The sequence below is a fragment of the Treponema sp. C6A8 genome, assembly GCF_000619925.1.
Classification (GTDB): Bacteria; Spirochaetota; Spirochaetia; order Treponematales; family Treponemataceae; genus Treponema_D.
The window spans coordinates 749729-807399 of sequence record NZ_JHVB01000001.1; the positions used below are offsets into that span (position 1 = coordinate 749729).

The 57671-nt window shown below is 41.3% G+C and carries 46 protein-coding genes and 1 tRNA gene (2 of these 47 running past the window's edge); 15 read left to right on the forward strand and 32 right to left on the reverse strand.

Annotated features, from left to right (window positions below; translation table 11 throughout):
• On the reverse strand, positions 1-88 hold the beginning of the coding sequence (locus T530_RS0103350; protein WP_027727811.1) for a sensor histidine kinase. 1232 nt of this gene lie to the left of the window's left edge; the window shows 88 of its 1320 coding nt (coding positions 1-88); it begins with the start codon at positions 86-88; the stop codon falls past the left edge of the window.
• Between the two features lie 47 nt (positions 89-135).
• Between T530_RS0103350 and T530_RS0103355 the strand changes: the two genes are divergently transcribed.
• Positions 136-852 (forward strand): response regulator transcription factor, encoded by a 717-nt coding sequence (locus T530_RS0103355; protein ID WP_027727812.1) that lies wholly within the window; start codon positions 136-138, stop codon positions 850-852.
• A gap of 210 nt (positions 853-1062) precedes the next feature.
• Here T530_RS0103355 and T530_RS0103360 read toward each other — a convergent pair whose 3' ends face one another.
• The 3 genes from T530_RS0103360 to T530_RS0103370 form a co-directional block, all read right to left on the reverse strand.
• Positions 1063-1881, reverse strand: coding sequence for a carbohydrate ABC transporter permease (locus T530_RS0103360; RefSeq protein WP_027727813.1), 819 nt, complete (start codon positions 1879-1881; stop codon positions 1063-1065).
• The gene (locus T530_RS0103365) at positions 1881-2771 is read right to left on the reverse strand and encodes a carbohydrate ABC transporter permease (protein WP_009104457.1); all 891 of its coding nucleotides are present in this window, start codon (positions 2769-2771) and stop codon (positions 1881-1883) included. Before T530_RS0103365 ends, T530_RS0103360 begins: the two co-directional genes overlap by 1 nt.
• Before the next feature lie 180 nt (positions 2772-2951).
• Positions 2952-4238, reverse strand: a complete 1287-nt coding sequence (locus tag T530_RS0103370; protein WP_027727814.1) for an ABC transporter substrate-binding protein — start codon at positions 4236-4238, stop codon at positions 2952-2954.
• A 135-nt stretch (positions 4239-4373) separates the two neighbouring features.
• On the opposite strand from T530_RS0103370, the gene T530_RS0103375 reads away from it, so the two are divergent.
• Positions 4374-7592, forward strand: a complete 3219-nt coding sequence (locus T530_RS0103375; RefSeq protein WP_027727815.1) for a glycoside hydrolase family 2 TIM barrel-domain containing protein — start codon at positions 4374-4376, stop codon at positions 7590-7592.
• 35 nt (positions 7593-7627) lie between these two features.
• On the opposite strand, the gene T530_RS0103380 is transcribed toward T530_RS0103375, so the two are convergent.
• The 10 genes from T530_RS0103380 to T530_RS13395 all read right to left on the reverse strand — a co-directional run bounded on the left by T530_RS0103380 (position 7628) and on the right by T530_RS13395 (position 23221).
• A complete protein-coding gene (locus tag T530_RS0103380; RefSeq protein WP_027727816.1) occupies positions 7628-9634 on the reverse strand; it encodes an ATP-dependent helicase in 2007 nt (668 codons plus the stop codon).
• Between the two features lies 1 nt (position 9635).
• Positions 9636-11066, reverse strand: a complete 1431-nt coding sequence (locus tag T530_RS0103385) for an NAD(P)/FAD-dependent oxidoreductase (protein ID WP_027727817.1) — start codon at positions 11064-11066, stop codon at positions 9636-9638.
• A 122-nt stretch (positions 11067-11188) separates the two neighbouring features.
• On the reverse strand, positions 11189-12685 hold the full coding sequence (malQ, locus tag T530_RS0103390) for a 4-alpha-glucanotransferase (RefSeq protein WP_038073337.1): 1497 nt from the start codon (positions 12683-12685) through the stop codon (positions 11189-11191).
• A gap of 8 nt (positions 12686-12693) precedes the next feature.
• Complete coding sequence (locus T530_RS0103395; RefSeq protein ID WP_027727819.1) at positions 12694-13704, reverse strand: LacI family DNA-binding transcriptional regulator; 1011 nt, start codon at positions 13702-13704, stop codon at positions 12694-12696.
• 137 nt (positions 13705-13841) lie between these two features.
• A complete protein-coding gene (locus T530_RS0103400; protein ID WP_027727820.1) occupies positions 13842-14687 on the reverse strand; it encodes a carbohydrate ABC transporter permease in 846 nt (281 codons plus the stop codon).
• Positions 14687-15541 (reverse strand): carbohydrate ABC transporter permease, encoded by an 855-nt coding sequence (locus T530_RS0103405; RefSeq protein ID WP_027727821.1) that lies wholly within the window; start codon positions 15539-15541, stop codon positions 14687-14689. The genes T530_RS0103400 and T530_RS0103405 overlap by 1 nt, the downstream gene beginning before the upstream one ends.
• Before the next feature lie 246 nt (positions 15542-15787).
• On the reverse strand, positions 15788-17113 hold the full coding sequence (locus tag T530_RS0103410) for an ABC transporter substrate-binding protein (RefSeq protein WP_027727822.1): 1326 nt from the start codon (positions 17111-17113) through the stop codon (positions 15788-15790).
• Positions 17114-17354: 241 nt separating this feature from the next.
• Positions 17355-20960, reverse strand: coding sequence for an HD domain-containing phosphohydrolase (locus T530_RS13390; RefSeq protein WP_051537791.1), 3606 nt, complete (start codon positions 20958-20960; stop codon positions 17355-17357).
• Entirely contained in the window at positions 20957-22006 is a 1050-nt protein-coding gene (locus T530_RS0103420) for a hypothetical protein (RefSeq protein WP_027727823.1), read from the reverse strand. Before T530_RS0103420 ends, T530_RS13390 begins: the two co-directional genes overlap by 4 nt.
• Before the next feature lie 3 nt (positions 22007-22009).
• Positions 22010-23221: a BMP family ABC transporter substrate-binding protein gene (locus T530_RS13395; protein WP_051537792.1), complete on the reverse strand. Its 1212-nt coding sequence runs from the start codon at positions 23219-23221 to the stop codon at positions 22010-22012.
• Between the two features lie 75 nt (positions 23222-23296).
• Between T530_RS13395 and T530_RS0103430 the strand changes: the two genes are divergently transcribed.
• Entirely contained in the window at positions 23297-24412 is a 1116-nt protein-coding gene (locus T530_RS0103430) for a class I SAM-dependent methyltransferase (RefSeq protein WP_027727824.1), read from the forward strand.
• Between the two features lie 130 nt (positions 24413-24542).
• On the opposite strand, the gene rpmE is transcribed toward T530_RS0103430, so the two are convergent.
• The 5 genes from rpmE to rpsT form a co-directional block, all read right to left on the reverse strand.
• Positions 24543-24755, reverse strand: coding sequence for a 50S ribosomal protein L31 (rpmE, locus tag T530_RS0103435; RefSeq protein WP_027727825.1), 213 nt, complete (start codon positions 24753-24755; stop codon positions 24543-24545).
• A gap of 488 nt (positions 24756-25243) precedes the next feature.
• Positions 25244-27028: a transcription termination factor Rho gene (gene rho / locus T530_RS0103440; protein ID WP_027727826.1), complete on the reverse strand. Its 1785-nt coding sequence runs from the start codon at positions 27026-27028 to the stop codon at positions 25244-25246.
• Between the two features lie 160 nt (positions 27029-27188).
• Positions 27189-27614: a polymer-forming cytoskeletal protein gene (locus T530_RS0103445; protein ID WP_027727827.1), complete on the reverse strand. Its 426-nt coding sequence runs from the start codon at positions 27612-27614 to the stop codon at positions 27189-27191.
• Between the two features lie 18 nt (positions 27615-27632).
• Entirely contained in the window at positions 27633-27956 is a 324-nt protein-coding gene (locus T530_RS0103450; RefSeq protein ID WP_027727828.1) for an HU family DNA-binding protein, read from the reverse strand.
• An 82-nt stretch (positions 27957-28038) separates the two neighbouring features.
• A complete protein-coding gene (rpsT, locus tag T530_RS0103455) occupies positions 28039-28317 on the reverse strand; it encodes a 30S ribosomal protein S20 (protein WP_009107265.1) in 279 nt (92 codons plus the stop codon).
• Positions 28318-28500: 183 nt separating this feature from the next.
• Between rpsT and T530_RS0103460 the strand changes: the two genes are divergently transcribed.
• From T530_RS0103460 to T530_RS0103475, 4 genes are all read left to right on the forward strand, one after another.
• Positions 28501-28572: transfer RNA gene (locus tag T530_RS0103460), tRNA-Glu, on the forward strand.
• Between the two features lie 119 nt (positions 28573-28691).
• Entirely contained in the window at positions 28692-31154 is a 2463-nt protein-coding gene (locus T530_RS0103465) for a helicase C-terminal domain-containing protein (protein WP_027727829.1), read from the forward strand.
• Positions 31155-31202: 48 nt separating this feature from the next.
• A complete protein-coding gene (locus tag T530_RS0103470) occupies positions 31203-31967 on the forward strand; it encodes a 1-acyl-sn-glycerol-3-phosphate acyltransferase (protein ID WP_027727830.1) in 765 nt (254 codons plus the stop codon).
• A 74-nt stretch (positions 31968-32041) separates the two neighbouring features.
• Entirely contained in the window at positions 32042-33076 is a 1035-nt protein-coding gene (locus T530_RS0103475; RefSeq protein ID WP_256380928.1) for a branched-chain amino acid aminotransferase, read from the forward strand.
• Between the two features lie 71 nt (positions 33077-33147).
• On the opposite strand, the gene T530_RS0103480 is transcribed toward T530_RS0103475, so the two are convergent.
• Genes T530_RS0103480 through T530_RS0103490 form a run of 3 tightly spaced genes read right to left on the reverse strand, consistent with a single transcriptional unit; the run spans position 33148 to position 36329 of the window.
• Entirely contained in the window at positions 33148-34452 is a 1305-nt protein-coding gene (locus T530_RS0103480) for an SPOR domain-containing protein (protein WP_027727832.1), read from the reverse strand.
• Between the two features lie 21 nt (positions 34453-34473).
• Entirely contained in the window at positions 34474-35808 is a 1335-nt protein-coding gene (locus T530_RS0103485; protein ID WP_027727833.1) for a hypothetical protein, read from the reverse strand.
• 23 nt (positions 35809-35831) lie between these two features.
• Positions 35832-36329 carry a hypothetical protein gene (locus T530_RS0103490; RefSeq protein ID WP_027727834.1) on the reverse strand — a complete coding sequence of 166 codons (498 nt, stop codon included), beginning with the start codon at positions 36327-36329 and terminating at the stop codon, positions 35832-35834.
• A gap of 103 nt (positions 36330-36432) precedes the next feature.
• Here T530_RS0103490 and T530_RS0103495 point away from each other — a divergent pair, with 103 nt between their 5' ends.
• The 5 genes from T530_RS0103495 to T530_RS0103515 are packed head-to-tail and all read left to right on the forward strand — an operon-like array spanning position 36433 to position 42776.
• On the forward strand, positions 36433-37962 hold the full coding sequence (locus T530_RS0103495) for a nucleoside-diphosphate sugar epimerase/dehydratase (protein ID WP_038073341.1): 1530 nt from the start codon (positions 36433-36435) through the stop codon (positions 37960-37962).
• A 17-nt stretch (positions 37963-37979) separates the two neighbouring features.
• Positions 37980-39263 carry a DegT/DnrJ/EryC1/StrS aminotransferase family protein gene (locus T530_RS0103500; RefSeq protein WP_027727836.1) on the forward strand — a complete coding sequence of 428 codons (1284 nt, stop codon included), beginning with the start codon at positions 37980-37982 and terminating at the stop codon, positions 39261-39263.
• 26 nt (positions 39264-39289) lie between these two features.
• Positions 39290-41485 carry a molybdopterin cofactor-binding domain-containing protein gene (locus tag T530_RS0103505; RefSeq protein ID WP_027727837.1) on the forward strand — a complete coding sequence of 732 codons (2196 nt, stop codon included), beginning with the start codon at positions 39290-39292 and terminating at the stop codon, positions 41483-41485.
• Positions 41482-41979: a (2Fe-2S)-binding protein gene (locus T530_RS0103510; protein WP_027727838.1), complete on the forward strand. Its 498-nt coding sequence runs from the start codon at positions 41482-41484 to the stop codon at positions 41977-41979. Before T530_RS0103505 ends, T530_RS0103510 begins: the two co-directional genes overlap by 4 nt.
• Entirely contained in the window at positions 41979-42776 is a 798-nt protein-coding gene (locus tag T530_RS0103515; protein WP_027727839.1) for a xanthine dehydrogenase family protein subunit M, read from the forward strand. The genes T530_RS0103510 and T530_RS0103515 overlap by 1 nt, the downstream gene beginning before the upstream one ends.
• A 59-nt stretch (positions 42777-42835) precedes the next feature.
• Here T530_RS0103515 and queA read toward each other — a convergent pair whose 3' ends face one another.
• From queA to T530_RS0103545, 5 genes are all read right to left on the reverse strand, one after another.
• Positions 42836-43909 carry a tRNA preQ1(34) S-adenosylmethionine ribosyltransferase-isomerase QueA gene (gene queA, locus T530_RS0103520; protein WP_027727840.1) on the reverse strand — a complete coding sequence of 358 codons (1074 nt, stop codon included), beginning with the start codon at positions 43907-43909 and terminating at the stop codon, positions 42836-42838.
• 88 nt (positions 43910-43997) lie between these two features.
• Positions 43998-45053 carry a Holliday junction branch migration DNA helicase RuvB gene (gene ruvB, locus T530_RS0103525; RefSeq protein ID WP_027727841.1) on the reverse strand — a complete coding sequence of 352 codons (1056 nt, stop codon included), beginning with the start codon at positions 45051-45053 and terminating at the stop codon, positions 43998-44000.
• 247 nt (positions 45054-45300) lie between these two features.
• The gene (locus T530_RS14955) at positions 45301-47355 is read right to left on the reverse strand and encodes a methyl-accepting chemotaxis protein (protein WP_027727842.1); all 2055 of its coding nucleotides are present in this window, start codon (positions 47353-47355) and stop codon (positions 45301-45303) included.
• A 139-nt stretch (positions 47356-47494) separates the two neighbouring features.
• The gene (ruvA, locus tag T530_RS0103535) at positions 47495-48109 is read right to left on the reverse strand and encodes a Holliday junction branch migration protein RuvA (protein WP_027727843.1); all 615 of its coding nucleotides are present in this window, start codon (positions 48107-48109) and stop codon (positions 47495-47497) included.
• 161 nt (positions 48110-48270) lie between these two features.
• Positions 48271-49947, reverse strand: a complete 1677-nt coding sequence (locus T530_RS0103545) for a nucleoside kinase (protein WP_027727844.1) — start codon at positions 49945-49947, stop codon at positions 48271-48273.
• 164 nt (positions 49948-50111) lie between these two features.
• On the opposite strand from T530_RS0103545, the gene T530_RS0103550 reads away from it, so the two are divergent.
• The 3 genes from T530_RS0103550 (at position 50112) to ruvC (ending at position 53608) form a co-directional block, all read left to right on the forward strand.
• Complete coding sequence (locus tag T530_RS0103550) at positions 50112-52127, forward strand: PP2C family protein-serine/threonine phosphatase (protein ID WP_027727845.1); 2016 nt, start codon at positions 50112-50114, stop codon at positions 52125-52127.
• A 58-nt stretch (positions 52128-52185) separates the two neighbouring features.
• Positions 52186-52929, forward strand: a complete 744-nt coding sequence (locus tag T530_RS0103555; protein ID WP_009107819.1) for a YebC/PmpR family DNA-binding transcriptional regulator — start codon at positions 52186-52188, stop codon at positions 52927-52929.
• A 121-nt stretch (positions 52930-53050) separates the two neighbouring features.
• Positions 53051-53608 (forward strand): crossover junction endodeoxyribonuclease RuvC, encoded by a 558-nt coding sequence (gene ruvC, locus T530_RS0103560; RefSeq protein WP_156011513.1) that lies wholly within the window; start codon positions 53051-53053, stop codon positions 53606-53608.
• A 16-nt stretch (positions 53609-53624) separates the two neighbouring features.
• Here ruvC and T530_RS0103565 read toward each other — a convergent pair whose 3' ends face one another.
• The 5 genes in view from T530_RS0103565 to fliF are tightly spaced (at most 34 nt apart) and all read right to left on the reverse strand, a layout consistent with a single transcriptional unit that may run on beyond the window.
• Positions 53625-54062 (reverse strand): hypothetical protein, encoded by a 438-nt coding sequence (locus T530_RS0103565; protein WP_027727847.1) that lies wholly within the window; start codon positions 54060-54062, stop codon positions 53625-53627.
• Complete coding sequence (locus T530_RS0103570) at positions 54049-55479, reverse strand: FliI/YscN family ATPase (RefSeq protein ID WP_027727848.1); 1431 nt, start codon at positions 55477-55479, stop codon at positions 54049-54051. The genes T530_RS0103565 and T530_RS0103570 overlap by 14 nt, the downstream gene beginning before the upstream one ends.
• 24 nt (positions 55480-55503) lie before the next feature.
• Positions 55504-56436, reverse strand: coding sequence for a flagellar assembly protein FliH (gene fliH, locus T530_RS0103575; protein ID WP_027727849.1), 933 nt, complete (start codon positions 56434-56436; stop codon positions 55504-55506).
• Between the two features lie 34 nt (positions 56437-56470).
• Positions 56471-57565 carry a flagellar motor switch protein FliG gene (fliG, locus tag T530_RS0103580; protein ID WP_027727850.1) on the reverse strand — a complete coding sequence of 365 codons (1095 nt, stop codon included), beginning with the start codon at positions 57563-57565 and terminating at the stop codon, positions 56471-56473.
• A 10-nt stretch (positions 57566-57575) separates the two neighbouring features.
• Positions 57576-57671: the 3' end of a flagellar basal-body MS-ring/collar protein FliF gene (gene fliF, locus T530_RS0103585; protein ID WP_027727851.1), read on the reverse strand. The gene runs 1614 nt beyond the window's last position; only the last 96 of its 1710 coding nucleotides appear in the window; its start codon lies off the right edge, out of view — the gene reads right to left on this strand; its stop codon occupies positions 57576-57578.

Genomic DNA, 57671 nt, shown 5'->3' on the forward strand with positions numbered 1-57671 from the left:
ATAAGCAAAGTACAATAAAGAAAGGAAAAACACGAAGAAGAAAAGCGGAATCATTTATTTCTAAACTAAAACGTCTTGAACGCAGCATTTTTTTTATTATACATCAAAATTGCAATCTGTGTTATAATTTAACATATGGAAAAGTTGAAATTGATGCTGGTGGACGACCAGAGCCTTTTTACCGAAAGTTTATGCACCTTTTTGAATAACTATGCTGAAGACATGCGTGTAGTCAGCAAGGCCTGTAATGGACGCGAAGCAGTTAAATTTTGCGAAATAGAAAAGCCCGATGTAATTCTGATGGATATTAATATGCCGGAAATGAATGGAATTGAGGCTGTAAAAATAATTAAATCAAAACACCCTGAAATCCTGATAATCATGCTTTCTACATACGACGAAGACGCTTACGTTCGCGAGGCGCTTTTGAGCGGGGCAAGCGGCTACCTTCTTAAGGATTTAAGTCCGACAGAACTTATTATGAGCATAAGGGCACTGAAGTCCGGCGTTCTGCAGATTAGTCCTAGCATTGTACAGAAGATGATTCAGGCCCAGTTCGTAGGTAGTTCAACATCTGACGGCGATGCAAAAGAAGCTGACAAACAGAAAGATTCTGATGAAAATGAAGCTCAGATAAAAGAAGCGGCAGAAAAAAAGTTTGAATGGCTTAAGACCCTTACAAAGCGAGAAAGACAGATTTTTGCCCTGATTGCAACCGGCCATGATAACGACGAAATTGCGGAAGAGCTGGATCTGGCCCTGCAGACAGTTAGAAATCAGGTAAGTACTATTTATTCCAAGTTAGGTGTTAAAGACAGGTTTGAAATAATTAAACTTGCCAATAAGGCTTAACCTTCCAATAAAAAAAAACAGCTCCCAGTCGATAAATGGTTTCCAAAACCGCGCAATAATGCGCTACACGTATTGTGCGGTAAAGAAACTATTGGACCTGCCGCTCACGCGGCAGCCACACAATAAGTGTTTTTGAAAACCATTTCTCTCCTTCGCGCTGTTTTTTTTTATATGCCTGTCACCTATAACCTGTCACCTATCACCTATACCCTATTTTACAGAGCCTGTAACACCTTCAATGAATTTCTTCTGCTGACTGAAGAATAGTACCACTGTTGGAATTGTCATGATTGATACACAGAGCATCAAAAGACCGTAGTCTGTTACGTAGCCGGCAGTCAAACCAGAAACCAAAAGCGGCATAGTCTGCATTTTCTGGTTCTGCATTACAATCAAAGGCCACATGTAGTTATTCCATGCAGTCATAAAGGTTACGATTGCGGCAGCAGCAAAGGTCGGAGCCATAATCGGAACGTAAACTCGGATGTAAATCTGAAGTTCATTTAAGCCGTCTACACGGGCAGCCTGAATTGTTTCAATTGGGAAACTTACTGAGTTCTGGCGGAAGAAGAAAATCAAAAAGGCTGTAGAAACACCCGGCAAAACAAATCCCATTGTTGAGTTCAAAAGATGAACTGTACTGAACATCTTGAAAAGAGGAACCATTGTTGTAGCAAGCGGAATCATCATGGAAAGAAGCAAAATGTTCATAAGGCGTGTCTTTGCCTTATCGCGGTAAATCTGGAAACCGTAACCTGCCATAGAACATACAAAAATACTCAAAATGGTCTGAATAACCGAAGTTCTGATTGAGTTCCAGAAAGCACGTGGAAGTCCTTTTGGAATATTACGGATATTATCCAAAAGTGCTGTACCCGGAGTGATTTTTCCTGTAATTACATCAACGGAACGGTTTGTAGCTCCTGCAATCATCCAGTAAAAAGGGAAAATTGAAAGAAGACAAACTATTACAATAAATGTATATTCTGCAGTTCTAAAAAGATTTGATTTATTTGTTAATCTACTCATTATTCTCTATCTCCTAATTTAAGTTGTATGAATGAAAGGAGCGCAACAAGAATCAAGATTGCATAAGAAACTGTTGCTGCATATCCGAACTGAGGGTTGAATCTGAAAGACAGATTGTAGATATACTGAGAAATTGTAAGCGTTGCATTTCCAGGGCCGCCGCCGGTAAGGTTACGCACTTCATCAAAGAGCTGAAGTGTACCGTTTGTAGACATAATTGCTGTAAGAAGAATTACAGGCTTAAGCTGTGGAAGTGTAATCTTAAAGAATGACTGAATTGGGTTTGCACCGTCAATGCGGGCAGCTTCGTAAATACTTGAATCAATATTCTGAAGACCGGCAAGAAAGAATACAGTATTGTAACCAGTCCAGCGCCAGGTGATTGTAAGGATAATTACAACCTTTGCCCAGATCGGGTCATCAAGCCAGTTGAAAGCTTCGTCAAGAATACCCCACTTTACAAAAAGAACGTTTACAAGTCCGTCCAGACTGAAAAGTGATTTGAAAATCAAGGCAGAACTTACAAGTGAAGTTGCGCAAGGAAGGAAAACTAAAGTTCTGAAAAGTCCCTTATATTTTAATTTGGGATCGTTCAAGATTGATGCCAGAATCAAAGCGAGGAAAAGCATGATAGGCACCTGGAAAACAAAGTAGATGAATACGTTTTTTACTGCGGCAATAAACATTTCGTCCTGGAAAAGACGCATGTAGTTTCGCAGCCCCGAAAACTGGAGATTGTTTCCCATTCCGCTCTTTAAAGACAGAATGAAAGACTGAATCATCGGGTAAAAACTCATAATGAAAATAAGAATTGAAGCCGGTGCAACGAAGTTCCAGCCTGCAATGCTGTATTTTCGCTCCAAGGATCTTGGTTTCTTTGCTAGTGGCATATTAGACTCCCTTAAAATACTTTTTTACAATTATTAATTTGCACTTACTTAAATGCACATTAAAAATTGTAAAACCCGGTAATTTGCGGGTCCCAGCGAGGGCATGGGGCTAAAAAAACTTCTATAAGTTTTTAATCCTCTAGCCCCATGCACATCCCACAAATTACCTAGTTCTGCAAATTAATATCCCATTAAGAACTCAACGTTCTTCTGTGCATCTGCAAGACCTGAATCGATTGTGCTTGAACCGTTCAAGATTCCGCTCATTGCAACACCAATTGCATTACGAGCTTCGTAGTTGAATACACCGTATTTAACCTGTGGGATTTTTCCAGAGTATTCTACGATTTTCTTGTAGATTTTATCTCCACCGAAGAAGTCGTTAGCAGCATCGTAAGCTGGAGAAGAAGCAGCTGGGAGCCATGTAGCGATTGCACCAGCAGATGGAAGAATCTTTGTATACAAATCAACGCTTCCACCGAATGTAGCGCTAAGGAAGTCTGCAGCAACATCAGCATGTTTAGAGCTGTTCATTACCATCCAGCTTGAACCACCCTGGCTAGAGTAGTTTACAGCAGAAGGAACACCGTCAACTTTTGGAGTGCTTACAACAGCCCATTTACCTTTCTGGTCTGGCTGAGTTCCGATTGTACCAACAATCCAGCATCCGTTGATTGTAGAAGCTACAGTTCCGTTGTTGATTGTTGCAACATAAGCGTTCCAGTCTGTTACTGTTACACAAACACCTTCCTTAATCATTTCAGCATAAAGGCTTACACATTTTTTAAGGATGTCGTTGTTCTTCATGAAAGGTTTTCCATCAGCATCGAAAAGCCATGTTCCGCAAGACTGAAGCATAAGCATGATACAGTCAGGTTCGTTTCCTACATAAGAAATCAAAGCTTTTCCTGTCTTAGCCTTTACAATTTTTCCGAGTTCGATAAAGCGAGACCATGTGATGTCATTGAAATCTTCAACTTTAAGACCAGCCTGTTCAATAATATCCTTGCGGAGGAATGTAGCAGTAGCACCGTTATCAAATGGAACTGAATAGTGCTTTCCGTTCATTTCACCATAGCCTACTTTGAAGCTTGCGAAATCATCAAGCTTAACTTTTCCATCAAGTGGATAGAAAGCCTTTGGATAGTTCTGCATATTCTTCTGAATTGCGTTATCCTGACAGAGGATGATATCAGGCAAAGATGATGTGTCATTTGCAGAAAGAGATGTGATAAGTTTCTGCTGAAGGTCATCCCAAGGTGTTTCTACAACATTGATGTTTACATTTGGATGAGATTCCTTATAGATTTTTGCAGCCTCATTCATAGAGAAGATGTTGAACTGAGGGTCCCAACACCAAACTGTTAAAGTTACGTCCTTATTAGCTGCACTTTTTCCGCCGCCACAGCTCATAAAGCCGGTAGCCATTGCAGCCAGTCCTAACAAAGCACATAATGTCTTTTTCATTTTTTCCTCCTAAGAAAAAACATTTTTAATATTTTATTGATTTCAGTTTAAGGCAGAATTCTCAAAATGAAAGGTAAAAAAATCCTAGTATTTAAATACCTTATTTTTTAGTACTTTTGAGCGTAAACTTAAAATATGAAAAACTTTTATGAAAATCCGGAAATACAGTCTTTAAATCGTCTTCCTATCAGAAGTCACCTTTTTCCTTTTGCTGATGCAAAATCTTCTATAATAGAATGCGCAGAAGGACCTGAAACTCACGAAAAAACAGAATCCACTTTTGTAAAATATCTTGACGGCCAGTGGGATTTTGCCTTTTCTACAAATCCGGATCTTTCTTTTGATGAAGTAAAAAAATGGGACAAAATCAAGGTTCCGGGAACCTGGTCCCTTCAAGGCTGGGATAAACCTCACTACACCAACGTTCAGATGCCATTTGATACAATTCCGCCAAATGTACCGGAAGAAAATCCTACGGGACTTTACCGCCTGAAGGTAAAAATTCCTGCAAAATGGAAGGGACGAAGAGTTGTGCTTCATATCGGTTCTGCAGAAAGCGTAACTCAGGTTTTTGTAAACGGTATTCAAGCTGGAATCAGCAAAGATACCCGTCTTCCTTGCGAATTTGATATTTCCTACTATATTAAGGATGCTCTTTCAAGCGGAAAAGAAGTTACAATCGACATCAAGGTTATCCGCTATTCTGATGCTTCTTTTGTTGAAGACCAGGACCAGTGGTGGTTTGGCGGCATTCACAGAAGCGTTTATCTTTATACAACAGAAGATACTTATATTGCAGACATTTCAGCCCTTTCTCACCTTGAAGAAGCAGGAGCAGTAATTGCAGCGGACGTTGACGGAATTAAAAATGCCTTCCACGAGGATAAAAATGCTCCAGGCTATAAGGCTGGCGACAAGGCAACTGGAATCATTCCTCTTTACGTAACTTTAGGACGAAGTGATTTAAGCCGTGAAGTTTCCCGCTTTAATCACGCTGATAACGACAGATTCGAACGGGTTGTAAAATATGCCGTTTATGAACTTGACGGCACTGTTCAAAAAGGCCAGGTTGGAAAGCAGATTGCAGAAGGCTGGAAAATGGGAACTTTGTGCCTTCGCCTGAACCTTAATCAAATCAGAACTCATATAAAGATTAAAAATCCTAAACTCTGGAGCCACGAACACCCGAATCTTTATCTTGTTTGCGTAAGTCTGCATGAATCTGACGGAGGAAAACCTGGACGCCACATTGAATCAACATGTTTTACAACCGGCTTTAAGTCAGTGCAGATTAAAAACCGCGAACTTTTAATAAATGGAAAGATGGTTTATATAAAAGGCGTAAACCGACACGAGCACAGTGAACTTCACGGAAAAACTCTGACAACAGAAAAAATGGTAAAAGACCTTCATATCATGAAGTCTTACAATTTTAACGCTGTCCGCACCTGCCACTATCCTGATGACGAAAGATGGTATGAGCTTTGCAACCGCTACGGAATGTACGTGCTGGATGAAGCTAACATAGAAAACCACGCAAATTACGATGTAATCACCCGCAGTGATGAATGGACCAACGCTTACATGCAGAGAATTATGCGCATGGTTCGCCGAGACAAAAATAATGTCTGCATTTTCGGATGGTCACTTGGAAACGAAAGCGGAGACGGCCAGAATCAGGTGGCGGCACAGGCATGGATTCGCCGCGTTGACCCTACCCGACTTGTTCATTATGAAGGCTTTGTCCGCCCGGCATTTACACAGGGCGATTTCAGTCTTGATTCGCTTGCACGCGGAAAAGGCCTGACAGACCTCATTGGACCTATGTACCCTTCAATTGCCCTTATTAAAGAATACGCAACAACCCGCGATGATTACCGCCCTATCATTATGTGTGAGTATTCTCACGCAATGGGAAATGCAAACGGTTCTCTAGGCGATTACTGGCGGGCAATTTACAGCACTCCAGGCCTTCAGGGCGGCTTTATCTGGGACTGGATTGACCAGGGCTTAGCTGCTGAGGCTCCAGAAGGAAAAGCAGGCCAGCCTCAGGGCGGAAAATACTGGAAATACGGAGCTGATTTTGGAGACCTTCCTAGCGATTATGATTTCTGTTTAAACGGAATCATGTTCCCGGACCAGACGACAAAGCCTGCTATGGAAGAATGCAAAAAACTTTTTGCACCGATAGCTTTCAAAAAACTTGATGCCGCAAACGGAAAGTACGAAGTTGAAAACCGCTTTGATTTTACAAGCCTTGATAACGTAAAGCTTATCTGGAAAGTTTTGAAAAACGGGAACTGCGTAAAAAATGGAGAAGTTCACCTTGGCGACTCAAAAGTTTTACCTGGAGAAAAAAAGGAAATCACAATTCCAACCGGTGAATTTACTTCTAAATCAGACGGCGAATATGTTCTGAACATCAACTTTGCCTATAAGAAGGCGACAAGCTTTGCAGCGGCAGGCTGGATTTTCGGACTGGATGAAGTCCTTCTGAACAAAGCAGATATTAGTTCTGCAATTTTCCAGAATAATGCTTCTGCAGAAGAATGCAGTCTTAATCAGCTTGCAAAAGACTTTACACCAGAGCTTTTCCGCTCATTTACGGAAAATGAATGTGTAAAAAGAGAGCTTAACAGAATAAATGAAAGTCCTCTTCCATTCTCACTCTTTAATAAGCCGACAGTCGAATGGCTTAAGAAGGATTTACCGGCAGAAGAAGTAAAAACAGACGGTAAAGGAGCCTTTGAAATTTTCACAGGAAGCAAGGCTGAGAAGAAGGAAAAACTTGCGGACGTGAAAGTGTGCTGTGAAAAAGCCACTTCCCCGGCGGGTACTCCTGCTGTAAAAGTTACTGCTGAGTTTGAACTTACTTCAGCAATGAAAGAATACCCTCGCGCAGGGCTTGCCGTAAAAATCCCTGCCGGCTACAAGACTGTAAACTGGTACGGACGCGGACCTCAGGAATGTTATTCAGACAGAAAGGACGGCGCTATGCTGGGACTTTACACTAAGAAGGCATGTGAACTTGAAGTTCCATATATTGTGCCTCAGGAAAACGGCAGCCGCTGTGACACCCGCTATCTCTGCCTTGAAGGAGAGGGAGTAAAGCCTTTGCACATTCAAAGCGAAGTTCCTTTCAGTTTTAATTACAGCCGATACACTGAGGCGGATTTGTGGAAATGCGAACACAGAAGTGAACTCACACCGACTTGCGGCGCGAAGGACGGATACTATACGCTGCACCTGGATGCTATAATGCGCGGGGTGGGCACTGGTGCCTGCGGACCGGACACACTGCCGGAGTACAAAGTACTCCCAGGCAAGTACAAGCTGGAATTCTTGATCTATTAGCAGTGTCATTATCGGGCTTGACCCGATAATCTTTCCTACATCTGAGACTTAAGTTTATCAAGGAAGTTACTGAACATTTCGCCTGTTTCTTCCTCGGTAAGCTGTTTTGGCTCGTGATATTCCACAAGATTTTGCGGGATTTCATCAAGGAAGCGGCTAGGTTCACTTTCTACGGTCATCTGCATTTTACGGCGTTTCTGACAGGCTGTCATAAAAAGCTTGTCACGGGCGCGGGTGATTGCAACGTAGAAAAGCCGTCTCTCTTCTTCCACATCACCGCCATTTTCTTCAACCGAACGGGCATGTGGAATTAAGCCCTCTTCTACCCCGGCAATAAAGACAACCGGGAACTCAAGTCCTTTTGAAGCGTGAATCGTCATCAAATTGACTTTTCCGCTGTCCTGCTCATCATCAATATCATCAGATGACATAAGGGTAACGCGGTTTAAGTAAGCGTAAAGGTTGGCATTCTGGTTTTCCGGGTTATTTTCCCAGCGTTCAATCATACCGATAAACATTTCGATATTATTCAGTTTAAAGCGAACTGCCTTTTCACTCTTAGGATATTCAGAAATCAGATAATCCCTGTAGTTGATGTCTTCTACCAGCTGGCGAACCTTGTTTGCCAAACCACGTCCGCTCAAAAGCTTCTGACGGTGACTTTCCATCAGATTTACAAACTCTTCCAGATCCTGCTTAAGAGTGTCGCTTGCTTCCGAGGCTTCTGCGTGAATAAGATAATCAATTGCGTTCCAGAGGGTACAGCCGTTTAATTCTGCTGCATCGTTAATAACCTGAATTGCCGCTCGCCCGATTCCCCGCCGAGGAGTATTTATAATTCGCAGCAAATTTATATCATCATCATGATTAGAAATTACACGAAGATAACTGATAACGTCCTTAATTTCCTTGCGTTCAAAAAAGGAAGTTCCGCCGCTCATTGTGTAGGGAATGTTGTTCTGTAAAAGTGCTTCTTCTATAAAGCGGCTCTGGGTATTTGCCCGGATAAGGATTCCAAAATCATCAAATTTTCTTTTTTCATCTGCCGCAATGCCAAGAATTGATTCCGAAATAAAATCTGCCTCGTCAGTTTCGTTTTCCGGCATAAAGATTTCAATCGGCTTACCTGCCCCATTACCGCTCCAGAGTTTTTTATCCTTGCGGTTGGTATTATGGGAAATTACACCGTTAGCCGCATCAAGAATTGTACCCGTAGAACGGTAATTCTGCTCCAGGCGGATTTCGGTCACGTCAAAATCGTGCTCAAAGTTTACGATATTCTGATAGTCTGCGCCTCGCCAGCTGTAAATGGACTGGTCATCATCACCTACTACGGCAACATTTTTGTCCGCAAGCAAGTGCATCAGCTCATACTGCTGGTGACTGGTATCCTGAAACTCATCGACCATAATGTACTTAAAGCGCTCGCGATAACGGGCAAGCACCTCAGGATTTTCACGGAAAAGTTTAATCGGCAAAACAATCAGGTCATCAAAATCAACAGCGTTGTAAAGCTTAAGGCCTTCCTGATAGCACTCGTAAAGAGGACGATACATATCGTTGGCAGTTTCCCAGGTTTTTCGGCCGGTTTTAATATTGGAAATCAGCTGTCCTATTTTATAAATATCAAGGGCTTCTGGGCTGTATTTGAGTTCGCGGCCGCATTCCTTAATCAGGGCAACGCGGTCAGTTTCATCATAAATAGAAAAGTTTTCGCGGTAACCAAGCTTTTCAATGTCCTGACGGAGCACCTTAACACCAAAAGCATGGAAGGTCGAAACAGTAAGATTCTGCAGCTTACGCTGAGTCAAATCCTTAATTCGCTCTTCCATCTCCTTTGCGGCTTTATTCGTAAAGGTCAGCGCCAGAATCTGACTCTGAGGAATACCCTTATCAAGCATGTGAGCAATTCTGAATGTAATAACGCGAGTTTTTCCAGAGCCCGCCCCCGCAATAATCAAAATAGCGCCTTCAGTCGTAATAACCGCGCGGTACTGTTCCGGGTTCAGCTCCTTTTTTAAGCTTTCGAGATCAATTGCCATTTTAGTTTAAAGCCTTTGCTATCTGTTCTGCTACATACAAGCCTGATGCTGACGACTGGCTCAGCGAATGTGTCCAGCCGGAACCGTCGCCGATGAAGTAAAGGCCTTCTAAGCCTTTTGCCCTCAGGTGTTCGTCTACATCAACTGTATTGTTATAGAATTTACATTCAACGCCGTAAAGAAGGTTGTCGTCATTTACCATACCAGGAACAAGATGGTCCAGGGCCTGAATCATTTCAATAATATCATCAAGAATACGCTTTGGAAGAACAAGGCTCAAATCGCCGGGCTCGGCATTAAGAGTTGGAAGAACTGTATTTTCTGCAATTCGGCTCTTTGTTGAACGCTTTCCGCGGATTAAATCGCCGTAGCGCTGAACAATTACACCACCACCCAGCATGTTAGAAAGTTTGATAATCGCTTCACCATATTCAGAGCTGTCATCAAAAGGCTCTGTAAAGGTCTTGCTTACCAGAAGTGCAAAGTTTGTATTGTTAGTTTTAAGAGCCGCGTCCTCAAAAGAGTGTCCGTTTACGGTAATACCGCCGTTCGTATTTTCTGTAACAACAGCGCCGGACGGATTCATACAGAAGGTGCGGACTAAATCTTCATAAGTCTTAGTGCGGTAGGTGATTTTACTTTCGTACAAATCTTTTGTAACGTGATTCCAGATTTCATCAGGGCATTCAAAACGCACACCGATATCAACACGGTTTGAGCGTGTATGAATCTTCAGCTTTTTACAAACATCCTTTACCCACTTACTGCCCGAGCGTCCCGCTGCAACGACAATCTGATTTGTAAAGATTTTAAAATCACCTGTCTCAACCTGATAAAGGCAGTCTTTCTTTGCCCCATTCTGATTAAGACTTATTGAAGATACTTCTGTGTTTGTAATGATTTCAACCTTGTGCTCTTTGAGGAAATTAATCAGTTCCTTATAAATCTGCTGGCCGTAGTCTGTTCCGAGGTGGCGGATATCAGCATCCAGAAGATGAAGGTTGTGCTGAGTACAGATTTTCTTGAAAAAAGAATCTTTAGAAGTATAAAGACGAGGAAAATCAAGATTTTTCTTTTCGCGCTTTGAATACTGTTTGAAAAAATTTTCGTTGCACTTATCAACAGTACGCATCAGTTCAAGAGCTTTTTCTTTTCCGATTTTTTCCCAGAGGTTTCCGCCAAAATCATTTGTAATAGGAAACTTTCCGTCGGAGAAGGCACCGGCACCGCCCTCACCGTCCATAATTGAACAGGTTTTACAACGCACACAGTTTGTCTTATTTTTGATAGCAGGGCATACGCGTTTTTCTATGGCATTACCCTTTTCAATAATAATAATATTAAGGTTTGGATTTTGATTCACAAGACCATAAGCCGTATAAAGACCGGCCGGGCCCGCTCCGATTATTACAACGTCATAATTTTCTTTCATTAAATCGTCCTAAAAAGTTATTCAACCTTTCCATTATAGCACAAATTTGACACAAAAAAAACAGCCGGAGATTTACTATCCGACTGCTTCATCTGTGTTTATCTGTGTCTCATCTGTGGCAATTATCTCTCACATCTTCCAAAGAGCTTTGAATAATAGCCAAGGAATTCAAACTGCTTATCAGTAATCTGATCCTCACTGGCACGCCACTTCCAGTTGTTGCCTACTGTAGATGGAATGTTCATGCGGGCAGCACCGTCAAGGCCGATTAAATCCTGCATGCACAAAATACAGGTGTTGGCAACACAGCTGAGAGCACTGATCATCATTTCCTGGCGGAGTTCGTCGTCGCTGTTGGCACGGAGATATTTTTTTGCAAAGGCAACGTCCTCAGCGCCGGCTGATTTACACCAGCCAAGAATTGTGTCGTTATCGTGGGTTCCTGTGTAAACAACGCTGTTGTGACCGTAGCGGTGAGGAATGTAATCACTTTCTTCGCGGCTGTCAAAGGCAAACTGAAGAACCTTCATTCCAGGGAAGCCTACGTCCTTAAGCATCTGAATTACAGTAGGGGTCAGGAAACCAAGGTCTTCTGCAATAATATTGATGTCGCCGAACTCTTTTCTGATTTCGTTAAAGAGATGAGCGCCAGGCCCCTTTCTCCACTGACCGGTCTTTGCATTCGGAGAACCGAAAGGAATACAGTAATATTCATCAAAACCGCGGAAGTGATCGATTCGGATTACATCATAAATTTTAAGACATTCTGAAATGCGCTTTTTCCACCAGGCGTAATTTGTCTGCTTGTGGTATTCCCAGTCGTAAACAGGGTTACCCCAGAGCTGACCGTCTGCACTAAAGGCATCTGGAGGACAACCTGCAACTTCAATAGGAGTCAAATCACCTTTAAGGGCAAACTGCTTTGGATTTGTCCAGACATCGCTTGAATCTGCGGCAACGTAAATAGGAATATCACCTACAATTTTAATGCCGTTATCGTTTGCGTATTTTTTAAGCTCGTACCACTGTTTATAGAAGAGATACTGCAAAATCTTATAATACTGGACGCGTTTTGCACAGCGCTGAGACCAGTTTACAACTGCGCCCGGCTGGCGAACTTTAATGTCACTTTCCCAGGTAGAAAAGCTTGCTCCGTTGTGGGCATCTTTAATTGCCATAAAAAGCGCATAGTCATCCAGCCAGAAAGAATTGTCTGAACAGTATTTTTCAAAATCTGCAGGAATATTTTTGTTAAAGTTTTCCTGAATTTTTGCAAAAACCTTGTGGCGTTCAACATACAAAAGACCGTAATCAACGTAGTTTTTATTGTCGCCCCAGTTTACATTAGCCCAGTCTTCGTGAGCCAAAAGCCCTTCGCTTTCCAGTTTTTCAAAATCAATAAAATAAGGGTTTCCGGCGAAAGTTGAAAAGCTCTGGTAAGGAGAATCGCCGTAGCTTGTAGGACAGATTGGAAGCATCTGCCAGTAGGTCTGTCCGTACTTTTTAAGGTAATCTACAAACTGATAGGCATATTTTCCCAAAGTTCCGATTCCGGTATTTCCCGGAAGAGAAGAAATATGCATCAAAACTCCGCTTGCTCTATTGTCTAAAATACTCATAGTTTCTCCTAAATATATACCCTTTTTACGCTTTCACCCTGAACAAACTCAAAAGGAATGTATTTGTTCACAGGTTCAGCATTATTTTCTATACAGTCAAGCAGTATTGAAAGTCCTTCATCTGCCAGGCTGTTTGAAAGCTGTTTAATAGTAGTAAGACGCGGCAAATAAAATTCACCAAGAGAAATACCGTCAAAGCCGATTACAGAAATATCTTCCGGGATTTTATATCCCATATCTGAAAGCTGACGGCAGGCACCGATTGCCATTGCGTCCGACATTGTAAAAATCGCAGTCAAATCCCTGTTCTTTTCAATCAGGATTTTTGCTGCATAAGCCCCGCCCTCAAAAGAATATTTTGAAGCGACGTAAGACTCCTTAAAATCAAAATCTAATCCTGCCATTTTCATAGCAGATAAAAAGCCGTCAAAACGCTTCTGCGTCATGTCAGATCCGCCAAGATTACCGCCGATAACTCCGATTTTCTGATGGCCGTTATGAATAAGGTAATTTGCCGAATACTGGGCAGCAGTAAAGTTATCGGTAGAGACGCTGGAAAGACAGATCCCTTCTATTCTATCTGCCTCATTGGAAATTACGACGCAGGGCACCTGAAGCTTTTCAAAATCTTCCCGGAATAAATCAGGGCTTCCACCAAGAAAAATCACCCCGACCGGCTTCTGCTCATAGTAAATGCGGTTAGCTGCTTTTGCCTCATTTTCGTATTCATCAAGAACTACAACGCTGGCATTATATGGAAGCGGCTCAATTCTTTTTTGAATACGTTCCAGAAGGCTGTTCAAAAGAATGCTGGAAGTTCCCTTTACGATGATGACTAAAGTTTTTCTGTCCTGCTGCTTAAGCTGCTTTGCATTTGTATTGAGAATAAAATCATGCTTTTTTACAACTGCCAGAACTTTTTCACGGGTCTTGTCACTCACATCGGGGTGATTGTTCAAAACTCGGGAAACAGTTCCAACAGCGCAGCCGCATTCGCGGGCAATATCCTTTATAGTCATATTAAAAAATATATCAACACCATGAAAAATGCTTGCTCCGGGAACCGTGATATTGCTCCGCTACGTGACGCTACGCAAATCACGAACCCCAGCTCCGCATTTTTCACATCGCATTTCCTTTTTAATCTGCCGAACAGCTAGCCTTTCACAGCACCGGCAATAACGCCCTTGATTATATACTTTTGTGACGAAATATAGAATGCAATAATAGGAACAATTGCAACTACCAGCATAGCCATAAATCCACCGTAATCAGTTGAACCATAAGCGCCCTGCATTGCAAGCTGAATTGCAACAGGAACAGTCTTGTGGTCAGAACCCAAAATAAGATAAGGAAGAAGATAGTCATTCCAGATCCACATTGCCTGAAGAATTGCAACAGTAATTGCAGTCGGCTTCAGCATCGGGAACACTACCATAAAGTAAGTCTGAATAGGATTACAGCCGTCAATTGTTGCAGCCTCTTCAACCTCAAGCGGAATCGACTTAATAAAACCTGTGAACATGAAAACTGTAAGACCGGCACCAAAGCCAAGGTAAACAAAAAGAATTCCGAATACGTTATCAAAATAAATGCGGTTTACCACAAAAGTCATTGTGTACATTACCATCTGGAATGGAACAATCATACTGAAGGTAAACATATAATAAAGAATTCTTGTAAACTTGCTTTTAGCGCGAACAATAAACCATGCAGTCATGGAAGTACAGACAATAATCAGCATAACACCGACAACTGTAATCCAAACAGAACGGATAAAGGCGATAAAAAATCCCGAAGAAGTAATACCGCGGACATAGTTTTCAAATCCTACGAACATTGAACCAAAAGGCAGCGCAAAAGGATCTGTAGAAACATAAAGGCGCGACTTAAAGGAGTTCATAAAAACAAGTAAAATCGGAAAAATAAATATTGCAGTAAGGGCAATGAGAAGACAGGTCTGTGCGAACTGCTTAGTCCCTTTGTTATTTTCTATCATCATTAGTGTTCAATCTCCTTTGTATTTGTAAGTTTAAGCTGAACAAAGGCAATAATGGCAACAATCAGGAAGAAAACCACAGCCTTAGCCTGACCTACCCCCTGGAAACCTGTTCTACCGTAGAAGGTTTTGTAAATGTTCAGGGCGAGCATTTCTGTACTTGTACCAGGAGCGCCGTTTGTAAGTGCCAGGTTCTGGTCGAACATTTTGAAAGAGTTTGTAAGTGTCAGGAACATACAGATAGTAATGGAAGGCATTACCATCGGAAGTTTGATTTTGAAAAGTGTTGTAAGGCCCGAAGCACCGTCAATTGAAGCTGCCTCAAGCATATCAGAAGGAATATTCTGAAGACCGGCAATGTAGATTACCATCATATAACCGATAAGCTGCCAGTTTGTAAGAACTACAAGTCCCCAGAATCCGTATTTTGCATTGAAAGAAATATCCTCTCCAAAAAAGTGAAGAAGAATACCATTAATAAGAAGGTTCCAGATATATCCAAGTACAATACCGCCGATTAAGTTTGGCATGAAGAAAACCGAGCGGAAGAAGTTTGTTCCCTTAAGACCTTTTGTAAGAAGAAGAGCCAGAAGGAATGCAAAAACGTTTACAGTAATCATGGAAACAACAGTAAATAATGTTGTAAATCTCAGTGCATGGATAAATTCATCATTGATTGTAAAAGCACGAATATAATTCTTAAAGCCAACAAAATGCGCGTCCGTAACAACCTTGAATTTTGTAAAAGAAAGCAAAAATCCCATGATAAATGGAACTACAAAAAAAAGTGTAAAAGCAAGCAATGTTGGCAAAACAAATACTGGAAAATATTTTTTTATTGCCTTGTTGTTTTCCATAAAAAATAATCCTCAAAAATAAATCTAATAAAAAATGTTGTTTAATAAATAAAAAAACTGTAAAAAACAGCTACCGCTATGGCGCGTATTCAATCTGCGGGCGTGGGATATTTGGAAATTGGACTCGCTTCGCTCGCCCCCACGATGCAGCTTGAATCCGCACCTACGCTCCCGCTGTTTTTTACAGCTCCGAATTAGTATCAGTTTTGTTATTACATTTAAGTAATAATCAAATTACTTATTCGATTACTCTTCTACTAACTCCCATTCAGTCTTCCAGTTCTTTACAACGTTAGAAGCTACAGTGTTCCAGTCTTTAGAACCCTGGCAGTACTGAAGAAGGTCAGCACCAAAGTTGTCTTTGAATGTCTGTGAAGGGAACAATGTGAAGTTCCAAGATACAGAAGTAATTCCTTTCTTAGACATGAATTTCAAGATTTCTTTAGCAAGTGGATCTGTTGGTTTTTCGTTCTCAGCGAATGTATCGAAAGGAGCGATGAAACCAAGTTTGTTTGTTACATAGTTCTTACCTGTAGAAGAAGAGTACAACCAGTAGATGAAGTCAGCAGTTGCTTTCTGATCTTCTTTAGAAGCTTTCTTGTTGATACAGTAGAAGTTTTCTGTTCCAACACAAAGACCCTGGTTTTCTTCACCAGCTACACCAGTATAGATTGGGAGATATTTTACGTTGTCAGCCTTAACTTTGTTTCCGCTTACACCGTTAATCTGTCCCCAAGCCCAGTTACCGTTCTGAACCATAGCACATTCTTCCAAAGCAAATTCAGCCATAGACTGATCTACAGTTTTTACACCAACGTTTTTCTTGTCTACAACAGAGTCAGTTGTGTAAAGATCGAAGATGTTCTTGAAGTTGTTACCATACTGGAATTTGATTGCGTGAGTAGCCTTTGAAGTCAAGTCAATCTTGTTGTTCTTGAATTCGTAATAAACAGGAAGGTTTGCAAGGTGTGTCTGCCATCTCCAGTCCTCACCTGCTTTCAAAGAAGTAGAAGCGAATACACCTTTGATTCCGAGAGCAGCAGCGTTTTTCTGCATATCGTCGCAGAGTTCCTTAAGTTTAGCAAAGTTGTTGATTTCGTCCATGCTCTTGAAAGATGTAGCTTTTGTTGAAAGTGCAAAGTATTTGTCAGTAATAGCCTTGTTGTAAATAATTCCGTAGCCTTCAACTACATAAGGAATACCATAAGCCTTGCCCTTATCTGTGATTGCAAGTGATTTGTCAGAAAGATGTTTATAGATTTCAGTACCAGTCAAATCAGCGCAGTAATCTTTCCAGTTTGAGTAGCCTACAGGTCCGTTAATCTGGAACAATGTAGGAGCCTGTTTTGTTGCCATTTTTGCTGTCAAAGTAGATTCATAAGTGTTGTTAGCAGCAGTTTCAACGATAACCTTTACGCCAGTTTCCTTTTCGTAAGCGGCAGCAAGTTCTTCATAAACAGCAGTTACTTCTGGTTTGAAGTTAAGGTAGCGTACAGTTCCCTTTTTTGGAGCAGCATTCAAACTGAGTGCGGCAGCCAGCATAGCACAAGTGCTAATTACGATTTTTTTCATTATTTCCTCCTAGAAAAAAATACATTTTTTATTAAATTGGAAACGTTTCCAATTTTACACATTATTTTTGGAAACGTTACTGGAAACGTTTCCAAATTACATTTTAACAATATCACGGGATTTTACACTTGTCAAATAAATTTTAGCAAATTTTGAAAAATATTTTAACGATAAACCATTTTTCAGGCGGGCGTCATCTCAAACTCGCCTTCCAGGCTCCACTACGTTCGGCACTCCGGCATTAAAATGCCTGCGTGCTGGCTTCGCCACCTTCCACGCTCGCGCCGTATGCAACTTCATCAGTTTCAGTGACAGTCTTCTCAACGTTGAGTTTTCCGCTTTCTATCAAATCAAGCATGATGTCCACAAGACAAGGATCAAACTGCTTGCCGGCGCTTCTCTTAAGCTCTGCCGTTACAAAATCCATATCCAGGGCTTTTCGGTAAACTCGGTTTGCAGTCATGGCATCAAAGGCATCGGCAATTCCAATAATTCTGGCGTTTACGGGAATTTTCTCCCCTTTCAAGCCGTTAGGATAGCCGGTTCCGTCAAAATGCTCATGGTGATATTTAGCACCTTCATCAACATGAGGAATAAGCGTAAAGTCTTTCAGAATTGCGCCACCAATTATCGTGTGCTTTTTCATTATTTCATATTCATCATCATTAAGAGCCGACTGCTTGTTCAAAATTGCATCCGGAACACCAATCTTTCCGATATCATGCAAGAGTCCTGTTCGCCTCAGCTGTGCCTGTTCATCTTCTGTAAAACCAAGCTCCTTGGCAATCAAAACAGCGTATTCGGCAACACGCATGGAATGACGACCGGTACTTTCATTACGGGCTTCAAGGGCATTTGCAATAGAGAAAATTGTTTCGTTACCCAGGCGAACCTGCCGCTTGATATCTTCCATTTCCTTATTCTGCTTTTCAAGGCGTTTTTCCTGCAGGGCAGAAGTTACATACCAGGTAAGCCATACAATCGCAAGCATGGCAACACCCAGGGTATAAATAAAGAACCACCAGTTATCGTAAATCCTGAAAGGCTTTTTAATCGTGTAGATAGACTCTTCCACAGTTCTTCGTCCCTTTGAATCAAGAACTGCTATGTGAAATTTGTATTCCCCGGACTTTATGTTTGTGTAAATCTTACTTGTAAGCTCATTCTGCAGCATGACAGAAGGCTTTTCATCGACACCTTCCAGAAAAAGACTTACATAAGGTGTATTCAGGGAATAATTTATGATTTCAGGAACAATTTCCACAGTTCCAGTTTCAGAAGAAAGGATAAAAGGAATATCCTTCTGAACAATATGCCTTCTTCCGTCAATTACAACAGATTTTAACTGCATGCGGTAAGAATGTTCCTGCTTATCATAAGTATTGAGGTTGATTTTTGAAGCCCCTGCATCACAGGAAAGATACAAGTCTCCGTTTTCATCAAGATAATTCCAGGAATTTGCAGTAAGAGCGCCCCTCAAGCCTTTTTCAGAATCCAGAAGCTCGTAATCAAGCTTCATTCCGCTCAAAAGTTCATCCCGGTTTACAACATAAATTCCTGCGCTGCACAAAACAAAAAGGTTTTTATCAGGCCGGATAATCAAGTCATAATTATTTGAATAAGGGAAATTCGAAAGAATGCGGATAGGCTTTTCCGCCCCCTCTGAAAAATCAAGATATGCAAGACCGTTACTTGTTACGGCAAAAACTTTTCCCGTCGGATTTTCTCCCTCGAAATCATTTACAGTACGCAAAATTACATTGGAAGAAATTCCGTCGCTTCTTTTTATCAGCCTTGAAATAGAATAAGTTCCCTCTTCATCTTCCTTTTCTATTACAGCAAGACCGCCGCCGTCAGTGCCCGCAAGAATGATACCGTCAGGAGTTTCAGAAAGACACAAAACCATTGAGTTTTCAAAGCCGTCCTTTACAGTAAGCCACTGAACAATCCTGTCATTTTTAATTAGAGCAAGACCGTCACTGGAACCTGCGGCAAGAGCTCCGTCTGCAAGTTCAATCGCCACACGGAACAGATGCCCCTGTCCCAGTGTAATAATCCGCCCGTCAGGGAAAACTTTTACAAGCCCCCGGGACTTTGTGCTTATCCACATTTCTCCGTTTTTAGTCAGAGTTATACAGCGGCAGCGAACACCCTTTAAGAATTTTGTAATTTCATTATTAAGCGGGCGTTCACTTTCAGCGTCAACTGCCATAAGTCCGTCATCTGTTGCAAAGTAAAGCACTCCCCTATATTTAGCTGTAGAGTTTACGACAGAAACAGGCAGGTCAGCCGACGCATAGATTTCAGAAAAAGAGTTTTCGCACATCTTAAGAAGGCCAAGTCTTGATGATGTAAACCAGAAGTTTCCCTGATAGTCCTCTGTCATGTTATCAATGGAATTATTAAAATTTCCGCTTTCAATCAGGCTGATTTTTCCATTTTCAATACAACCGATTCCGTTATCAGCGCAGACAAATGCTGTATCATTATAAAATTCAACCGAGTTTATATGATAAAAGCCCTGACAATCTATCTGAGAGTCAAAGACAAGCTCTTTCCCACGAACCTGATATGACAGTAGCTTGTTTGAATCCGTTGCCGCATATAAAAGTCCTTCTGGCGTAAAGGCAACAGAAATAAAGCGCTCCTTTATATTTTTAGAAGTCCAGCCAATTCCGTCAGCATTATTAAATAAAAATAAAGTTCCGGCTGAACTTACTGCGGCAATATGTTCATCCTTGTCAGCCGCAAGGCTTATTGCCGTCTGAATTTCAGGAAAAGTTGAAACAACTCCTAAGCCGTCTGCAATTTCAAGGACAGCCAGAGCTTCTGCCGTTCCCACATAATAAAGTCCGTCACTTCCGCGGATAATGCTTCTTACAGCGTCGGCAGGCAGGCCGTCACTTTCTTCAATCACGTTCATAATGCTTTCATTGATGATGATTGAAAGTCCGTTATCATTTGTTCCAACAAAAAGCCTGTCATCATCATCAACATAAAGGCATTTTACAGCCTTAATTGAGTCAAACTCCGTCATAAGGCGGAACTCAATTCCGTTATAGCGGTAAAGACCTTCATAAGTTCCAATCCATAAAACACCGTCATCTGTGGAAACTATATCATTTGCCTTGCCGCCGTTAAGTCCGTTGGATTTATTGTAAAGGGTTTGTGTATAGGACGAATAAATTTTTGACTGGGCAGAAAGTTTTTCCCCGCCTACCAGCAGAAAGCCCGCAAAAAGCAGGAATAAAACCATATCCCGCCATGTAAAAGCCTGAATAATCTGAGGAAAATTCGGTTTCAAAACCCTGTAAATTCTTATTACCGCAAAAAGAAGGACAAGGGTAATTACCTTATCCAAAAAATCCATATAAAACTGTCCGAGAATCAGACAGATAATGCGGGGAACTCCAAAAGAAGAAAACAATTCCACAATTCCGTTGCCCCACTCGTTTCCGACATCGCCGCCATAAAAAACGATATTGAGGACTACGGAAATCAGCACGCAGACCAAAGTTACTAAAACTGAAAGGCTCATCGTCTTCAAAAGAGTTTCCAGCCAGCCGCGTTTTGCCATAATTCCGACAACTACAGCAATAAAAATACTTGTAAGAGAATAGACAAAGGAAATGGGATTAAAAAGTCCGTGAAGTATATTTCCTGAAACACCAACTACAGCCCCACAAAAAGGTCCAAGACAATAAGCCGTAAGAAAAGTACCAAAGGAATCAAGCCACAGGGGAAGATTAAGGCTGTCCGCAAAAAGCCTTCCCCCCAGATTAAGGGCCATACTTAAAAATACAAGAAGAAAAACCTGCCAGGCTTTTAAGTTTGATTCACATTTCATATTGCTTCACCTTTATCATCCGTAATTTCCTGACTCACCGGTAATACTGTTCCGATTATACAGAAGGGCTCCCCTACGTTATCAAATCTGATTACACAATTCAGGGTACAGTCTTCCCCAGTTTCTTTAATTTTTGTCTGAATCTGACCGCACCAGCCGTTTTTAGAGCGGGCAATAAGCCTCATAAGTTCAATATCAGATATTGTAAAGAGATTCCTTAGATAAGGTTTTCCATCTTCCTTGATGGCAAGTTTTTGAGCTGCCTCAGGATTGAATACGCTTATAAAACCGTCCAGATTGAAAATCAAAATAGGAACATTAATGGAATTAAAAACGTCCTTACATACATTTTTTACGGTTGGAGTAAATAAAAGATGCTGCTTAACCGCTACCCAGAAAAAGAAATAAACAAAGGCAAAGGCAATGCTGTATAAAAAGGTCGGATATTTTTCCATTCCAAGACCCTTAAATAAATCCGGCAGGGCTCCAAGAAGAATTACATAATTTGATGCCATAATCTGCGCAGAAAAACGCTTGTCACGATGTACTTTTTTACTTTTATACCATTGAATGCCAAAAGTCTGCATGAAAAAAGCAACGACACAGACATAGGCATAATGATACATAAAGGCTCCGCCGCCAATATTTTCATAAGAAGTATGATAATTGTATCTTACATAAGTGATTGTGTGGGGGCGTCCAAAAATAATAAGGTCAAAGACAATCAGCAGGGCAAGAAATCCGCAGATAATATAGCGGATGGTTAGTTTTGTTTTTAGTTCAAAGGTCAAAAAGGTAAATTCAAGAAAAAGAAAAATATCAATTCCAAAAAGTCCTATTATTCGGGGAATAAAAGCGTATTGGGTGTAAGGCATAAGGCCCATCACTGAATAACCCGCGCAGATTAAAAAAATTGCGCCTCCAAACAAGGGGGTAAAATTTCTGACATGGGCTGTATCAGGCTCTTCAAGAAAAAAAACGATTCCGCTGACAAGAGCAAGGACTGCCGTTGAAATTAAAATCATGTTTAATACGATTCCAAGCATTTTTTACTCCCCCTTCACAGTTATAAAATCACGCAAAATGTAGCAGAACTTAGGAGCAGATGAAGTTTCGTTTTCTATAAATGGTGTCTTAAAATCCCTTACATCATCAACATTAAAAATATTTACGCCAATATAATTTCCGCTGAAAACTGATATTTTTCCGTCCGCAAACTGATTTTTTACCCTCTGAATTTCTTCCTGTGTGCCTTTTGCGGCAATAATTCCGTTCAACCCAAGAATCTCAATCCAGTCCTTGTCAAAACCGGCAGAAGAATCATTTCCCTTCAGGTTAGATTTAACGACAGATTCAATCCTCTTTCCGTCAATAACAGCCTGAGCCGCAGCAATAATATAGGGAGTCCAGTTAATTCTGCATGAAACTAGTGATGTTGTAGGAGCTACATCTGTCATACTCTGGTTATAGCCGACATGAAATACAGTTTTTCCTTTTTTGATGCTGGCCTCTTCACAGGCAATTGCAGGACCTGTCGTATCAGAATGCTGACTGATTATTACACAGCCTTCTTCAATCAGTTTTTCAGCAGCCTTTCTTTCTATAATGTGATTACTCCAGGTATTGGTATAACTGACAGACATCTGAACTTCATTTACGATGCTTTTTACACCAAGAAAAAATGCCGTATAACCAGAAATTACTTCAGGATAAGGATAAGCCGCAACATAACCGATTTTTGCATCGCTGAGCTTTAATCTTCCATGAAGGATAAGTTCCCTAAGCTTCATTCCGGCAACAACGCCTGCAGTATAGCGGCCTTCGTAAATCCGTCCCATAAAATTATGAAAATTAGGAAGAACAGGTGCCTCATTTGCAAGGTTGCCTGTAGCATGACAGAACTGAACTTCCGGATACTTTGAAGCCATATTTTTTGTTGCTTGTCCATAACCGTAACTTGTAGAAATGATAAGTTCACAGCCCTGATTAATTAAATCTTCTATCGCTTTTTCGCAGCTGTCGCCATATTCCTTGATATTGAATTTTGCGACAGTCTGAACCTTAGAGCCAAGAGCATCTTCCAGCTCCAGCTGACTTCTGTAAAAGTTATTTGTATAGGCAGTTGCCGTATCACCAATATAAACAAAACCAACCTTAAGGTGACTAATAGTATTCGGCTTAAAGATACAATTTTGAGGAAGAAACATTACAGCAATACCAAAAATAACAGTACAAACCGTAATGAAGTATTTACTTTTCATAGTTTTTCACTTTTTATATTAAGTATTTCCTATAGTATACCATAAATACTAAAAATGTGATAAGGTTAAATCATTATGATTGAAGAAATTGCTGAAAAAAATTCATATCAGGCCCAGCTTTTTACAAACCGCCTGAAAAAAAAATATAAGGAACTCCGCAAGTGGGCACGTAAAAACCGCATTTCCTGTTACCGCCTTTACGACCGCGACATTCCTGAAGTTCCACTTTCCCTTGATGTATATGAATTTCTTCCGTCAAGCGTAGACAGCACAATTGAATGCGCCCGCTTTTTATCAGAACAGAACGCCCGCATTTCCGCAAATGATCCGCTGGTAGAAAAAGAAATAGAAGAACGCCGTTTTGCCGTACTCTATCTTTATGAACGCCCTTATGAAAAACCAGCCGAAGAAGAAGAAATCTGGTTTAACCTTATGACAGAACAGGCAGCAAGCGCTTTAAACATTCCTGTAAGCCACATAATCAAAAAGGAACGACGCCAGCAGAAAGGCACAAGCCAGTATGAAAAGTCAGAAGAAGCTTCTCAGGAATTTACTTCCCTTATTCAGGAGCAGGGACAGCTTTTCAAAATCAATCTTGGTTCTTATCTTGATACAGGACTTTTCTTTGACCACCGCCCTCTGCGCGCTAAAGTACGCGAAATTTCTGGCGGTAAGCGAGTTCTCAACCTATTCTGCTACACAGGAAGTTTTTCTGTTTACGCAGCAAGCGGCGGCGCAAAATATGTAGAATCTCTCGACCTTTCAAACACTTATTTAAGCTGGGCAAAAGAAAATCTTGAGCTCAACGGTTTTAAGGGCAAAAACTATATCTTTACAAAAACTGATGTAATTTCCTGGCTTTATGAAAAGGTAAAAAACTCTTCTGATGATGAAAAAGAAAAGTTTGACATTATCATTCTTGATCCGCCTACTTTCAGCAATTCAAAATCAACTGCAAATGTCCTGGACATCAACCGCGACTGGCCCAAACTTATTGAACAGTGCGTAAAACTGCTCTCGTCAAAAGGCACCCTTTATTTTTCTACAAACAGCACAAAACTCATTTTTGACGCCGAAAAGATTCCGCAGAAGGATAAGGTCACTGTTACAGACATCACGGCTGCTTCAATTCCAAAGGATTTTGAAGGCACAAAATGCCACAAGGCCTGGTCGATTACACTTAATAGTTAAAAAAAATAAAGGCAGTCAATTTGACTGCCTATTAAAGTCGGCAAGCACAGCTTGCCTCTGAGCTATTTTTCTCGATAATCCTAAAACGACCCTGTCGGCTCGTTTTTTAACGGATTTTCGATTATCAGCTTTACTTGTTTTCTGCTTTGATTCCGTAGCGTTTGTTGAAGCGATCGATACGACCTGCAGTATCAACAAGTTTCTGCTTACCAGTATAGAATGGGTGGCAAGCTGAACAAATTTCAACGTGGATGTTCTCTACAGTTGAACGTGTTTCGATAACATTACCGCAAACGCAAGTAATTTTTGTCATTTTGTAATCTGGGTGGATTCCCTTTTTCATAAAAAACTCCTGTTTCTTGCCCGATATTACGCCCGGCCGCCCCTGGCTTGTCATCTGAAAGTGCTAAGCAGATTTCAAATAACTTCCATCATTCCGCTACCGTCAACTAAAATTACAAAAATAATATCACAAGATAAAATTAGTTGTATAAATATAACAAAAAAAGCGGATATAAGTCAACATAGTTGTATATGCAGGCTACAAAAAAAAAATGCTTCCGCGGATAACCGCTATTTCCCCCAGAAATCTAAACACCATCGCTCCCGGTCGCATGCCATGAATCAAAACCGCGCGATATCGCGCTACATGCTGATTGTGGCAAAGAAACTATTTACCGTGCCGCTCCCGCGGCACTCCACAATCAGAATGTTTTTGCTTCATGTCATGCTCCCTCGCGCAAGGCTTTTATCTTCCAAAATAATAACCTTACCGCGCTCCGCATATTTTATGCATCTGGCACCTAGAACCTAAAACCTAGCACCTATCACCTAACCGTCAATACCAGCAGTACCGGCATTCATACTAAGAAGGAAGGCTTCATTAGTCTTACTCTTCTTCATGCGGTCAAGAATAAGCTCTGTAACGTCAACATCTTCCATCGGGTTAAGAACCTTACGCAAAATCCAGATTTTCTGAAGTTCACTTTCTGTAAGCAAAAGCTCTTCCTTACGGGTACCAGATTTTTTGATATTGATTGCAGGGAAGAGACGGCGTTCTGCGAGTTTGCGGTCAAGGTCGATTTCTGAGTTACCAGTTCCCTTGAACTCTTCAAAAATAACCTCATCCATGCGCGAACCGGTTTCAATCAAAGCAGTAGAAATGATTGTCAAAGAACCGCCCTCTTCTACGTTGCGGGCAGCACCAAAGAAGCGTTTTGGCTTGAACAAAGCGTTTGAATCAACACCACCAGAAAGAACCTTTCCAGAAGTCTGAACAGTCTGGTTGTAAGCGCGGGCAAGACGGGTAATAGAGTCAAGCAAAATTACAACGTCGCGTTTATGTTCAACAAGGCGCTTAGCCTTTTCAAGTACCATTTCTGCAACCTGAACGTGGCGGGTAGCCTGCTCATCAAAAGTAGAAGAAATAACCTCTCCCTTGATAGCGCGTTCCATTTCGGTAACTTCCTCAGGACGCTCATCAATCAAAAGAACGATAAGGTAAACTTCCGGGTTATTAGTTGTGATTGCATTTGCAATTTTCTGCATCAAAATTGTTTTACCGGCTTTTGGAGGAGCAACAATCAAAAGACGCTGACCTTTTCCGATTGGAGCAAAGAGGTCAACAATACGTGTTGAAACTTCTGTAGAAACTGTTTCAAGACGAAGTTTTTCCTGTGGGTAAAGCGGTGTAAGGTTTTCAAAAGGAACACGAGTCTGTGCAATGCGAGGCTCGTCAAAGTTTACGCTTTCAATTCTAAGCAGGGCAAAGAAACGCTCACCCTCTTTCGGGCTTCTTGTCTGTCCGTAAACTGTATCACCTGTTTTAAGATTGAAAAGTCTGATCTGGCTTGGGCTGATGTAAATATCATCAGGACCAGGAAGGTAGGAGTTCTGAGGACTGCGGAGGAAGCCGTAGCCGTCAGGAAGGATTTCCAAAGCGCCGGAAGCAAAAATAATTCCGCCATGCTCTGTATGGGCCTTCAAAATTACAAAAATCAAATCCTGCTTTTTCATTGGAGCAAGGTCATCAGCAGTAAAACCATACTGAGTTGCAAGCTCACGAAGCTCAGGCATAGATTTCAATGTCAAATCATTGATTAAAAGACTTGGTCTTCCTGTATTATCCTCGCCTGCTTCTGCGGCAGATGCAGCAGCTGCCATAATTTCCGGCGCAACTTCCCCGCTTGGAGTCGGATAGCTTGTTGTACCGTAAGACTGGCGCGGCTGATAAGGACGACGAGACATTCCGCCTTTATTAAATCCGCCCTGTTTTCTGTTCTGATTGTTTTTATAAGAATTGAATCCGTGCTCTTCTGAGCGCTCTGAACTGTCTTTATCTTCTGCTTTTTTTACGATTCTTTTGCGTTTTACAATAACCTTTGCAGCGTCCCCTGCCTCACCTGCAGATTCTTCTGTCTGCGCCTGCTCAGAATTGTCAGCTTCCTGTGAATCCTGCACATTCTGAGAATCATCAGAAACAGCTTCTTCTGAAAAATCAGAAGCGGAAGCCTGCTCTGCCACAGCGTTTTCGGAAGAATTATCAAAATCAAATGCCTGCTGCTCTGTTTCCTGTGCAGCCTTTTCTTCCGAAGTTTTTCTTCTTAATGGTGCCATTAAAAATACTCCATGTGTTTAATAAAAAGATTTTATCTATCTATATCTAATAAATAATAATTTCAGGGATTTTCAAAACAAAAAAAATAATAAAAAAAATCAGATTATTTATAACTTGTATTTTTATTTTACATTCAAAGTCGCTATCAAGTCAACAAAATTATTTTACAACGTCTGCGTGAACAACAAGAGCCTGCTTGAACTCAGAAGAAACGACAGAGAACAAATCAATGTCAGGTTCTTTTTCCAGCATAGAAACTTTTCCGCTGTAATCAACGTTATTTGCAATTCTAAGGCGAGCTGTCCTAATATCACTGTCTACTGTACTTCCGTTGAAGATTTCAACACGTTCAGTAGCAGTCAAATTGCCTTTTACTTTTCCCGAGATTTCCAAAGATTTTACAGAAATATCAGTAACGTTACATTCAGAAGTTTTTGTAATTTCAAGATCGCCTGTAGGAGCATTAATAGTGCCGGAAAATTTTCCGGTGATAATGAGATGGTCTTTAAATTCCAAAACTCCATCTAATTCTGTGTCAGCTCCGATTATAGTAACATTCTGTTTTTCTGAATCTTTTTCCATCATATTTAATTATTATAACCTTTATTTTACCTTCGTGTCGATATTTGAATCAATTTTTAACATATTTTGACGAAGATCACGGCCTGGACGGAATACAGCAACATAATGAGGAAGACCTTTACAAAGTTCACCTGTTTTTGGATTACGGGCAACCTCACGACCCTTTCTAAGGCGAGGTTCAAAAGTTCCAAATCCGCGAAGTTCAATTGTAGAACCATTCTGCAAGGCAAGACTGATTTCATCAAAAAGTTTATCAGCCACAGACTGAATATCCTGCTTATCGAATCCTGTTTTTTCGTAGATTGAATTAATCAGATCGATTTTTCTTATTTTACTTGATTCCATAATACCTTTTTAATTTACTAAACTGATAAAAAAAAACCAGCTGGAGATTATCCAACTGGGTTTGTGAATGATTTAACAAAAACTATTTTGCTGCTTTGAAAGTAGCGTTGAAAAGATTCATCATTCTTGACTTCTTGCGTGAAACTGCATTTCTCTTAAGTACACCCTTGCTGCGAGCGCTATCAAGTTCTTTCTGAAGTTTCTTAAATTTTTCTTCAGCGAGCTTTTCATCTTTTGCATGTACAGCTTCTACAAACTGTTTTGCATAAGTTTTGCAAGTGCTTTTGATAGCTTTATTATGAAGTCTACGAACTTCGCTCTGAGCGTGTCTTTTCTCTGCAGATGACTGTTTTCTTGCCAATTGGAGACCCCCAAAAAATAATTAGTTAACTTTGAAGATATTAACAAATTACAAACTTCTGTTCAAGTGTGAATATCTGTAAATAATAAAATTTATAAAAATTTTTTGAATTTTTCGTATTTTGCTATTGACCATTTTTTAAACTGCTGATAATATACTAAACATCACTCACCAAGAGTGCATGTCTCCTTCGTCTAGTGGTTAGGACATCGGGTTTTCATCCCGACAACAGCAGTTCAATTCTGCTAGGAGATGAAAATGAAAAAGGGTATCCAAACGGATACCCTTTTTCATTTTCTGCGAGGTCTTTTTGCTTCGCAAAAATCCTCGTGTAATATGCAATTAAATAAGTCTTTGCGGGAAATTAAAAAAGGGTGGAAATTTCTAAATACATTTCAGACAGTGTAAGAGAAGAACTCAGACGCGAAATAAAAAATGCAGGCGGAAACGAAGTATTTTTTACAGGCAGCATCGACGAATCAGGGCTTGTTACAGAAATAAAAGTCGGCTCCCGCGGAAACGAGCACACTGTAACCGTAAATTTTTCTGACGCGCAGAATCTTTCAAAAACATCCGTTTTAATTCATAACCACCCGGGCGGAAACCTTACCCCTTCCAACGCAGATTTGGGAGTAGCCGCAAACGCAAGCGAAAACGCCCAGGGCTTTTACATCATCAATAATTCCGTTACAGAAATTTACGTTGTCGTAGAACCTGTAAAAGCCCGCAAAATCCAGAAACTTGATATAGAAGAAGCCGGAGGCTACATCAGCCAGGGGGGCGCGCTTTCTAAAATTTCTAAAAACTTTGAAGAGCGTCCCGTTCAGATTGAACTTTTGAAAAATATTGCATCAGCCTTTAATAATAACTGCCTTGGCGTTTTTGAAGCGGGAACAGGCGTTGGAAAATCTTACGCCTATCTTATCCCCGCAGTTTTGTGGGCGCTGAAAAATAAAGAACGAATAATCGTAAGCACGGGAACAATCAACCTTCAGCAGCAGCTTTGTGAAAAAGACCTGCCCGCCGTAGAAAAAATCACAGGCCTTCATTTTAAATACATTTTGATGAAAGGCCGCCAGAATTATATCTGCAAACGCCGCCTTTCAGACGCAGGAGCCACGCGAGATCTTTTTGATAATGATATAGAAGAAATGGATAAAATCACTGCCTGGGAAAAGGAAACTTCTACCGGCAGCCGCAGTGATTTATCTTTTATGCCGTCAGAAAGCGTATGGAGCCGCGTAAATTCGGAAAGCGACGCCTGCATGGGAATGCGCTGTCCTTATCATGCTGAATGCTACGTCATGAAAGTTCGGAAAGAAGCCGCCGACGCAAATATTATAGTAGTAAATCATCACCTTTTGTTTGCAGATATTGAATCGCGCATAGAAGGAGCCGGTTACGACGACACGGCAGTTCTTCCACCCTTCCGCCGCATTGTTTTTGACGAAGCCCACGGAATCGAAAGCGCCGCCACATCATTTTTCAGCGAATCTTTTACCCGCTTTAAAATCAACAAGCTGCTTAACCAGATGTACCGCAGACGAAAGAATGCAGAATCAGGTCATCTTTTTACGCTGGCTCTTCTTTCTTCTAATGAAGAAAAGGCCGGACTTGCAGGAGAAATCGTTGCAAAAATTAAAAACGACATCCTTAATTTTGAAATTTCCTGCATGGATCTTTTGGGAAACGAAAATACAAAACGCCTTTACGAGCTGACCGCCCGCGATTTTGGCCCGGCCCTTGTTGCAATTGGAGAGCTTGCCCAGAGCCTTGGACAGTTTACCGACCTGATTCATCTTATAATGGAAGGAATTGATGATGATGACAAAGATACGCCTGCCTGGTGGGAATCAAAAACTGTAGTCCGCAGACTTGAAGGCTATGTTCTTTTGTTAAAATCCTTCTGCTCCTGGGATGAAAAGCGCGAAAACGTTTACTGGATTCAGAAAAAACGCCTTCCACCAGCCATGGCTATGGAGAACACAAGCCCTGATTACATCACATTAACTTCTACTCCGCTTGAAATTTCCGGCATGATGAACTCCGGTGTTTTTGAACCTATGTCCAGCGTTATTTTTACATCTGCAACCTTGCGTACCGGCCGCGATTTTTACTACTGGATGAACAGAACGGGCGTTACCTTTGCAGAAAAAGAGCGCATCCGCTGCCTTGATTTTCCATCTCCATTCCCTTACGAAAAAAACATGCTTTTTGCAGTGCCAAACGACGCGCCAATGGCAGACAGCATGGAATATCAGCAGTATATAGAAATGGCAATTCCCCGCCTGATTCAGGCCGCAGAAGGAAGAACTCTTGTTCTCTTTACCTCGCGGGATTCCCTTTACAGCGCCCACAGAGCCTGCCAGACTTATCTTAAAGGCTTTAAGGGCAGAATTATGCGTCAGGGAGAAGATGATCCGGGCCGTCTTCTGGAGGCCTTCAAGGAAGAAGCAGAAAGCGTACTCTTTGCAACAGATTCTTTCTGGCAGGGAGTAGATGTTCCCGGCGACTCGCTTATGCAGGTAATTATTGTAAAACTCCCCTTCACCGTTCCAAATGATCCGGTTTTTACAGCCCGAAGCGATGCCATCAAAAAACGTGGCGGCAACTCCTTCATGGAATTAAGCGTGCCGGAAGCAGTAATCAAATTCCGCCAGGGAATAGGCCGCCTTATCCGCAGAAGTGACGACAAGGGCGTTGTCGTAGTTTTGGACCGCCGCATTTACGAAAAACGCTACGGAAGCATTTTTACAAGCTCAATGCCTGAATGCAAACGACTTTACGAGCCTCTTTCTGAGCTTACAAACAAAATCAATGGCTTTATTTTTGATTGAATATAATTTATAATATTACAGATAAAAACGTAAATTTACGGAGCTTCTATGTCAAGTTTTATATCTGTAATCTGCCTTGTAGGAATGATTATTCCTGCTACAATTGCAAACATCATCTGCTATCCCTTTGCAAGAAAACTCAGCATTAAAATTTCAGATTACATTGTAGAAGTCCTTGCTCCTCGTCTTTTTGCCATTGTCAGAACTTACAAGCATTTCCACCTCTGGAAATATGATGAAAACCGCGAAAATCTTCCTGAACAGTTTCTGGTAATTTCAAATCATCAGAGCCTTCTGGATATTCCTCTTTATATGGTATTTTTCCGCAACAAAAACGTACGCTTTGTAGCAAAGGATGCCCTTGCCCGCCACGTACCTCTTGTTTCAGAAATGCTCCGTGCCCATGAACACTGCATGATTCCACGCCGGGCAAAACCTATGGAAGCAATGGATGTTCTTGATAAATTTGGAAAACGTGTTCTTTCAAGAAATCAGATTCCTGTTTTGTTCCCTGAAGGAACCCGTACAAAAGACGGAAATGTAGGAAAATTCTATTCAGCAGGATTCAGAAAGCTTTCAGAAGCTACAGGCCTTCCAGTTGTTGCCTGTGCCCTTGAAGGCGGATACCAGCTTCGCGATTTACGAAAGATTTTTACAAAACTCAAAAGAGGCTCATACCGCGTAAAGATTCTTAAAGTCTACGACGCTCCTAAAACCAAGGACCAATGCACCGCCCTGCTTGATGACGCAAGAGAAGTTATTCAGGCTCAGGTTGAAGAATGGCGCAAATTAAAGCCACTCGAAAAATATTAATCTTGTAAAAAAATTACAATATCACTAAAATTACTTAAGTATAATTAAAAATAGCGCGCCTTTCGCGACACGCTCTGGAGGACTCTATGGGAAAGAAAAATCTTGACTGGTCGAACTTACCTTTTGGCTACATCAAAACTTCTAAAAGTTTTGTAGCAACATGGAAGAACGGCGAATGGGATGAAGGAAAACTCACTTCAAAGCATTCATTTAAAATTGACGAATGTGCGTGCGTCTTGCAGTATGCACAGACTTGTTTTGAAGGACTTAAGGCATATACAACAGAACACGGTGATATCGTCACTTTCCGCCCTGATTTGAACGCAGAACGCATGGAAAACTCATGCAAACGCCTTCAGATGCCGGTTTATCCAAAAGAAAAATTTATCGAAGCTGTTCTTAAAACAATTGAAGCAAATAAAGACTGGGTTCCACCTTACGGAAGCGGCGCTACCCTTTACATCCGTCCATATATGTTCGGTTCAAACAATGTAATTGGTGTAAAACCAGCTGATGAATATCAGTTCCGCATTCTTGTAACTCCAGTTGGACCTTACTTCAAGGGCGGTGCAAAACCTATTACCGTTCGTATTTCTGACCTTGACCGCGCCGCTCCTCACGGAACTGGTGATATTAAGGCTGGTTTGAACTACGCAATGAGTCTTTACAACATCGTTGACGCTCACAACAACGGTTTTGCAGAAAACATTTACACAGACCCTGCAACTCACACATATCTTGAAGAAACCGGCGGAGCAAACATTCTTCTGGTAACAAAGGACGGAAAACTTGTAACTCCAAAGTCAGGTTCAATTCTTCCTTCTATTACACGCCGCTCTATTCTTACAGTAGCAAAAGACGTTCTTAAGATGGAAGTTGAAGAGCGCCAGATTAACAAGGCAGAACTCAAGGATTTTGCAGAATGCGGTCTTTGCGGTACTGCTGCAGTAATCAGCCCGGTTGGAACAATCAACGACCACGGAACAGAAATTAAGTTCAATGATGGAAAAGATGAAATGGGACCAGTTCTCCAGAAAATCTACGACACATTGACAGGAATCCAGATGGGCAGACTCCCTGCTCCAGAAGGCTGGATTTATACTATCTAGGTTATAGGTTTCAGGTTCTAGGTGTCAGGATTTTTATAATTTGCTGCACTCTAGAACCTGGCACCTATTTTTTATTTTCCCAGCTTACGGACAAAAGCGTCCTTAAAGCCAGATTTTTTTATATTATCCAGCGCAATATCTTTATCAGCTTCACTAAATACACCGGCAAAAACCTTATATCCGTTTTTATAAGGAATAAAGAAAAGCTTTAAATCACGAGAATAACTTCTGGCAAAGTTTTCAAGGTTTTCCTCATTCGAAAGGAAGGCAAGCTGAATGTAATAACCTGAGCGAATCATTTTTTCATCAGCAATGAGTTTTTTGTATGGCACAGGCTCTTTTCGAGGACCTTTTTCAACTTTCTCAACTACACTTGCAGCTTGACTTACAGGAGCTGGCTGAGAAATTTCTTTGGCAGGCTCTTCTTCTTTTTCCTCTTTTACGTCCTCTATCACACAAACTTCTTCTTTTTTGACATCTTCGATTATTTCTTCTTCATATTCTGCAGTCTCTTCCACAGATTCAGGAAGGTCTAAAATAATCGGTGCGTAAGCCTGTCCGGAAGTATTTGCAGTATTAGCTTCAATTTCAGCCTCATCTACAACTTCATCAGAAGTAATTTCGTCCAGAGGAAGGGCAATATATTCAGGAAGTTCAGAAGGAGTCTCTTCTTTTTCCGCTGCAGTTTCAGTCTCACTTCCCTCTTCAAGAACTTCTTCAGGGCTTTCTTCTGCTTTTTCTTCCACAACAACAGGCTTACTTAAAATTGCCTGGTCATCACTTATAGAAAGAGGCTGCTCAAGAGCCGCCAGATCATTTTCATCAAGACCAAAAACTGTCAGTTTGGCACTGGCATTTTCACGAACTTCAGGAGGATTAATTCTTTCATCAAGAATAACACTTGCATCAGTCTGTTCAGAAATCTTAAGGGCAGCAGCCGCTTCCTGAGAAAATTTAATTCCAACAGCATCAGACTGTTCAATAGAACCAATAATCAAAACATTTACAGAAGCCTGATTTTTTCCATTGATTACAGTAAGAGTGTCGCCCGGGAAGTAGCCTTTTGCCATTGCGAAAAGACCTTTTGGATACTCATTGGAAGCGGCAAGAGCAACCTTTCCCCGCCAGAAATTATCAGGAAGAGCATCCCCTGCATTTTCAGGCAAAGCCTGGTCAGAAGCTTCTGCGTCAAATACAACTTCTTCTTCAATTATTTCGTCAGAAGCGGCATCAGCTTCTTCTGAAACCAGTTCCTCTGCAATTTCATCAATATTTATGCTGGAGTTATTTGAAACTTCTTCAGCGTCTGTTTCCTGGGCAGCACACAAAGTAAGAGAGGCAAAAAAAATCAAACCTGCTAATATCGTTTTTTTCATCAAAAATCTCCAGCCAGTCAATTATTTTATTTTTCTTAAGAAAGCGTCCTTATATCCGTATGACTTAAAGCGCTCAAGGACAACTGCGTATTCATCCATATTCAAAGAACCGATCAAAATCTGCTTTGAATTATTTTTTACAGGAACAATTGTAATCGGATAATTATTTCCGTATTTATTTACAACTTCCTGAATATTTGCATCATCCCGCATTGTTGCAATCTGAACATAGTAAGAATTGCGTTTCAAATCTCCGCTGCCAGAAACCATGAAGTTCTGATATGTAAGGTCTGCTTTTGTTACAGGAGCCTTTGGAGTTGCAGAAACTGATGGAGTATATGGAGAAAAAACAGGCTCAGATTTTTCACAAACTTCGCTTGAAGCAGAATAAGGAGAATCTGACACAGGAGGATTTGCAGCCGATGGAACAAGTACAATTGCGTCATAAGATTCAGAATCATCTGATTCATCATAATCAGAAGAAGAAATCTGAGTAAATGGTTCTTCATATGTAAAAGGAGCAGCTTCAGCATAAGTATTTGTATTTTCTGCTTCTACAACATCCTCTACCGGGTCTTCTTCAAAAGGAGTTTGAGTTACTTCTTCTTCAACAAGAGGAGCTGCAGTAATTACACTTTCTGTGTGTTCTGCAGCGCGATTCTGAGCTTCTCTAGTATCTTCAGCTTTTTCAATAAGAGGAGTTTCAGCTTCATTCTCATTTACAGCAGCAACTTCTTCAGGCTGGAAAGCATCTTCTTCCTCATAAACAGGAGCTGTAACAGGAGCGGCAGCAAAAGCACTTGCATTATTTTCTGAACTTTCAGTTCTTTCTGTATCAGCAAGAGAAGGACCGCAGTCACTTTTTTCAGCTTCTTCAGCAACTTCAGGTACAGCTTCTTCCTGGAAAACTTCTTCAGCAACAGAATCTGCAGAAGGATTATCCTTTACAGTTTTTTCAGGAGCAGCAGCCTGATTATCAGAAGCAGAAGAAATAACCGCATTTCCATAAACACGGTCATCCTGTCCGTTGCGTTTTGTAATCTTTACGATTGAGTTTGAATCTTTTTCAATTCCGCAGGCCTGGGCAGCTTCCGGGGTAAGCATGATTGCAACTCCTTCCGAAGCATCAAGGGCGCCGATTACCAGAAGGTCAACATTTTTATTCTGCGCCACATTTGTAACGCTGATGACATCTCCCGGCAAATATCCCACAGTCTTTGCGAAAAGACCAGAAGGCATTACCCCCTCATCAACGACAACAGCCCTTCCGTCTAAAGAAGGACTAAAAGAAGCAAGCATCAAAGCGCCCGCTGCCAGCATAGCCAGTTTTGTCAATTTTGAAAAAATCTTATTCATATTCCTACCCATCCTTAAGAACACTAGGCCTTTATTGCATTATTTATATTTTTTACAAGATTTGCCGCAATTGCATTCAAATCTTCCTGTCCGTTAGGTTTTGTTTTTATTTCTGATAAAGTCTCAGAATTGATTACAAGTCCTGTTTTTACGCTTGCAACCTTCCAGACAATTTTTTCAATCTTTGATTCTGCCTTTCGCACAGAGCCGTCATTAATATAATAGACTTCAATCTGCACAAAATAATCTGAAGAGCCGTTCAAAGCCTCGCCAAGTCCAGCCTTCCACAAATCAAGGGCCTCGGCATCTGTATTGAACATTGAAGCTTCTGAAGTTGTGACGATATAATTTCTTTCAAAAAAACCGTCCAGTACAAAAGTTTCTATATCATAGGATTTTTCAGTGATTTCTTCGCTTGCGTTATCCTGCTGCAAAATCTGAACTGAAATCTGACGGGCAAAAATTGCCGTAGAAAAACAGACAGCAGCCATTAAAAACATAAAGAATTTTTTAATTCCCATGATTTTCCCCTTTCTTTATTTCTTACTTACTTTTCGGTCTTTTTAAGAATCGAGTTTAGATTTTTTTATAGACTTTTTTACAACTTTCCAACCGGCATTTTTTATGATAAAATATTATAAGGTTGGGAAAATGGAAAAACGCATTTACATTATTGGCGCGGGCTTTGCAGGTCAGACTATCGCAGATGACATTAAAAGAAAAAAAATCTTTGGAAAAGTAAATGCATTTTTAGATGACGATAAAAAAATAATCGGAACCCAGATTGATGGCATTCCTGTTTTAGGCCCGATTTCTTCCGTTGCATCTATCCTTAATAATTCTGATTCAGACGAGGCAATTATCGCAATTCCAAGCGCCCCGGTAGAAAGAATCAGGGAAATCTACACAACCCTTCAGAAAAATCATTTTTCAAATATCAAAATTCTCCCGGGAATAAGCCAGGTCATAAACGGCGATGCCCATCTTGTGCAGACCCGCCAGATTGATCCGCTTGATATTTTGGGAAGAACTCCTATTGCAATTTCACTCAAGGAAAGCCTGCACTATCTTCGCGGAAAACGAGTTTTGATTACTGGGGCAGGCGGTTCCATCGGTTCGGAACTGGCACGCCAGCTTTTGAGCGGAGGCGCTGAACGTCTTTATCTTTTCGGCCACGGAGAAAATTCCATCTGCAATATTTACCGCGAACTCAAAGTGCTTCAGGCAGAAGGAGTTGGCGAAAAGGCAACTATCGTCCCTATTATTGGAGATATGAGGGACCGTGAATACGTAGGTTACATCATAAAAAATACAAAGTGCGACGTAATTTTTCACTGCGCGGCCTACAAGCATGTCCCGATGATGGAAGAAAATCAGGTGGCGGCCATTGAAAACAATGTATTTGGCACAAAAAATCTTCTTGATGCAAGCTTAAAGCACCAGGTAAGCAGATTTGTCCTTATTTCCACAGACAAGGCAGTAGCGCCAGTCAGTGTTTACGGTGTTTCCAAGATGCTCTGCGAAAAACTTGTTTTGGACGCCTCAAAAAAAGTTTCAAAAAATCAGGCCTTTATGTTCGTGCGTTTTGGAAACGTACTGGGAAGCCGGGGCTCAATTCTTCCTGTTTTTCAGAACCAGATAAAAACAGGCGGCCCCCTTACTGTAACAGACCGAAACATGGTCCGCTATTTTATGACAATCCCTGAAGCCTGCTCGCTTGTTTTACAGACAGGCGGAGTTGGAAAAAACGGCATTTCATATCTTCTGGATATGGGAGAGCCGATTAAAATCATTGACCTTGCAGAACAGATTATAAAATTCAGCGGGCTTGAGCCATATAAGGACATTGATATTAAGATAATCGGAGCCAGAAAGGGTGAAAGACTTAACGAGCCTTTGTGGCTGCAGGAAGAAAATCCAAAATCAACAAAATATCCCAAGATTTTACAGCTGGAAAACATTGAATACGATGGCGAGCGGCTTGATACTCTTCTAAACAAACTTCATCCATGCTGCTTTTTCACAGCTGGTATGGAAAGCGACTTCAGAAACCGCGAAAAACTGGTAAATATCCTGTGTGCAGACTGCGAATCACTTCGCAATTTTTATGATGAATTAAAAAAAGACGGAAAAGTCTATTCAGACTTATTATAAAAAATCAGAAGGAAAATATGTCAAACGAAATAAAAGTACCTTTTCACCGGGCAGCAATTACAAAAGATGAAGAAAATGCCGTTCTGGAAGTACTCCGCTCCGGCTGGCTCACAACCGGAAAATACACCCTTGAATTCGAAAAAAAGTTTTCTGCAGTTCTTACAGAAAAAGACAAATCTTGCTCAGAATCACCTTTTGCATGTGACACAGTTTCAAAAAACAGAAGAGATCTGAATCTTTCAAATGAAGCTGTAATCAGCCTTGCAGTAAATTCAAATACCAGCGGAATGATTCTTGCAATGGAAGCATGCGGAGTGAAAGAAGGCACTGCAGTAATTACGACCCCCTACACTTTTGTTTCGACTGCTGCCTGCGCCCGCCACCTCAACGCTGACGTTTATTTTGCAGACATAGAAAAAGATACTTACAGTATTGATCCAGATAAAATAGAAGAAATCTTAAAAAAGGATGCCAAAAGCGGAAATCCTAAAGTAAAGGCAATAGTTCCTGTTCATATCGCAGGCAATATCTGCAATATGAAAAAGATAGTTGAACTTGCAAACCGCTACAGCAGGCCGGATCATAAAATTTATGTAATTGAAGATGCTGCCCACGCCTTTCCTTGTCCTACAGAATTAGGCTTTGCCGGAACAATCGGCGATGCAGGAGTTTTCAGTTTTTACGTTACAAAAACAATTACCACAGCGGAAGGCGGCATGGTCTGCACCCGTGATAAAAATCTTGCAAAAAGAATGACAGTCATGCGTCTTCACGGAATGGACCGAACAACCTGGGACCGCTACACTTCACCACGTGCTTCCTGGGAATACGATATTGTAGCTCCAGGCTATAAGTTTAATCTGCCGGATTTGCTTTCTGCCCTTGGCTGCTGCCAGACAGACAGAGCCTGGCTTTTTTATAATCAGCGTAAGAAGATTGTAGAAAAATACAATAAGGCTTTTTCGAAACTTGATTTTATTCAGCTTCCGCCTGACGGAGAGGGAAACAGCTGGCATCTTTATTTAATGCGGCTTGTAGCAGAAAAACTCAAAATTACCCGCGAAGAATTTGCAAAAAAAATGCAGGAAGCAGGTCTTGGAGTTTCCGTACACTTTATCCCGATTTTCCATTTTACCTACTGGCAGAATCTCTATCCTGATTTTAATGCAAAAAATTATCCAAATGCAGAAAATCAATATCAGAGAACTATTTCTATCCCCCTCTTCCCCGATGAAAGCGAAGAGCAGTCAGATTATGTTATAGAAACTATCTCAAAAATAGGAAAAGAAAACAACATTTAGCAAAAAATATTATATAATAGAAGAAGATGGCAAAATCAAAAAAGGCACAGAAAATTGCGACCAGATCTCTTGATGCAAAAGGCTTTTACAGCGATTTTTCAAAGGAAGGCATGCTTTATGCCTCTTTAATCCGAAGCCCAGCGGCAACCGGTATTGTAAAAGACATTCAGATTCCTGACATGCCGGAAGGCTATTCGCTTTTTACCGCAAAGGATATTCCCGGTTCAAAAACAATGGAGTTCAACGGCACTGTAACAAAAATTCTTGGCTATAAGAATGTAAGTTACACAGGAGAGCCTCTTGGAATCGTCGTAGGACCAGATGAACTTGAAATCAAGGAACTTACTGACCGGGCCGCAATTTATTTTGACATTCAGAACCTTGAATCTGCCCTTTCGAACGTAATGAAAGGAAGTGAAAAAAATGCCCTTTCAGATTTAGACAGCCTTGCAACAAGCTTAAACGAACTTCCTTCCCTTGACTCTGTAATAGATACAAAAAATCAAAACACCCAGACAGAAAAAATCATTGCAGAGCGCATTATTTCAAGCGGACTTTTTAAGGAAGCAAATCAGGAAGAAGCTGATAAAAAACTCTTTGAAGATGAAAAATATATAATTGAAGAAAGCTGGTCTCAGACAGTAATAAATCCAAAATGGCAGGAACCGACAGGAGCCTTCTGCTATACAGAGGGAGAAAAGCTTCATATTTACGTTCCGACAAAGTGGACTTATTTTCTTCAGAAAGTTCTTGCAGAAACTCTGAACATAGATCCTGAACTGATTTTTATCCATAAAACAAAAACTTCCAGCCTTTACACGGACGGACTTTGGAGAACTACGCAAATTGCAGTCCAGACAGCAATTGCTTCATACCTTCTGAAAAAGCCTGTAAAACTAATGCTTTCTCAGACTGAACAGGATACCTTTATGGTTCCAGGCGTTCAGACCGAAATAACCTACAAAGCTGCCGTAAATGAAGAAGGCCGCATAAAAGCCTTAAAAGTTAATATCGATATTGATGTGGGAGCAGAAAATCCTTTTGCCCAGGAAATAACTGACCGCATAGCAATTGCTTCTACAAGCTTCTATAAGACAAAAAATCTTTTCATAAAAGCCCAGGCAAAAACCTCAAAAAATCCTCCTACGACAATCAGCATTAAGGGAGTTGATTCTCAGAGCTTCTTTGCCATAGAAAATCAAATACAGAAAATCAGTAATGTAACAGGTATCTTCCCGGATGACGTCCGCCTTATCAATATTGAAGCAGTAAACGGCTTTCCATTTGAACTGGAAAATGAAAATCTTCAGGAAGTAATTCAGAATACAGTCCGAATGAGCGACTTCAACAGAAAATATGCCTCCTTCCATATGGATTCCATTGACCGCGTTGAACAGGGCCAGGAGCCATTTTTCGCCTTTCCTTTACGTGGAATCGGTATTTCCTGCGCCTACAATAATTCCGGCTACCACGGAGCAAGTTCATTTTCATACTATCCGAAAATTGAAGTCACCCTGCTGCCAGATGAAAAAGTTACCATTCACACAATTCAAACTTCCAATGTAAATCAGGATATCTGGCGAACAACCGCAAGTAAAATTCTTGAACTTCCAAAGGCAAATATTCAGATTGACTCAAATTTCACCCTGGAAGAAATGCCAAAATCACCGGAAGATTCAATCAGTACAATAGGCATTATCAATCAGCTTATAAAAAAATGCTGCCTTGAAATACAGAAAAAACGCTTTCATCAGGCCCTGCCAATTACTTCCAAAAAAAGCGTTGCAGCCGGCGCAAAAACAAAATGGGATAAAGAAAACTTCTGCGGCTCACCTTTTATGTCAACTTCCCTGATATCCTGTGTAGCCGAAGTTGAACTTGACCCTTACACCTATAACGAAAAAATCCGCGGAATCTGGCTTTCAATTGACTGCGGAGAAATACTTGATGAGGCAGCGGCCCTGCGCACTGTCCGCCTTGAAGTTCAAAAAGAACTCTGTCTGCTTGTAAAAGGAAAATATGTAACCTGCGATGACATTTTCATTCAGTTCATTCCGTCAAAAAACTCAGCCGGCCAAGTAGGAGAATTAGTTCATAACGCCCTTCCGGCAGCCTTTGCCTCTGCCCTTTCTTCGGCTCTTGCAACACAGGTTACAAAGCTTCCTTGTACGGAAAGTCAGCTTTACACACTCATAAAACAGCGGGGAGAAGTTAAACAATGAAAATCCCGGTAACCCTTAATAAAACAAAAGTAATCCTTGAAGCCCAGGCAGACGAACCGCTTGTAAAGGTCCTGCACAAAAACGGCTGTCCTTCTGTAAAAACTGCCTGCATGGAAGGCGGTTGCGGCGCCTGCACAATTCTCTTAAACGACGCACCGGTAGCTTCCTGCAAAATCCCGGCAGGACTTGTAAAAGACATGGAAATAATCACCCTGGATTTTTTTGAAAAATCAGATTTTTATACAATCATCATTGATGGCTTTAATAAGGCCGGAATCAAACTCTGCGGCTACTGCAATTCCGGAAAGATTTTTTCAGCCTATCAGATTTTGAAAAACACAAAAATCCCGACCCGCCAGGAAATAAAAGAACAGATGAAACATCTTTCTTCATGCTGTACAGACTTGGAAACTCTTGTAAACGGAGTTATTTACGCGCTTCAATTGCAGGCAAAACGCCTTAAACGAGTTACAAAAATTGAAGGAGAGCTTTAATGATTAAACAGATGCTTTATGCCAAAAATCCAAACGAACTTTTGACTCTCCTAAAAAATAATCAGGGCGCAAAAATTGTCGGAGGCTGCACAGGAAACGAAGATTTTCCCTCAAAGGCAATTTCAATTAAGCAGATAAAGGATTTTAATCACATCACCCGCCACGAACGCTTTCTTACGGTTGGTCCCGGGGTTACGCTAAATCAGCTTCTCGGACTTGGACAGAATCACCTGCCTCAGATTCTTTACGAAGCGCTTTCATCAATTGCAAATCCAATTATCCGGAATATGGCAACAATCGGCGGCAACATTCTTTCCAGCGGTCAGAAGCATACACTTTACGCCCCTCTTATGGCTCTGGATGCAAAACTTGATTTTAAGAATTTGAATGAATCCTACTCAGAAAGTATCCTCAGCTTCAAAAACCTGCCACAGGGCTCAATCCTGACTTCAATCAGAATTCCTCTTTTGGATTCAGACCTTTCGATTTTCCGCCGAATCGGCCCGGAACAGGGAATTACGGAACTTTCTGCCTCATTTGCCTTTCTTGCAAAAATTGAAAAAAACAGTCTTTTGAGCGTTCGCCTTACTTTTGCAGGACCTTTCACCTTTCACAGCAAGGAATTTGAAAACTCCCTTGTCGGCAAGCGCCTTCCTCTTTCTCAAAAAGACGTAAGCCAGATTTGCGAAGATGCCGCCGTCGCCTTCAAAAAAACCGCCACCGACAAAATGATCAGCGACGTAATGAAGCAGCAGTTTTTTAATTTGACACGATATTCGTTTGAACAGCTTACCTAATAAGCATGCAGTCGCGTCGCACGCATTCGCGTGCTTAATTAGTTTTTGCTGCGCAAAAACTAACGAATGAACATGCAATCTCCATATGAAAAGAACCTGTACTTATTTTCAACTGCTGCCTCGTATGCATTTAAGATGTGTTCACGGCCTGCAAAGGCACTGACCAGCATAATAAGTGTGCTTTCCGGCGTATGGAAGTTTGTGAACATTTTGTCTACTACATTAAACTTATAACCCGGGTACATAAAAATGCTGGTAGAAGAAGTTCCTGCATTTACCCAGACGTCGTTATCGCCCGGTTTTCCGCCGGCATCAATAATTGCTTTGGCGGCGCTTTCAAGTGTACGCACGCTTGTAGTACCAACAGCAAGAATCGGTCGTCCTTCCTTTTTTGCCTGATTGATTTTCTGGGCAGTTTCAAGCGGAATTGTATACCATTCCTCGTGCATTCTGTGATTTTCAATTTCGTCTTCGCGCACAGGAAGGAAGGTTCCAAGTCCCACGTGAAGTGTTACAAAGGCGCGGTCAATTCCCTTGTCAGAAAGGCGTTTTAGCATTTCTTCTGTAAAGTGCAGTCCTGCAGTCGGGCATGCAGCTGAACCTGTATCTGTTGCATAAACATTCTGATAGCGCTCGCTGTCTTCTTCTGTATCACCACGCTTGATGTATGGAGGCAGAGGAATATGACCGTTTCGCTCAAACCAGTCTTCATCGATTGCAAAATCAAACTTCATTGCGCGGAATTCAGTTCCCGCATTACCCGCATGTTCAACGATTGTACCCACAGTGCCGTCCGGAAATTTATAATGCATTCCAGGCTTCTGCTTTTTTGCGCCCTTTACCATTGTGTTCCAGATGCAGCAGTCCTTATCGATTGTGTTGAGGAACATAAACTCACATTCGCGGCCGGTAGATTCCTTAATTCCGTAAACTCTGGCACGGCGTACGCGGGAATTATTAAAAATCATCAGGGTGTCCGGGGTAATCAAATCCGGTAAATCATCCATAGAAAGATGCTTAAATTCGCCGGTCTGACGGTCCAAAAGCATGAGTTTGTCCTGCCCGCGGATTCCGCTCGGATGCTGGGCAATAAGTTCTTCCGGTAATTCAAAGTTAAAATCAGATGTTTTCATCTAAAAACTCCTAAAAAGAAATACTACATCATTTTGCCTTGCAAAATGTTATGCAAAGGTTCGGAACATTCGGAAGTTGTAAGACCGGTTACGACCTTTGCAGAAATAATGACTGCTGGCTGTTCTGAGCAGCAGAAGAAGTGGCTTCCATTCCAAGATGTGAATATGCCTTTGCTGTAACCATTCGGCCGCGTGGAGTTCTCTGTAAAAGTCCGCACTGAATCAGGTATGGCTCGTAGTAATCTTCCAGAGTATCAATGCTTTCTCCAATGCTGATTGCAAGAGTTTCTGCCCCTACAGGCCCGCCGCCAAAGTTTTCGATTATAGACTTAAGTATGTCGCGGTCAGCCTTTTCAAGACCAAGCTGGTCAATTTCAAGTTTTCTAAGACCGTCATCAACAGTCTGAAGAGTGATGAAGCCGCTTCCCTGAACCTGGGCAAAATCCCTCATGCGGCGAAGCACTCTGTTTGCAACACGAGGAGTTCCCCGGCAGCACTGGGCAAGAAGAAGTGCCGCGTCTTTTTCAATCTGAACGTTTAAAATTCCAGCGCTTCTTATGATGATTTTAGAAAGCTCTTCCTGAGTATAAAACTCAAAGCGGGGAATAAAGCCAAAGCGAGAACGAAGCGGTGAACTTACAGAACCAGCCTTTGTTGTTGCCCCCACAAGAGTAAAAGGAGGAATTGGAATACGCACAGTGCGGGCTGCGGCCCCCTGCCCGATTATCCAGTCCAGCTCAAAATCTTCCATTGCAATATAAAGCATTTCTTCAATTGCAGGCTTCAAGCGGTGGATTTCATCAATAAAAAATACAGTTCGTTCTGTGATTGTACTTAAAATCCCGGCTAGATCCTTTGGCTTATCAAGAGCAGGCGCTGAAGTTACCTTAAAATCAACTCCAAGCTCATTTGCTGTAATCTGGGCAAGAGTAGTTTTTCCAAGTCCCGGTGGACCAATTAAAAGAAGATGATCCAGCGGTTCCTGTCGCTGTTTTGCGGCTTCTATAAATGTAGAAAGATTCTTTTTTATGCTTTCCTGTCCCAAAAAATCCGAAAGCATTTTTGGACGCAGCTTGTTGTCCTGTTCGTCAAAACGGTTCTGAATGTCGGCCCTAACAATCGCGCCAAAATCTTCATCGGTCATAATTTAAGTTTATCAGATTTTAAAAACTTTTCCTACAAAAAAAAATGCTCCCGCAGAGAACCGTTATTTTCTCTGCCGAGAGCCCTCGACGCAGGCTTTGCCTGCTCTGTATGAGTCCTTACGCGCTGTATCAACCGCATCGGGCTCAATGCGTCGCAAATAACGAACCTCTGCTCCGCATTTTTTATACAGCCTGACTTAAAAACTGCTAGAACCTAGAACCTAAAACCTAGAACCTATAATCTCATCAAACCTTGAACTTATCTACCTGTTCACCAATCTTATCGATTGAGTGATTAATCTGGTCAGAAACTTCGCTCAAGGCAGCGCCTGTTTCATTGATGTTCTTGGCACCAATACCCATTTCTTCCATGCTCTGAGTCATGTTAGCAGCGGCATCCTGAAGAGCCTGAACCTCTTTAAGAATCATCTTGTTTCCTTCTTCCATTTCTGCAGATGCATTCTTTACCTCAAGAGTACTGTCCTGCATGCTGTGAAGGGCTTCTGTAATCTGCTTAGAACCTTCGTTCTGCTCTTCCATTGCAGACTTAATCTGCATTACAAGAGCATCTGTTTCTTCAAGTTTCTTCGATACAGATTCAAAGGCAATACTTGCTTCAGAAGAAGCAGAAACTACTTCATTGATAGATTCCTTAATATTGTTCAGCTGGTCACCTATTGTCTTTGACTGAGCTGTAGAAGTTTCAGAAAGTTTTCGGATTTCATCAGCAACTACTGCGAATCCCTTACCAGCTTCACCGGCATGAGCAGCTTCAATTGCGGCGTTCATGGCAAGAAGGTTTGTCTGGCTTGCAATAGAAGAAATTGCAACGTTTGCTTCCTGAAGCATCTGTGACTGAGTTTCAATCTGTTCAATACGGTCATTTACAGCCTTCTGCTTGCTGATACCAACCTGTGAATTAGAACGCAAATCATCAAATGAGTGAGCCATTTTATCCATAGAGGTATTTACAGAAGAAATATTACCAATCATCTGTTCAACTGCAGCAGAAGCCTGAGTTACACCGCTCGACTGAGTTTCAACCATGCGTCCAAGAGATTCGATATTAGAAGCAATCTCTGTTACGGCACCAGCTGTCTGGTTAACGCTCTGGTTCTGACCTTCAATCTGGCGCTTCATACTGTCGATATTTGCAACAATCTCTGTAATAGAACTTGCCGTATCGTGAGTTGCTGTTGTAAGGTTTTCACCGGCAACCATAAGTTCATCTTTAGAAGATTTTACGTCACCAATAATAACCTGAAGTTTTCCGGCAAAAGTATTGAAACCGTTTACAACATCACCAATTTCATCCTGTGAAGTCTGAGGAATACGCTGTGTAAGGTCTGCATCACCGCTTGAAATATCATTCAAAGTATTTTTTACACCATTAAGAGGCTTCAAGAGACGGCCAAGAATAATTGCAGCAATTACACAAAGTACAATTACAAGAGCAATAATAATTGGAATTACGATGACAAGAATCTGATGCATGATTTCATAGATAACAGCGGTTGACTTTGCAACAAAAAGCATTCCTGAAATTTCACCGCTCTTATCCACAATCGGAGCATAAACACAAAGATAACCTTTACCGGCAATCATTGCTGTACCTTCATAGCGCTCACCTTTATCAAAAACTGTTTCGAGGATTTTTTTATCTTCCTGTTTTGTTCCAACAAGATTATCTCCCAGGGTTGTTGCGGCACGAACGTTTCCTTCAAACATTGTACATTCAAGATTGTAAGTATCTTTAATTGTATTTACGAATTCTGAATCACTCATACTGAAAGTTCCAAGAACACTACCAACAATACGACCACCAGATTTAATTGGATAAGCATAAGAAATACTAAAAGGGAAAATATCACTTGATTCAAAAGCATATTCAGGATTACCGTTCAAGGCATTTTTTACGGCATGGGAATTAGCAATATTTTTTCCTTTGCCGCCGTTACCGCCGACAATATTTCCTTTTTCATCTGTTACAAGAAGGTAGTCAATATCAAGAAGTCTTTTCTGATCTGTGGCAAGCTGATTTGCAGTATCAAAATCATCATTAGCGAGGGCTGTTGCAAGACGTGTTTTATCAGCAAGTACCAGAGTTGAATACCTCAACTCTTCACGCCATTCCTCCAGAGTGCCCATAACACCTCTTTCAGTAGTCTGTAGATTTTCAAGCGTGATTTTTGAAACTTCAGAAGCAACAATCTTTGTTGATATAAACGCAACAGAAGCTGATGCAAGAACAATTGCAAGGGCAACAAGCGCACCAATTTTTACCGACAATTTTAATTTCATAAGTCACTCCCATGTTGTCCACAAGTTGAAAAAACAAGAGGAAAACATTTTTTTATACTCTCATTATAAACCCGGAATTTTTATAATGCAAAATAAATATAAAAAAATGAGGAGTTTTTGATGATTTATATAGAAAGAATTAAGCCAATTCTACGATTGCGCGGCGGAAAATCAAATCTTCGCGGTCTTTTTGAGTCTTGCCTGCAAAATCTGACTGAGCTGAAAGTACTTCTGCCAGCTGGCTGACCTTCTGTTCAACAAGACGTTTATCGTAGCCCATGCTTACAAGTGAGGCAACGACATCAGAATAAGGACTTGCAGACTGTATATTAATAGAAGGATTTGCTTCAGAAAGTTTAAGTTTTCCCTTAAGGGCCAGCATCATCTTGGCGGCAGTTTTCTTACCAACGCCAGGAATCTTTTCCAGCATTTCAACGTCCCCGCGTTCAAGAACGTCATTCAAGCGGCCGCTGGAAACTGAACTCATAATTTTTACGGCGCCCTTAGGCCCTACCCCGTCAACTTTCAAAAGGTCTAAGAATACAGAGCGTTCATCAGCGCTTGCAAAACCATAAAGGCTCATAAGATTTTCTGTATGCTGAAGCCAGGTATAAACCTTTGCCTCATTACCCACAGGAGGAAGAAGTTCAAGGTTTGAATCGGGAACACAGATATCCCATTCAATTCCGTTATTATCCAAAAAAAGCTGTTTAGGAAATTTTGCCGTTATGATTCCAGTGATTGAGTTGAACATAGTAAATATTATAGCAGAATCAGCCACAGATGGACATAGAGTTTATTTTTTGCAAATTTCATTCCAAAAGTGCAAACTCGCGCATGAATGCGCTCGTGAGATAGTTTTTCGGATAATCCTAAAGCGAACGCATGGTTCGCTTTAGGATTTCCGATTTTCATCTAATATTTAAATGCGCTTCCACCTATAAATTCTCGTATAATCGAGCGTGGCGGTACTGCTTCCGGTGAAACTGTAGTGAAGTTTTCCAGGAAAGAAAGCAGGCGGCGGGCTTCAGCGTATTCAGGCATTGTCGGGTTTACCTGACGCAAAAGAGGCGCTGCGTAAACTCGCAGAACTGAAAGCTCGTAGTCCAGGGCTGTGTTCAAAACTGCATCCGCATTGTTCTGGAACGGGAAAATGTGAAGTTCTTCTCCCTTACGAACGCTAGGCCACATCTGAATTGTACCTTCTGCCGGTTTTCCGCGGAAGTTGTTGTCACGTACGATTCTTCTGATAAGGCGGTTATCACTTGTAGAAACACGGTTATGGTCGTTCAGGTTCAGCTGGGTCAAGGCAGAAAGATAAATCTTGAATTTATATTCTGCAGGAACCTTTGGAGTAAGCTTGTCATTCAAACCATGAATTCCTTCCATAATAAGGATTTCATTCTTACCCAAAGTCATTGTGTTTCCTTCTTCAAAATAGCTGGTTCCTGTGTGGAAGTCATAGCTTGGAAGTTTGATTTCCTTTCCTTCAAACAAATCCATAAGATTCTGGTTCAAAAGATCAATATTCAAGGCTTCAAGACATTCAAAATCAGGCTGACCGTTTTCATCAAGTGGAGTCTTGTCTGCACCGGCATAGTAACAGTCAAGGCTGATTACTTTTGGAGTATAGCCAAGAGCCTGAAGTTCAAGTGCCAGTTTTTTTGCAGATGTTGTCTTTCCTGAAGAAGAAGGTCCCGCAATCAAAACTACTCGGACAGTTTTTCTTTCAATAATCTGGCTTGCGATTTTTGAAAAGTTCTTCTGCTGGAAAATCTCTGTAATGTCAATAAAGTCATTGATTTTGCGCTGAGAAATCAGTTCATTAAGAGAAGCTGCAGAAGTTACGTTCATACGGCGTCCCCAGTTCTTGTACTTCTGGTAAACTTCAAAAAGCTTTGGTTCATCCTTAAATTCCGGAAGCTTATTTGGAGTTGCGTGACTTGGGAAGCGGAGCAAGAAGCCTTCACCGTATTTTTTCAGTTCAAAAGTCTTTAAGATTCCCGTGTGCTGAACCATAGGTCCAAAGTACATATCAGAAAATTCACCGATTGTATTGATTTTTACAGAAGGAAGACTTAAATATTCAAGCTGCTTTCTGGTTTCTACAAGCCCAAGTCTGTCAAAAAGTTCAGTTGCTTCTTCATAAGCAATGCGAGAAGTTTTAATTTCAAGATCAAGGTCAACAATTTTGCGCATTTCTGCCTGCATTGCATCAATTACTTCCTGAGTATCTTCTTTTCCATCATCAAGATTGTAATAGTAACCGTAGCCAAGACTGTGACCTACAAGAAGCCTTGTTTTCGGGTAGAGTCTGTGGGCGGCAGCGGCAAGCAGAAGGCAGAGGGAACGCTTGTAGATTGCAGAGCCCTCTTTTGTGGCCAGCATGATAGGTTCAATTTTTGCCGTGTACTGAATGCGTTTTTCTAGAGAGCAGATTTCATTATTGATTTTTACGCCAACAATATTATCAGTATCTTCCGGCGAAAGCTTAAAATTTCCTAAAACTCTATAAACTAAGGTTCCTGCTTCAACAGTTGTTTCTGAGATTACTTTTGAGTTGTTGATAAAAGTTACTTTAATTTGAGCCATAATGCACCTCTCAGTTATAATAATTTATAATAATTATAAAATGGAAAGTTTAATTTGTAAAAATAAATTGAATTGACAGTAAATATAAAGTATTGTAATCTTATTCTGATAGTAGTACTATCAGCGTAATAGATTAACACTCACAAACAGGAGTAATAAGACTTATGAAAAAATCAAATCTCTTGATTTTAGTTTTGTTCAGTTTGATACTTTCTTGTTTTACTGGCTGCAAAAAAATGAAGGACAGCAGCACCATTTACCTTTACAAAGACTGGACTTACACCTTAGACGAAAGCGGAAAAACAGGATGGAAAACTCTTCCGCCATCAAATCTTTCAAACCTTCCTCCTCTTTTAGAGACTGGAATCGGTTATATCTGGATAAAAAATACTTTAACAATTCCTGCTGACATTTCAGATAAAGATTTATCAATTTATCTTGGCCGCATCACAATGGCTGATGAAACTTATTTTAACGGCAGCCTGATTGGAACTGGCGGTTACTTCCCGCCGGCAGAATGGAGTTCATGGAATAAAGTCCGCGCCTATAATATTCCGTCAGGAATCATTAAAAAGGGAGCTGAAAACGAGCTTAAAATAAAAATCTGGATTAACGGAGAAGGTTCTGTTGTTGCAAATCCTCTTCCATATATTTCAGATTCAGATAAAGTTGAACATACCTATAAACGCGAGCGTTTCTGGAACGGAACCATTTATGCACTGTGCGCCTTTGCCCTTCTGGTAATTGCGGCATATCATATCCTTATTTTTGCAAAACGTCCTAAAGACCGTGAAAACATTCTCTTCGCCTTCATCAATATCGTAACAGCCTTCTATCTTTGTGTATTCTATATTGATGATTTGCCTGATTTGCCTTTCCACGGTCTGAACTTCCTTACCTTCCAGAAGATTTTCTCTTACTCACTTCCTTTCCTTTTGATTTATTTTGTAGGCTCCTTTGTTGAAGTATTTTTGGGCTATAAGGATTCAAGAATTGTAAAATATGTAAGAAGAATTCTTGTAGGACTTCCTATTGTTATTCTTTTACTTGCTCCAAATTATCCTGTATTAAGAAATATGTGGAATTTCTGTCAGCTGCTTCTTTTGCCTCAGCTGGTATTTATTGCCGTAACAATGATTCGGGCTTTCAGAAAGAACCGTCAGGATGTTCGTCCTCTTTTAATCGGTTTTTCTCCATTCATTCTTGCCATTTTCCTTGATCTTCTGCATAACATCTTGAAATGGTATGCGCTTCCTTATATTTCCATGTACGGCTGGATGCTTGTAATCATCATGCTTTTGTTCATCCTTGCAAGTAAATTTACTGCTGCCCGCAATGAAGCAGAAGATTTGAATGCCAACCTGGAACAGAAGGTAAATGACCGTACCCGCGAACTTTCTGAAGCAAACTCAGCTCTTGAAGCAGCAAATAAACAGGCCGCAGATGACATGAAGCTTGCAGTTTACGTTCAGCAGAGCTTCTATCCAAGAACTGCTCCTATCACAAGCGATTATGATGTAGCCTTTACCTTTAATCCAAAGGCCGGCGTTTCCGGAGACTTGTTCGATTTCTATAAAACTGGTAACCGCCTTTCTGGCGCTGCACTCTTTGACGTTTCAGGCCACGGTATTGCGGCAGGTCTTGTTACAATGCTTGCAAAATCGATTATTTCTAAGGAAGTAGTTGATAATATGAATAAGCCTCTTGCTTCAGTAATGAGCATTATCAGTAATAAGATTGCTGAAGATAAGGGTGATGTAGAAAACTACCTTACTGGTATTCTGCTCCGTTTTGAAGATGACCACGTTTATTATGTAAACGGAGGCCACCCTGCAATGTTCTTCAGAAATGCCGCAGGTAAGGCTAGTATGGCTGCAATTGCCGGAAAAGAATCTTCTGGCGGATTAATCGGTATTAAAAATATTCCTGTTGAATATACCGGAATTAAATTCAGAATGAGCCCGGGTGATGCAATCATCATTTATACAGACTGCTTGTATGAATCAAAGGATGTAAATGGAGTTGAGTTCGGAACTGACCGAATTAAAACTGCCTTTGAACACGCTACAGGACATTCTGCCCAGGAAAAACTTAATCAGGTTTTGGGCGAGTTCCGTGAATACACAGAAGGTGCTGAAATCAAAGATGACCTTACAATGATAGTTATTGTAAAAAAATGATAAATATGCTAAATTAAACTATTAATTCAGTAATCTAATATTATATAAGGAGTTCCCCATGTCAGGACACAGTAAATGGGCGACAATCAAACACGCTAAAGGAATCGCCGACGCAAAGCGCGGTAAGATTTTTACAAAATTCATTAAGGAAATTTCTATTGCTGCACGTATGGGTGGTGGTGATCCTAACTCTAACCCACGTCTCCGTACAATCATCATTAAGGCTCGCGCTGCTAACATGCCTAAAGACAACATCGAGCGCGCAATCAAAAAAGGTACTGGTGAAGACGGTGCAACATCTTACGAAGAATTGGTATACGAAGGATACGCTCCAGGTGGAGTTGCTGTAATGGTTGAAGTTCTTACAGATAACAAAAACCGTGCTGCTGCTGATATCCGTAATATCTTTACAAAGAACGGCGGAAACCTTGGTACTACTGGTTCTGTATCACGCATGTTCCAGCGCAAGGGTACAATTGAATACGATGCAGAAAAAGTTTCTGAAGACGAAGTAATGGAAGTTGCTTTGGAAGCAGGTGCTGACGATATCGTAAATGAAGACGGAGTTATCACTGTAACAACTTCTCCTGATGCATTCGCTGCTGTTGCTGATGCATTGAACGAAAAAGGCTTTGAATCACTTTCTGCTGATGTTGGTCTTGTTCCAGATGCTTATCAGCCAGTTGATAAAGATACAGCTGCTAAAGTTCAGAAGATGATTGATAAACTTGAAGACAATGATGATGTTCAGAATGTTTATCATACAGCTGAATTCCCAGATGACTTCGAGCCGGAAGAATAATAAGTTTTCTGCTTAAGTTTAAGAGTCCGCTTACAGGCGGACTTTTTTTATGGCTTAGAGAAGTTTTTGACACGGATGAACACGGATAAACACAGATGGGACACAGATAAATTATAGACATATGATTAATAAGACAGCGGAATTTGAGTCCTTACCGGGAACTATAAAAAATAACGAAAATTCTCATCTGAAAAAGAAAATTAAGCGGGTGCTGGGAATTGACCCGGGACTGGCTAATACGGGCTTTGGCATCGTTGATTTTTGCCAGGGAAAATACCGCATGGTAAGCTATGGCTGTATTACTACAAAGTCTGACCAGCCCCACGGTGAGCGGCTTCTTTCTATATATAACCGTCTCTGCGCTGTAATCGATGAGTTTAAGCCTGATGAAGCGGGTATGGAAACCCTCTTTTTTGCAAAAAACGTAACATCTGCCATGGGGGTTGCAGAAGCCCGGGGTGTAGTGACTCTCTGTCTTGCCCAGCACTGCATCAAGCTTGGAGAATATCAGCCGAATCAAATTAAGCAGGCTGTGACAGGAACCACAAAGGCAGACAAGGAACTTGTGGAACACTATGTAAAAATCCTTTTAGGGCTTAAGACAGAACCAAAGCCAGACCACGCCGCCGACGCACTGGCAGGGGCAATTACTCATCTTCATTATAATTGCAACAAATAACTTTTTGAAACTATAACTAATTCCTGTGTTCCGCACTAACCTTACTTGCTGCAATTGCCTGCAGGCGTTTATTTTCCGCGTGCTTTACTTCTTCTTTATACTGGGAAAACTGCAGTTCTTTCATTTTTTCAAGAGCGGTAGTTTTTTTCATGCATTCTTTTAGGACTTCTCTCTTCTGGTCGCTTACAAGCTTTGCCTCGGCAAGCTGTTTAAGAAGTTCTTCTTTCTGATAATTCAAGAGATTTTTGTTCTGGCTCATGCTGACCATATCTGAAAAATCAAGGGAGCCTGACATATATTTATCAAGGGCAGCATACTGCTCGGCAATCTTTTTTAAACTGTTTTGAATTTCAGTTTCAACAGCCAGGGCTTTTGCCAGCTCCCCTTCTGCCTGCTGTTTTTCAAAATCGCGGTATTCAAGGATTTTTTCAAGTTCAAACTTAAATTTCTTCACTTTCTGTTACAGCCTTCTGGGCATCAACAATCTGAGCAGTTGTAGGACGGTTCAAGGCTGGAGCCTCAGAATATTCCTCTTCAGGAATTTCCACTCCTGCAAGCAGAGCCATTTTATCAAGGGTATCCTTCATAGGACACGGGTCAAATTCTTCCTGCTTGAGAAAGTCTTCAATTTCATCATGTTTATCAATAGCCGCATCAATACTTGCAGAATTACCCTTCTGATAGATACCCGCAGTAATCATAGTGGAGTTATCGCGGTAGGTTGCCATCAAAGTTCTGATTTTACCCGCAGCAATCTGAGTCTGCTTTCCGCTTACCCGCTTAGAAAGACGGCTTATAGAAGCAAGAACATCAATTGCAGGATAATGATAAGCCTGTGCCAGCTGACGGGAAAGAACGATATGACCGTCCAGAATACCGCGAACGGCATCTGTAATAGGCTCGTTCATATCATCAGAATCTACAAGGACGTTATAGAAGGCTGTAATGGAACCTTTATCGTTTGTACCGGTACGTTCCATAAGCTTTGGAAGCATATCAAAAACTGACGGAGGATAGCCGCCGTTTCCAGGAAGCTCACCGTTAGAAAGTCCGATTTCCTGCTGAGCCTTGGCAAAACGGGTAACGTTATCCATCATTAAAACTACGTCTTTTCCCTGGTCGCGGAAGTATTCTGCTATGGCGGTACAGACATAGGCAGCGCGGACACGGCAGATTGCAGGCTGGTCACCAGTTGCAACTACAACAACAGAACGCTTTAAGCCTTCTTTTCCAAGATCTCGGTCAATAAAATCAAGAACCTCGCGGCCTCGTTCACCAATCAAACCGATTACGTTAATATCAGCATCAGTATTTCGGGCAATCATGGAAAGCAAAGTCGATTTACCGACACCAGACCCCGCAAAAATACCGATTCGCTGACCTTTTCCGATTGTCAAAAGTGAGTCGATGGCGCGAACGCCGGTTGTAATTCTTTTGTTTACCGGATTTTTTCGCATTGGATCCGGAGAAACTTCAATTGCAGGATAATATGTTTCCGGGCTGATTTCTCCCTTGCCGTCAATGGCAGTGCCCGTTGCATCGATAGTGCGCCCCAAAAGAGTCATTCCAACCGGGACCTGTAAGGTGGCGCCGGAAGCAATGACTTCACAGCCTATTTCAATTCCCTTAGTTTCGCCAAAGGCAGTAAGGCGGACAGTCTTTCCCTGTAAGCCCACAACTTCAGCTTTAATTGATTTACCGCCAGGAAGCTTTATAGTACAGATTTCACCGATTACAGAACGTGGGCCTTCGCTTTCAATTTCAAGACCTTTTACGCCTGAAACGCGGCCAGTATAGAGAATTGTTTCTGCATCGCAGACTTTTTCAAGATATTTTGTAAAATTAAATTCACCCTGATAAGATGCTTTCATAAAGTCCTCCCGTTTAAACAGACCTTACTCTGCCGAAGTAAGATTATCCTGCGGCTTAATTGTCTTAAGAGGAGAAACTTCAAGGATTTTATTTTCGAGTTCGGTAAGCTGACTTGAAATGCGGGCATCAATAGCACCGAAGTCAGTTTCAACAATACAACCGCCCTTTTCTACAGAAGAATCTTCAAGAACCTTGATTGCTTCAATATTTTCAACATGCTGAATAAATTCCTGAATATGAGATGTTGTAAGCTTTACTTCTTCAAGATTTACACGAAGAGTTACCTTACCGCGAGCCTTTACTTTTTTAAGGGCCGCAAGAGTATTTGCCATTACGACATTTTTCTGGCTTTCAGAAAGAATCTTTATTACTTTTCTTGCCATCAAAATTACAAGCTCTACAATCTGGCTTTCAGTTTCAGAAAGGATTTCTTCACGGCGCTGCATTACAGATTCAACCATTTTGTGCATGCGCTCAACAAGGCGGTCTACTTCTGCAACTCCACCGTCATAGCCTTCCTTATAACCAGCCTGGTATCCATTCTGATGAGCATCTGATTCCAGCTGGGCTCTTTTTGCTTCGGCTTCTGCTACAATCTGCTCTGCTTCTGCGCGGGCTTTAGTAAGAATCTGATTTGCTTCGTTTTCTGCATTTGCCTTGATTTCTGCCGCAGAGTTTGTCTGGCGCTGAACTTCCTCAAAAGCAGCGTCTTCTGCCTTTTTAATGATTGCATCAGCCTGGAGCTGAGCCTCATTCTGCATCTGCTGTTTTTCCTGCTCCCACTGGGCCTTGAATTCTTCAGCTTCCTTTTTCAGGTCTTCAACAGTAGGGCCGTCATAAACTTCTTCTTCAACCTCCGGCTCTTCTTCTACCGGAGTATAATCTTTAAAAAGCGGCAAAACCATCTTCTTTTCTAGTTCTTTTGCTTCGCCGGGTCTGAAAACTGCTTTTGCCACTTTTTGTTACCTCTCTACTTTTTTACAGATTAGTTTATGAAACCAATTCGTCCTCACCAGAACGAGCAATAACGATATCACCAGAGTCTTCAAGACGACGGATGATAGATACAATCTTCTGCTGAGACTCTTCAACGTCCTTCAAGCGGACAGGTCCCATGAATTCCATATCTTCCTTAAGCATGGAAGCCGCACGTTTAGACATGTTGCGGAAAATCTTATCCTGTACTTCGGTATCAACAGATTTAAGCGCTTTTGCGAGTTCCTGCTGATCGACATCGCGGAGTACTTTCTGAATAGCGCGGTCGTCGAGCATAACGATATCTTCGAATACGAACATTCGCTTTTTGATTTCCTCTGCAAGGTCTGGATCGTCTTCTTCCAGCTGTTCGATAATGGCCTTTTCAGAAGAACGGTCAACAAGGTTGAGGATTTCAACGATAGATTCAACACCACCGGCAGCAGTGTAGTCTTCAGAAGACAGAGTAGAAAGTTTCTTTTCCAATACGCGTTCAACTTCACGCAAAACGTCAGGAGATGTACGGTCCATTGTTGCAAGACGCTTAGAAACTTCAGCCTGCATTTCTTCCGGCAGGTTCTGCAAAATAATGGCAGCCTTTCCAGGCTCCAGGTAAGCAAGAATAAGGGCGATAGTCTGCGGATATTCCTGCTGAATAAAGTTCAAAAGGTGGGCAGGGTCTGTACGACGAATAAAGTCGAACGGACGAACCTGAAGGCTTGATGTAAGGCGGTTGATGATATCAATAGCCTTCTGGCTTCCCAAAGATTTTTCCAAAAGTTCGCGCGCATAATCAATACCACCAGTGGTGATAAAGTTCTGGGCATTCATAAGCTCCTGGAACTCTTCAAGAACGGCATCTTTAAATTCAGGATTTACTTTTTCCTGACGGGCAATTTCAAATGTTAGGGTTTCAACCTCATCTTCACGCAGATGCTTCATGATTTCTGCAGAAACATCAGGGCCGATAGAGATTAAGAAAATAGCCGCTTTCTGACGGCCGGTAAGGCTTTTATAATCTTTATTGTTCTTTTTAGAACCGGCAGCGCCAGCTGGTTTTAACACCGGTTTTGGAGATGATTTTACTTCTCCGCCTGCTTCATCAGCCATATATTCCTCCCTACTCTTCCATCAGCCATGTACGTATGAGCATTGCAACATCTTCAGGATGCTCTTTTGCCATAGCAATTGCATTTTCCTGAAGCTCCATACGTCT

Coding starts and splice junctions, on each gene's coding strand:
- T530_RS0103355 (WP_027727812.1), top strand. CDS start 136: ATGGAAAAGTTGAAATTGATGCTGGTGGACGACCAGAGCCTTTTTACC.
- T530_RS0103360 (WP_027727813.1), bottom strand. CDS start 1,881: ATGAGTAGATTAACAAATAAATCAAATCTTTTTAGAACTGCAGAATAT.
- T530_RS0103365 (WP_009104457.1), bottom strand. CDS start 2,771: ATGCCACTAGCAAAGAAACCAAGATCCTTGGAGCGAAAATACAGCATT.
- T530_RS0103370 (WP_027727814.1), bottom strand. CDS start 4,238: ATGAAAAAGACATTATGTGCTTTGTTAGGACTGGCTGCAATGGCTACC.
- T530_RS0103375 (WP_027727815.1), top strand. CDS start 4,374: ATGAAAAACTTTTATGAAAATCCGGAAATACAGTCTTTAAATCGTCTT.
- T530_RS0103380 (WP_027727816.1), bottom strand. CDS start 9,634: ATGGCAATTGATCTCGAAAGCTTAAAAAAGGAGCTGAACCCGGAACAG.
- T530_RS0103385 (WP_027727817.1), bottom strand. CDS start 11,066: ATGAAAGAAAATTATGACGTTGTAATAATCGGAGCGGGCCCGGCCGGT.
- malQ (WP_038073337.1), bottom strand. CDS start 12,685: ATGAGTATTTTAGACAATAGAGCAAGCGGAGTTTTGATGCATATTTCT.
- T530_RS0103395 (WP_027727819.1), bottom strand. CDS start 13,704: ATGACTATAAAGGATATTGCCCGCGAATGCGGCTGCGCTGTTGGAACT.
- T530_RS0103400 (WP_027727820.1), bottom strand. CDS start 14,687: ATGATGATAGAAAATAACAAAGGGACTAAGCAGTTCGCACAGACCTGT.
- T530_RS0103405 (WP_027727821.1), bottom strand. CDS start 15,541: ATGGAAAACAACAAGGCAATAAAAAAATATTTTCCAGTATTTGTTTTG.
- T530_RS0103410 (WP_027727822.1), bottom strand. CDS start 17,113: ATGAAAAAAATCGTAATTAGCACTTGTGCTATGCTGGCTGCCGCACTC.
- T530_RS13390 (WP_051537791.1), bottom strand. CDS start 20,960: ATGAAATGTGAATCAAACTTAAAAGCCTGGCAGGTTTTTCTTCTTGTA.
- T530_RS0103420 (WP_027727823.1), bottom strand. CDS start 22,006: ATGCTTGGAATCGTATTAAACATGATTTTAATTTCAACGGCAGTCCTT.
- T530_RS13395 (WP_051537792.1), bottom strand. CDS start 23,221: ATGAAAAGTAAATACTTCATTACGGTTTGTACTGTTATTTTTGGTATT.
- T530_RS0103430 (WP_027727824.1), top strand. CDS start 23,297: ATGATTGAAGAAATTGCTGAAAAAAATTCATATCAGGCCCAGCTTTTT.
- rpmE (WP_027727825.1), bottom strand. CDS start 24,755: ATGAAAAAGGGAATCCACCCAGATTACAAAATGACAAAAATTACTTGC.
- rho (WP_027727826.1), bottom strand. CDS start 27,028: ATGGCACCATTAAGAAGAAAAACTTCGGAAGAAAAGGCTGCACAGGAA.
- T530_RS0103445 (WP_027727827.1), bottom strand. CDS start 27,614: ATGATGGAAAAAGATTCAGAAAAACAGAATGTTACTATAATCGGAGCT.
- T530_RS0103450 (WP_027727828.1), bottom strand. CDS start 27,956: ATGGAATCAAGTAAAATAAGAAAAATCGATCTGATTAATTCAATCTAC.
- T530_RS0103470 (WP_027727830.1), top strand. CDS start 31,203: ATGTCAAGTTTTATATCTGTAATCTGCCTTGTAGGAATGATTATTCCT.
- T530_RS0103480 (WP_027727832.1), bottom strand. CDS start 34,452: ATGAAAAAAACGATATTAGCAGGTTTGATTTTTTTTGCCTCTCTTACT.
- T530_RS0103485 (WP_027727833.1), bottom strand. CDS start 35,808: ATGAATAAGATTTTTTCAAAATTGACAAAACTGGCTATGCTGGCAGCG.
- T530_RS0103490 (WP_027727834.1), bottom strand. CDS start 36,329: ATGGGAATTAAAAAATTCTTTATGTTTTTAATGGCTGCTGTCTGTTTT.
- T530_RS0103495 (WP_038073341.1), top strand. CDS start 36,433: ATGATAAAATATTATAAGGTTGGGAAAATGGAAAAACGCATTTACATT.
- T530_RS0103500 (WP_027727836.1), top strand. CDS start 37,980: ATGTCAAACGAAATAAAAGTACCTTTTCACCGGGCAGCAATTACAAAA.
- T530_RS0103505 (WP_027727837.1), top strand. CDS start 39,290: ATGGCAAAATCAAAAAAGGCACAGAAAATTGCGACCAGATCTCTTGAT.
- T530_RS0103510 (WP_027727838.1), top strand. CDS start 41,482: ATGAAAATCCCGGTAACCCTTAATAAAACAAAAGTAATCCTTGAAGCC.
- T530_RS0103515 (WP_027727839.1), top strand. CDS start 41,979: ATGATTAAACAGATGCTTTATGCCAAAAATCCAAACGAACTTTTGACT.
- queA (WP_027727840.1), bottom strand. CDS start 43,909: ATGAAAACATCTGATTTTAACTTTGAATTACCGGAAGAACTTATTGCC.
- ruvB (WP_027727841.1), bottom strand. CDS start 45,053: ATGACCGATGAAGATTTTGGCGCGATTGTTAGGGCCGACATTCAGAAC.
- T530_RS14955 (WP_027727842.1), bottom strand. CDS start 47,355: ATGAAATTAAAATTGTCGGTAAAAATTGGTGCGCTTGTTGCCCTTGCA.
- ruvA (WP_027727843.1), bottom strand. CDS start 48,109: ATGTTCAACTCAATCACTGGAATCATAACGGCAAAATTTCCTAAACAG.
- T530_RS0103545 (WP_027727844.1), bottom strand. CDS start 49,947: ATGGCTCAAATTAAAGTAACTTTTATCAACAACTCAAAAGTAATCTCA.
- T530_RS0103550 (WP_027727845.1), top strand. CDS start 50,112: ATGAAAAAATCAAATCTCTTGATTTTAGTTTTGTTCAGTTTGATACTT.
- T530_RS0103555 (WP_009107819.1), top strand. CDS start 52,186: ATGTCAGGACACAGTAAATGGGCGACAATCAAACACGCTAAAGGAATC.
- ruvC (WP_156011513.1), top strand. CDS start 53,051: ATGATTAATAAGACAGCGGAATTTGAGTCCTTACCGGGAACTATAAAA.
- T530_RS0103570 (WP_027727848.1), bottom strand. CDS start 55,479: ATGAAAGCATCTTATCAGGGTGAATTTAATTTTACAAAATATCTTGAA.
- fliG (WP_027727850.1), bottom strand. CDS start 57,565: ATGGCTGATGAAGCAGGCGGAGAAGTAAAATCATCTCCAAAACCGGTG.